The sequence below is a fragment of the Caulobacter segnis genome, from assembly GCF_003243465.1.
GTDB classification, from domain to species: Bacteria; Pseudomonadota; Alphaproteobacteria; order Caulobacterales; family Caulobacteraceae; genus Caulobacter; species Caulobacter segnis_A.
The window spans coordinates 1-57,671 of the sequence record NZ_QFQZ01000009.1; the positions used below are offsets into that span (position 1 = coordinate 1).

Below are 57,671 nucleotides of genomic sequence, written 5' to 3' on the forward strand. Positions count from 1 at the left end.
TCCTTCGTCACTTCGACGAGACCAAAACCCTCCTCTAAACGGAACCCTCAATCTGTCTCATGGGCGCTGACGGCGGACATAGGTCACTGTTCTGGGTCTCGTCTCTGAATGGGTTTCCGTCTTCAATTGGACATTCGACCATCCGGCCGGTGATCCGGTCGAAGGTCAGGCCCAGCAGCGGGCCGACTGCCTCGCCGAACTCGCGGTCCTTCAGGCCGCGCACGACGGTGGGGGCGTCAGGGTCCTGCTTGTTGCGCTCCAGGCCGATCATCGCGTGGGACCATCGGGCGATGGCACGCGAGCCGGTGAAGTGCTTCTCCAGCACCCGGCCGCCTTCTTCGTGGGCGGTGCCTTGGGGCGTGGTCAGGTGGGACACGAGGTGGATCGTGGCCCCGTGCGCTTCGACGATGCCGGACAGCTCGGCCATGATCTCGTCGAGAGCGCGGCGTTCATCCTCGGCGTTCGCCACCAGGGCGGTGAGCGGGTCGATGAAGATGTCGAGGACGCCCTCGGCCAGGATCAGGTAGAGGACGTTCGCCTTGACGGTGTCCCAGTCCTTCGCGCCGAACATGTCGAGCGGGAAGAACAGGCCGTCCAGACTGTCGATGGCCTCGTTCAGCTCGGCCTCGGTGTACTGCACGTCCGGCTTGTTGAGCCGCTTGCCGATCACCATACCGGCCAGGGACCGCAAGGTCTTCGCCGGGTTCTCCTCGAACAGGATGGTGCCGACCTTCCGAGGGGCAGGGATCACCAACGGCTGGCCCAGGTGGTCGACTAGTCCGTCGTGCGGCTCCAGCAAGTCCGGCCGCATGGCCGTCAGCATGAGCTGCTTCTGGGTGGTCGTCTTGCCGGAGCCGACGCCGGCACCCCATGAGTAGAGGTAGTGGCGCTGGATGCCGTAGGTGCGCTCGGTCAGCGTGCGCCAGGGCCAGGGCAGGCCCCACTTGGTGGGCTCCAGGGCTTTGGCCCGGAGGTCCGCGACGGTCTTGATGCCGTCCGGGCGCATCTGCTTCGAGCCCCAGAGGGCGTCGACCAGCTCAGCCGAGCGGTGCGCCTTGACCATGTCGCAGGCGTCCTTGAGCGGGAGCCGGGCGTCATAGACTTTGCCGGGGGTGAACAGCTTGGTGCAGGCCTCGACGGCCTGACGGCCGGGCTCGTCCATGTCGAAGCAGAGGACGATCTTCTCGAACCGCTCCAGCCACGCGACTTGCTTGGCGAGGTCTTTGGCTGCGCCGCCCGCCCCGTTCGGGATGGAGACGACGGGCCACTTGTTGTTCTGGACTTGGCTTACGGCCAGGGCGTCCAGCTCGCCCTCGGTGACGACGACCATCTTACCGGCGTCGCGCCACAGGTTCTGGCCGTACAGGGTGGCGGCCTTCGGGTCACCGACCCAGGTGAACTGCTTCTTGCCGTCCTCTTTCCAGCGGATTTTCTGGGCCACCGGGCGGCCAGCGGCGTCGCAGTAGGTGGCGATGTGGGCCTTGTGGCCGTTGAACGTGCCGACCTTGTAGCCGAACTTGTCGGCGGTTTCGCGTGTGAGGCCACGCGCCGGGAGGGCTTCAACCGTCCCATCGAGCAGGGGCATGCTTCTCCGTTCTGACTTGGGGATTGTCGAGGTGTCGCCGCCCGCGCGTTCGCGGTAGCCGCAGCCCATGCTGAAGCAGTGGGCATGGCCGTCCGAGTAGCGGGCGAGGTTGTCCCTCGACCCGCACTCAGGGCATGGCTCTTTGCGAACGAGGACGGACTCAGTGTCCGTCCAGCTCACAGCGGAAAGGCGGGGGCTCGGAGGGGGAACGTGGCCCGGCCAGGGCCGTCGCCGATCACCTGACGCCCGGCCCGCGAGGAGCGGTAGGCGTCGAAGCGTTGGCCCAGCTCGCTGTTCCGGCGACGGGCTGCGCCCAGCTCGCGGCGCAGGCGCTCGATCTCATCGTTGGCGGTCAGCAGATGCTTCTGCAGGGACAGCCCGACGAGCGCCAGGGTGAATATGAGGATGTCCTGAAGGTCGTACTTCAGGCTGGTCCCGAGTTCCTTGCCGGTGGCCCAGCGACGACCGTACCGGCGGTAGCTGTCAGCCCATCGTTTGGTTCGCCAGAAGAGGATCAAGCGCGGCCTCCTTTCCGGCGGATGCTCCAGGCTGGAGCCTTCTTCCGGCCAGCGCCGGAGACGTAGACGTCCAGCACCATGGCTGGGACCGGCTCACCCCGCAGGGCTTGAGCCTCCAGAGCGCTGCCGAACGCGGCGCGCATCGTGGTCGTGGTGCGGATGATTTCGCGGCCCTGAGGATCACGCATAGGCTTTGGTCTCCTGGGCCGTGGCGGCCATGAACGAGGGGGTCTTGGGGATCAGGCGGTATTCCGCGAAGCGGTTACCGGCGACGTCTTCGCGGTCGATGGTGACGATCTGCATCCCCTTCGGGACGAGGTCGGTGCGGTCGGTGCGGAGGCGGTAGATGGCGTCGGCCAGACGGAAGGAGCCGTAGGCGGCGCGGGCGACGGCGTCGGTGATCCGGCCGTCCTTCCTCAGGTGGTTGATGACGATTTCGGGTTTCGTGATGGGCTTACGCATGGATGTCGATTTCCGTTCTGAGTTGGAGATTAGGTGTGGGCCGGGTGTGCGACAGGGTGGCCGGTCAGCCACTCGCCGACGTCGAAGCACGGGCACTCCTTCAGCCACTCGTTGGGGCTGACCTTGCCGTCGCGGTTGCGGTCGGGCGACAGGTCGCGGTGGCCGAGGACGGTGGCGTCCGGGTAGGCGTGCTGGAGGTTCGCCAGCATGTGGCGAAGGGCGGCGAACTGCTGCGGCGTGAAGTTGTTCTCGCCGGTCTTGCCGTCCGCCTTGACCCCGCCGATGAGGCAAATGCCCAGCGAGCGGCTGTTGAAGCCCTCGACGTGAGCGCCCGGCTCATTGTCGGGACGGCCCTTCTCGACCGTCCCGTCGCGGCGGATGACGTAGTGGTAGCCGATGGTTCGGAAACCACGCTGGCGGTGCATCACTTCGATCTCGGCGCGGCCAATGTCGCGGGCGGCCGGAGTGGCGCTGCAATGCACCACGAGGTAGTCGATCTTCTTCATCGGCATGATCTGCATCAGGTCTCGTAGGTTAGGGTGAAGGAGACCCCAGGTTCGCCCTCGGCCCACCGCTTGCGGACACGCAAGTCGTGGACCTGGCAGTCGTCCTTCCAGAGGCGACCGCTGTCGTTGAAGGCGTCCATCACGGACTTCGCGTAGTTGTCCGCGTCGGGCTTGGGGTAGAGCAGCTTGGAGGTCTTGGGTCGTTCGACGTGGCAGACCAAGTCCAGCGCCACGGGGGCCTCGAAGAGACCCTCGGGGGCGGAGAGGCCAGCGTCTTGGACGTAGGCGGCGACCGCCTTCTTCCAGTCCATATAATCCGTGGGCATGTAGACCGTGGGGAACTTCCCCCGAACCGCAACACGCGGCCGGGGGCTGGGAACTGGATCGAAGGGGAGGACAGCCGAGAGCGCGTTGGCGCTCTTAGATGTCGTCGTGGTCAGCGTTGTCGTCCGCGTCGAACGGCGCGTCGTCGTCGCCACCGGCCACCGGCTCGGCGTCACCGATCACGTCGCCGTCTTCCTCGTCGAAGCCGTACTGGTCGGCCGAGCGAGCGCCGCCGGTCACCAGGGTGATGATCTGCACGGCCTTCAGGCGCAGGCTGACGCCCACGACGCCATCGGTCTCGCGCAGATACGGATTAGCCTCGACGAACAGGCGCAGCTTCGAGCCGGAGCCGATGCGCGGCGGGTTCTTCAGGGCGACCTTCTGGGCGTTGAAGAAGTCCGGCTTCTGCTCCCAGCTCTTGCCGGTCTTGGTGACGACCTTGTGCTTGAGCTTGGCGTTCAGCAGGATGCGGCCGGTTTCGTCGCCGGTCTCTTCGTCCAGCTCGGCCTTGGCGACGTCCAGCTTCTTGAGGTTCTTGGCCTTACCGGCCTTCTTCTCGTCGATCAGGCGCTGGACGGTGGCGTCGTAGAAGTCGTCCCGAATTTTCTCCAGCTTCGCCACGAAGGCCTTCACGCTGTCATCGTCAGCGTCGTAGGCGATCTTCGTGTGGAACTCGCCAGCGGCGTTGAACTTGGTGTCGGGCTCGTTGAGCTTCGGCCAGATCGAGATGCCAGCGGGGGTCAGCAGGGTCGGGGCGTTGGTCTTAGCCATGGGTATGGAAATTATCCGTTCTGAGTTGGGGATTGGGGCCGGGAAGCCCATTCGTCAGCCGCCGCCAGGAGCGCCGTGGCGAACTCCAGCACCTGCTCGGGCGTCTTGAAGGCGACCGCCGGGCTCGACAGACTGATCTCGACGCGCCCGGATGGGCGGTTGAGGATGCCTAGGCGCTTATCGAAGTGGCCGAAGAAGCGCGTGGTCTGAGGACGGTCGACAGGCAGGTTGGGGCGGATCATGGGTGGGGTTTCCCGTTCTGAGTTGGGTATCGGTTTTGAGGCAGGCCTACTGGTCGGGCGACAGGCGCTCGTTCAGGTCGGTCTCCAGCGCGCCCAGGTCGTAGCCCTCGGCGGCCAGCTTCATCATCGTGTCGGTCGAGACCGCGCCGTCCTGGCGCTGCTCTCGGGTGGCTCGGGTCAGGAGCCCGTCGATGGCGCGGGTCACTTCGTCACCACGCGGAACAGGGTCTTGAACGTGTTGCGGATGCCGTAGACCGGGACCGGGATGGTGAAGTCCACGAAGGGCTTCACGATCTTGTCGGCGATGAACTCGGCGACGGTCGACAGGCGGCCCAGCAGCAGGCCCAGCAGGTAGAGCGGCACCGGCACGAGGCAGGCGAAGGCGAACGCGAAGGCCAGGGCGAAGATGCCCACCAGGGCACGGGCGCGGTCGGCGACGCGGAAGTCCTTGTCGAAGGTGTGGGTGCCAACGAAGGCGGCGACGTAGGGGCGGCCGAAGGACAGCAGCAGGAGGCGCTCGGTGCCCAGGTCGATGTTCGAGAACGAGAACTCGCTCTGCGCAGACGAACCGGCGGTGAAGCGGACGACGGGGTAGGTGAATTTCATGAATGGTTTCCGTTATTTGCGACGCAGCTCATCGGCCGCGTAATCGCGGATGGCTTGGACGTGGTAGGTGAAAGGACCCTCGGCTTGGTCCATCATGCGGCGAGCGCGCTCGACCTCTTCGTGAGGGTCGAGACCGCAGGCTTCGCAGACGGCCACCGAGGTTAGGAGGAGCGCCCGTACTTGGTCGCTCGGTGCGATCCGCTCGTTGCGACGGAGCAGTTCGAACGCAGGCTCACGGAGCTGCGCGACCGTTGAGTCCCAGCGGGCTCGGTCGGCAATGCTCGAAAGGGAAATGGTTGGTTCTCCGGGTGGCGAGGCGTGCAGCCCCAAGGGTGAGGGTTTATTCCCGCTCTGAGTTGGAGATTAGCTCCGACCCTGCTGCCAGCGCTCGGCGGCCAGCAGCGAGTAGGTGTTGGTGTCGAGCGCGTTGCCCCGGCCCTTCTTGACGGTGACGGGGTAGCCGTTGTTCCGGCAGTAGATCGTGAGCTGGTAGCCCAGCTCGCTCGGCGACAGGCCCTTGCCGATGCCCCGCTTCAGCAGATCGCGGGCGAGGAACATCTGGTTGCGCTTCAGGTCGTCCAGGGCGGCGACCTCACGCTGCTCCAAGGTGGACGCCAGGAGCGCCCGGACGGACGCCAGCTCCTCGACCACCGGCTTCATGGCCAGGGCCATAGCCTCGGCGATGTCCATCGGCAGCGGCATGGCCTCCCGGCCGTGGTCGGCGAGCGAGTACGAGCCGGTCTTGCGGATCGAGGGGAGGACTTCGCGGTTCACCCAGCGCTGGAAGACCTTGGCTTCGGGTTTGTCCGAGCGGTTGATCAAAGCGTACAGGCCGGACTCATTGATGACGATCATCGGCCGACCTTTCTGGGTCACACCCAGATTGGTCCGGTCCACCCGCCGAACCTCGTCCGCGTCCAGGCGGGCGACGTGGTAGGTGATATTCTTCAGGCCCAGGTCCAGCGCAGCGCACACATCAGCGGCGACGAACCAGGGGTTGGTCTCGATGTCGATGGTCCTGATGTTCACCGGCTCGTCACGCCCGGCGGGCTGGAAGGAGAAGGTGGTCGGGGTCTTGGTGTCGATCATGCAGTTGTCCATTCTGAGTTGGGTATCAGGCAAACATGTACTCGGCGTCCCGTAGGACTTCGAGATCGAGGTCCCCCATCGGCGGCAGCTCGGGCAGCTCGGCCGCCACTTCAGGCGGGAGCTGAGCGACCAGCTCGTCGCGGAAGCGGGCGAGCACGTCAGGGGTGTACTGGGCGATGAACGTCTCCCGCAGGATCAGCGAGAGACGGTTGGCGTTGGCCGCATGGGTGCCGAAGCTGTCGTGGATGACGGCTAGGTCGGTGATGCCAGCGCGAACGCAGGCGTTGACCGTGGCCATCAGGTGGGCAGCGTCGTTGGAGTGGACGAAGTTGGGCGCGATGCCGTTGGTCTGACCGTTGGCGTCGAGCTTGTCTGTGTCCTTGGCGATCTGGAGCTGAAGCCGACGTCCCTGGTAGTGGACGTCCAGCCTCTGCCCGGTCACCTTGCGGTAGGCTTGGAGCACCGGGAGGCCGACAGGGGTCGTCCACCAGATAGGCTGGCCTGCCTTGGCGGCCACCTTCGCAGCGGCCCGGAGCCATGCCATGGCACCCGAGGCGGCGTTGACGGTCTCGCCGATGGCGTCCCAGAGGACGAACGACAGCCAGTTGGCGGCGGCGTAGTTGTCCGCGCCTTCGAGGTAGGGCGGCTTGCCTTCCTCCTGGGCCTCCTTGTCCAGCTCCTTCAGGGTCTGGAGGACCATGTCCTGCATCCCGTAGCGGGTCGCCGAGTAGCAGTAGGTCATGGTCGGTCGCTTCGCGATCTTCCGGCTGACCCCCTTCAGCTTCCAGGGCTGGGCCTCGTTGTCGTTCGCCGCCAGCGCCGCCTCCAGGGCCAGCTTGGCGACCTCGGAGTAGACGTCCTGCGGCTTGTCGACCGGCAGCAGGTTCACCGCACGCGCGCCGACAGGATCGCGGAGCATGGCGGAGAAGTGCTGCAGGCCAGAGTTCGAGCCGTCGAGCGCCACCGGGATGTGGCTGACGAACGTCGCCCCCTCGCGCATGTAACCGGCCCACTCGAAGCAGGCGGCAAGGGCGCAGTAGGGACTGTCGGCCTTGGTCCAGAACCGCTCCCCGTCCAGCGGGTCGTCGGCGCTGTCGAGGATGGCGTTCGTGTTGGCGAACACCCAGTCGATGCGGTCTTGGAAGCTGACCTTGTCGACCCCGAACAGGTTGGCGATGTGGACCGCCAGCCACCAGCCTCCGGCGTCCCCGAGGGGCATGCCGTTGGCGAACTCCAGCAAGCCCTTGCCGCTGTCGTCAGCCTGCGGGTGCGGGCCGCCGATGGGGATCGGGTAGATGCGGCCCCGGAAGTCCAGCTCGTGCGGGAAGTAGATGGCCGTCTCGTCGCGGAACTTGTCGGCGATCCAGAGGCGCTGGCTGAAGGCCAGCCGCTTCGAGAGCGCTTGGTTGTTCCGCTCGTAGACCTTCGCGGCCTCCCGTTTCCAGGCGGCGCGGGCCAGCTCGTTGGTCTCGATGTCCTCCGGGCGGGTGGGCATCGGGAGATCGTCGCGCCGAGGCAGGCCGCCGAGGCTACCGCCCTGGTCCCACACCTCGCGCATGACGTCGAGGACCCGGCGGTTGATCCGCCAGGGCGTCTCCTGCACGGCGTTCACCGCCGCGTAGACCTCGGGCATGTCCACATACCGCAGCTCGCTGTGGTAGGGCGCGGCCCACTGCTTCACCAGCCGAAGGCCGGGGCGCTTGGTCAGGTACCCGCCCCAGAAGGGCGTGCGCCAGCGCCGGGGCCGGACCACCATGGGCAGATGGATCGGCTCAAGGATTTCGCAGCGCGCGTGTTGCTTCTCCAGCCACGTCGAGCAGGCCTCGGTGGGGCGAAGCACGAACGTCTCGCCCCGGCCTACCTTCATGGTGTCCAGCGTGAACAGCGTCGTGCTGTCGCAGAGCAGCTCGATGGCGCGCATGCCAGCCTGGAGCTTGTCGGCCTCGCTGAAGTCGACCTTCGCGCCTTCCTTCTCCATGATGTCGCGGATCGCCGAGCGACGCTTCGCGCCCTTCTTCAGCTTGGCTTCGAGCCCCTTGTAGCCCTTCTTGTTGGCCCGCTTCAGGTTCAGCATCTCGATGTGGTCGATGAGGGCGTTCGAAATCTGGAACGCCGTCGCCGTCGCCGTCAGTCGGTTGGCCGCAGCGTTCACCGCGATGCGCGCGATGAGGTAGGCGGCCTCGTCAGGCTTGACCTGGGACAGGAGGTTGAACCCGCCGGGTCGGCGACCAGCGCCGCCGTTGCGGATGCGCTCGACCCACTCGTAGAGGGCCGTCGAGAGCGGCTTGATGGTCTGCTTCAGGAGCTGGCGACCGGGAGGCAGCTCGGCTTCCTCCTCGACAGTCGCAGTGTCGGTGCGCCAGGGCAGCGGACGGCTCGCCCGGTACCGGCTCGAACCCAAGGCTCGGCTCTCATCTTCAAGGTCAAGCTGGCGGCGGATATCGTCCCGCCCAAAGGTCATCATCGAGTGAACTCCATGTTGTCTTGAAGTGGACCTCGTTCCTCGGCCCCAAGGGTGAGGGAAAATCCCCGCTCTGAGTTGGGCATTGCGACGCGGATGAGACTGCGGGCCAGGACGTAGCCCCAGCGACGCGCCGTATCAGCGATGAGCGCGTCGATGTTCTCCGGGCGGCGAAGGAAGGCCCAGTCTTTGAAGAGGGTGCGAACCTCAGGCACGGCCCAGCGCACGCCGAGAGCTGTCTCCAGGGTAGGCTCGTGCGCGGTCGAGTACGTCTCGAAGCGAGGCATAGTTTCGGCCATGCTTGACGACGCGGCGTCGCGGTAGTCCTGAATGAGGGCGTACTGGTTCTCGATGTGCGCCTCGGCGCGGTCCAGGCGCTGGCGCTCCTTGGCCAGCAGCTCGATGATCTCGAAGCGACTAAGGCTGGCGCACTCCATCGACGCTTCGCGCTGGAAGTCGTCAAGGGTCTTCGGTTTCTGCATCTGATCTCCCGTTCTGAGTTGGGGAAAATAGGGGGGTGGCTGGGGAATGTCAACTCAACGCGGCCTCCGCTCTGAGTTGGACGGTGTGCCAGGGATGTGCCATCAGCGTGCCTCGGCACACTGTGCCAATGGCACACCCCCTCTAGATCTGCATTTGAGCCAAGCGGGACGGGGCTTTTTATCGCACCGTCTCCGCCATCCCCATTCCATCACCGTTGTCCCTTCGGTGGGCGGTCCTCTGGGGCGACGTGCGCCTCTGCGCCGACGGTGTTCGCAAAGCGGATAGTTTCAGCCTCTTCGACTCGTCGGCGACGGCGATGGATTAGCTCAGGCGGACATGTTGGGGCGCGTATGGGCGCGGCCCCGGTCGGCGGGGCGACACCCGCTTCCAGCTTGCGAGACGCGGAGACGCCCGATGGGAACGATCTACGAAACCATGCCGATCCTGGTCAGCAACGAGGGCGTCTGGGAGGGCTGGTATCGCTACTATGACGCCAAGACCGGCGCCTTGACGGACCAGCACCGCTCGCGCCTGCTGTGCCGCCTGATCGACGAGGGCGATGGCAAGGTCCGCTATCACCAGACCAACTACTACTTCTGGGAAGACGGCCGCAGCGAGATCCGTGACTTCCCCGCCTGGTACGAGGACGGCCGCGTGTGGTGGGACAACGACCTGATCAAGGGCTGGGCCTCGCAGATGTCTCCGGACGACTATGGTCGCTCGACCTGCCTGAACTGGACCCGCAAGGGCGAACCGGACGTCTATCTGTACGAGATGATCCAGAACTCCGATGACCGCCAGAATCGCGCCCGCACCTGGCAGTGGTTCCGCAACGGCGTCTGCTTCCAGCGCACCCTGATCGACGAGGTGTTCGTCACCAAGGACTGGGCCAGCTTCGACGTGACCGTTCCGCCCAAGTTCTAGGCCTCGCTCAGCGACTCCGCCCTGCAAGGTCGCAGGGTGGAGAAAGCCGCGGCGTGCGTCTCGGGCCTGCGACATTCGCGGCATCGTTCGACGTCTTCCCTGATGGAAGAGTCACGCGAGGATGCGCCGTCATGATGTTCGAGACGTTTGGCCGGGTGGTGTCGCGCCGAGGGGCGTTAGGCGGCCTGATGGGGGCGGGCGCTGTCATGTCTTCTGCGCCGACGGCCCAGGCCGCGAACCGCAACATCCGTCCGCTCGACATCAACGATCCGCGGGAGAACCTCTACGGCTTCGCCAAGATGTGGGGGACCATTGGCCCCAAGGCGGTGCTGTCGGGCTACTACGGCGTCCAGTATGGCCTGGTCGGTAGCCATCGCGCCAAGCCGCTGTTCGGCTTCTGCGGATTCGGCAATGTTCGCAACGTCATCCAGCCGGACGGCTCGGTGAAGGTGATGGGCAAGGAGTGCAGCTATTTCACCGACCTCGCCACCGGTGAGATCCTGGATCGCTGGGAAAACCCGTACACAGGCGAGACAGTCGAGGTCTACACCTTCCTGAACGATCGCTTCCGGGGCACGCTTGGTCTTGAGCAGAAGGTGTTCAAGGTCGGCGACGGCGAGACCAAGAACAACGACATGGGCGGCCAAAAGACCCAGCCGTTCCGGCTGCCGTGGAACCGCGTGGGCGACCAGTATCTGCTCGGATGGGACTACGCCCACGAATACACCAATCCCATCACGCCCGAGGGCTGGCCCAAGGCGTCCACCGGACCGGTGATCAATCCGTCCGAGCACTTCACGATCTTCACACCCGCCGCCGAGATCGATGATCGCTCGGTATTCTCCGCCCGCTACCACGCGGGCTTCACGCGCCAGGGACCATGGTGGCCCTGGATGAAGATGGGCCAGAGCGGGGTGCAGGGCGTGCTGATGGGGCGCATGCACAGCTACAAGATCACGGGTGGACCGGAAGACGTTCCCAAGGCTGTGCTCAAGCGTGTGGAGCGCGACCGACCCGACCTCCTGGAAGAACCGACGGATGGGCCGGACGAGGGCGTGCAGGACACCTTCATGCGCTATGCCGAGGAGGTCCCTCCGGAGACGCCTGGGTACGTGCGTCCCAGAAAACCCTGATCTCACGGTTTGCCCGGCGCGCTCGGGAACACCTTCGTCGCGAAGTCACGCAAATCGGCGCGCCAAACCGACCATTCATGGCCGCCCTCCGTCTCCACATACTGGTATTTCAGGCCCGCCGCATCGAATAGGCGGCGGGTCGGGCCTACCAGCGGCATGACGGGATCGGTCTTGCCGATCGTGTAGTAGACGAAGGTTCTCGCGGCGGCTCTGCGTCGCAAGGCGTCCATGTCGTTCTTTTCGAAGCGCGCCAGGTTCTCGTCGCCGATGAAGCCGATGCTGAAAATACCGATCGGCCCGAAGATGTCGGGCCGCGTCAGGCCGAAGTTGATCGTGTGCAGCCCACCCATCGAAAGCCCCGCCATGGCGCGTCGCGCCGGACGCGGCTCGGTGCGGAAGCGGGCGTCGATGGCGGGGATCAGGTCGTTGATCAGATCGTCCCGGAAGTCACTGTTGAAGCGATTGTCGACGCCAGGGCGCCCCGGCGTATGGCCGAACGGCATGACCACGATCATCGGCGGCGCCTTTCCGTCCGCGATCAGGTTGTCGAGGATGTAGGCCGCGCGACCTTTCTGCACCCAGCTGAGCTCGCTGTCCCCGACCCCATGCACCAGATAGAGCACGGGATAGCGGCGGTCGCCGCCGCCCTCATAGCCAGGGGGCGTATAGACCTGGGCTCGCCTTAAACTGTCGGTCGATTTGGACGCGTACTCGACGGTGGAGACCACGCCGTGGGCGATGTCCGGTCGGTAGGCCCCGAACGCCAAGCCAGGGGAGGGGATATAGAAGGTCGATCGCGCGCCGCGCGCCTCGTTCGCGGGGCTCTGCGACTGCGGATCGGCGATCACCGTCCCCGCGATGCTGAAGCCGTAGACGTGGACGCCAGGGCTCACGGGCTTGGCGGTGGTGGCGGCCCAGTAGCCACGGTCGTCACGCGTCATGGCCAACCCCTGCGGCCCGCCGTCATAGCCTGTCGGCACGGAGTCGATGTCGCCGCTCACGACGCGCGCCGACGCCGCTTCGGGCGCGCAAAGCCTGAAGACGACCTTTCCATCCGGGAGCAAGTCCACGGGCTTGTATTCCAATGGGGCCTGCGTGGGCCCCCGCGTCGAGCACGCGTCCAGGTCAGGCGCCGCCAGGGCCGGCGCGGCGGCCAGGATCATGGTTCCCGCCAAAAGGTGCGATCGCAAGATCATCGAAGTGCTCCAAGCTCCTGAAGCAGACTGAGGATCACTTGGCCTGGAGGTTTGTCCTACCCGTGCAGTGTTCGCCAGGTGGATAGATGTTCCATCTCGCGCCAACCTTTGTCGTCGCGTGACGATGAGTAATCGCGTGTCGGATAGACCTATTATTTAATCTTAGACGACAACGTTGTCGTCAATGCTCCCGCCGCCGCCGAAACGCCGACAAAGGCGCACGGCATCATATCTTGAGGGGGATGGAATTATGCGTATCAAAGGATCGCTTCTGGCTGGGGTTTCCGCCGTGGCGTTTACGTTGGGCGTCGCCAGCGAGGGGCTGGCCGCTGGTCAAGACAAGACGGCCGACAAGGCCAGCGAAATCACCGAAGTCGTCGTCACGGCCCGCGGCCGCAAGGAAAAGCTGCTCGAGACGCCGGTCGCGATCTCGGCGATGAGCGCCGAGAAGATCGAGCAGATCGGGGCCACCTCGTTGACCGATATCGCCCGCTACACGCCGGGCATGACCGAGAACGCCACGATCACCGGCTCGGGCCGGAATGACCGCTCGTTCTCGCAATTCATCCTGCGCGGCATCGTGCCGTCCGATATCGACATTCCGACGACGACCACCTTCGTCGATGGCGCGCCGCTGGCCCTGGGCGCGGTCGACGGCATCGACGACCTAGAGCGCATCGAAACCCTGAAGGGTCCGCAGGCCGCGTATTTCGGCCGCCAGACCTTCGGCGGCGCGATCTCGCTGGTCACCAAGGATCCCGCCAGCACCCCGATGCTGACGGTGAACGGCGTGCTGGGCGATCCTACCCAGACCGAAGGCCGCGTCACGCTGGAAGGACCGATCCTGGGCGAGAAGCTGACGGGCCGCGTGTCCTATCGCTACTCGTCGCAGGACGGCGCCTATGACAACGACGCGACCTGGAAAACCCACGAGCGGGTGGGCGACCGCAAGACCCAGAATGTGAACCTGACCCTGGTCGCCCAGCCGACCGACAGCCTGAAGGTCAAGTTCACCGGCATGTACCGTCGCGATCACGACGGTCCGTCGGCGCAGGTCTACATCGCGCCGTCGAAGTCGAACTGCGTCTTTCCGGCGGGGCGCTGGTTCTGCGGCACGGTCTCGGCGAGCGACGTGAAGCTCTACGCGAACGACGTGGTGACCCCCTCGGTCAAGGCGTTCATCCAGCAGGCCAAGGCGCCGGGCTCGGGCCAGATCAAGGTCGTCGACGAGTTCGGCCTGCAGCGCGACGCCTACCACGGCGGCCTCAACGCCGAATACTATTCGCCGTCGCTGAACCTGACGTTCTCGTCGATCACCGGCGTCGACTATCAGGAGTTCGGCCAGCTGCAGGACCTGGACAACCAGGACTCGCAGTCGACCAACTGGCTGTTCGAGGTCTCCAAGCGCAATCGCAACTTCTTCCAGGAATTCCGGATCGTCTCCGACCAGGAGAAGGCCTTCCGCTGGCTGGTGGGCGCCAGCTACGCCTGGCAGCGCGTGGACAGCGCCACGGCCAGTTCGCTGCTGAGCTTCGGTTCGACCAGCAATTCGTTCGCGCCGGCCTATGCGGCTACGTCCGAGACGAAGGGCGTCTATGCGGGCCTGACGTATGACGTCACCCAGAAGCTGACCCTGAACCTCGAAGGGCGCTACCAGGCCGACACCCAGACGGCCAACGGCCTGTCCAAGACCTATAACAACTTCCTGCCCCGCGCGATCGCCCAGTACCACTTCACGGACAAGGTCATGGGCTATGCGACCTATTCGATCGGCGTGAACCCCGGTCCCTTCAACAGCCCCGCGGCGCTGTCGCAGCTGACGGACGCCAATCGCGCCGATTTCATCTCGCGCTATGGCTTCCAGGTCGAGGTCAAGCCCGAGCACCTGGAGAACTTCGAAGCGGGCGTGAAGGGCACGTTCCTGGACGGCAAGCTGTCGCTCGCGGCCGACGTCTATCACGATGTCTGGACGGACCAGATCAACCAAGTGAACCAGTTCTACCAGCAGGGCGCCAACCTGGTCAGCGCCTTCGCCAAGGTCAACAACGGCAAGGTGCTGCTGAACGGCGTCGAGGTCGATGGCAACTTCCGCCCGACCCGCAACGTCGACATCAGCTTCGCCGGCGCCATCAACGACACCAACATCCGCGAAGGCACCTGCGTCACCTGCGGCCAGATCACCGGCCAGGCGGCGAACACGGTCTATCGCGGCAACGAGCTGGGCAATGTGTCGAAGTACCAGGGCGCTCTGGGGGTCTCGTACTACGGGATGCTGCCGGCCTGGTCCGCCGACTGGTTCGCCCGTGCCGACCTGAACTACAAGTCGGGCTCGTACGCGACGGCGGACAACCTGGTGAAGACCGACGAACAGACGACCGTCGATGTCCGCGCGGGCGTCAACAAGGGTCCGCTCATGGTCGAAGGTTATGTCCGCAACCTGTTCGACGAGAAGTACTTCACGAACGCCGCGATCTTCTACGACATCGTGGCGTTTGATTTCGCGCGGCCCAACGCCCTGATCGCCGGGATCGCGCCCGGACGCAGCGTTGGCGTGCGGTTGAAGTACGTCTGGGGCCGCTAGCAAGTTCGCCGCCGAGCCTCGGGCCAAGAGCCCACTCGGCGGCGACCATCGGATCCCGTCTTCTCGCGCGCCCGCCTGAGCAGAAGGGCGGACGCGCCTCCTCGCAGGAAACACCCATGTCCTACCGCGCGCTCGCCGCCGCCCTGCTGTTGACCGCCGGCCCCGTGATGGCCGCCGATCGCACCGTCGTGACCCATGACGGCCCCGTTGTCGGCGAGGTCGCCGGCGGCGTCGTCGCCTTCAAGGGCATCCCGTTCGCCAAGCCGCCCGTCGGTCCGCTTCGCTGGCGCGCCCCGCAATCGCCGACGCCGTGGACGTCGTCCCGCCCGGCCAAGGACTACGGGCCCGACTGCATGCAGCAGCCGTTCCCCGGCGACGCCGCGCCGCTGGGCGTGAAGCCGGCCGAGGACTGCCTCTATATGAATGTCTGGGCGCCCGAGAGTGCCGCCAAGGGCAAGACCAAGCTGCCGGTCATGGTCTGGATCTACGGCGGCGGCTTCGTGAACGGCGGCAGCTCGCCGACGGTCTATGCGGGCGACCGCTTCGCCCGCGACGGCGTGGTGATGATCAGCTTCAACTATCGGGTCGGCCGTTTTGGCTTCTTCGCCCATCCGGCCCTGACCGCCGAGAACGCCGACGGCGGTCTCCTGGGCAACTACGCCTACATGGACCAGATCGCCGCGCTAAAATGGGTGCGCGAGAACGCGGCCGCCTTTGGAGGCGATCCGGACAACGTGACGATCTTCGGCGAGTCCGCCGGCGGCATGTCCATCCACACCCTGCTGACCACCCCGATGGCCAAGGGCCTGTTCCAGAAGGCGATCATCCAGTCGGGCGCGGGACGCTCTGGCCTCTTCCCGATCCCGAAGCTGTCCGGCGCGCCGGGCGAGCGCTCCGGCGAGGCCGCCGGCCTGGCCTTCGCCGAGAAGGCGGGCGTGAAGGGGACCGACGCCGCCTCGCTGGCCGCCCTGCGGGCGCTGTCGGCCGAGCAGGTCACCGACGGGCTGAACATGGCGACGGCCTTCACCCCGACCTATGCCGGGCCGATGCTCGACGGCAAGATCTTCTCGCGCGAAGCCATGGTGGCCTATCGCGCCGGCGAATGGGCCAAGGTGCCGGTGCTGGTCGGAGCGACCAGCGCGGACGGCTTCTTCTTCGGCGGCCAGCGTGATCAGGTCTTCGCGTCGTTCGGCGACCGCCGGAAGGAGGCCGAGGCGCTGTATGATCCGACCGGCGCAGGCGACATCAAGGTCTATGGCTGGAAGGTCGCCGCCGACCGCGCGATGATCGAACCAGCGCGCCTGGTCGCCAAGACGATCGCGGGGCAGGGCGGCAAGGCCTATGTCTACCGCTTCTCCTATGTCGCCGAGAGCCTGCGGCCGGTTTTGTGGGGCGCGCCGCACGCGACCGAAATTCCGTACGTCTTCGACACCGCCGACGTGCGCTACGGTCAGGCCTACACGCCCGCCGACGCCGCGGCCGCCAAGGTCACCCACGCCTATTGGGTGAACTTCGCCAAGACCGGCGTTCCCTCGGCTCCGGGCGCCCCGACGCTTCCGGCCTACGACGCGGCGAAGGACATCGTCCTCGACATCACCCCCGAAGGCGCCAAGGTCGGCCCCGACCCCCTGAAGGCACGCCTGGACCTGATCGAGGCGACGTCGCCGCAATGATGCGTTCAGCCCTCGCCGTAGCCGCGGGCGTTCTGGCCCTGACGCCCGCCTTCGTCTGGGCCGCCGAGGCCAAGCCCCCGATTCCGTCGTTCGAAATCTCCACCAGCTTCGTGCGTCCCGATCCTCTGCCGCCATCGAAGCTCGAGATGCCGGGCGGCGTCACGGTCTGGAAGGACCTCGTCTACATCCAGCGGCCGGGATTCCGGCCGCTGACCCTGGACCTCTACACGCCCGCGGGCGCGGGCAAGCGTCCGCTGATCGTCCAGATCCATGGCGGCGGCTGGTCGATGGGCGACTCTCGCCAGATGGCCGGCTTCAAGGACTTCCCCGCGGTGCTGGCGAACCTCGCCTCACGCGGCTACGTCGTCGCGGCCGTCAACTACCGCCTCAGCGGCGAGGCGCCGTCGCCGGCCCAGGCCGATGACGTTGACGCCGCGATCCGCTGGCTGAAGGCGCACGCCGCAGAGTACGGGATCGATCCGACGCGGTCGGCGACCTGGGGCGACTCCTCGGGCGGACATCTGTCGGCCATGGCCGCCCTCGATTGCAGCGGCGACGACTGCGTCACGGCCGGGGTCTCCTGGTACGGCGTCTTCGACCTGACCCCGCCGCCGAATATCCCTTATGACGACAAGCTGTTCGCCACCACGAACGCCTTCCTCGGCTGCAAGATCATCACCTGTCCCGAGCGGGTGAAGGCGGCCAGCCCGATCACCCACGTCAAGCCGAACCCGCCGCCGATGTTGCTGATCCATGGCGACAAGGACTTCGCCGTGCCATTCACCCAGTCGGTTGCCCTGGCCGACGCCCTGCGCAAGGTTGGCGGCGATGTCGAGCTGAAGATCTACGAAGGCGCCAACCATGGCTGGTGGGCGGCCACGCCGGAAGCCACCCGCGCTTTCCACCAACGCGCCCTGGAAGACACATTCGCGTTCTTCGACCGCGTCCTGAAGCCATCCCGATAGCGTACCTTTCAGAGTGTTCCCGATGATCGCCAAGAGCTCCATGGCGGTGCTGGTCGCGCTTGCGCTCACCAGCGCCGCTTCCGCCCAGACGCCTTCCGCCAAGTCCTGGATGAACCCGAAGCTGTCGCCTGATGAACGGGCGGCCTTGCTGGACAAGGAGCTGACGCTGGATGAGCGGATCGGCCTGTTGCATGGGCCGATGGCGATCGCCTGGGGCAAGGTGAAGCTGCCCGAAGGGGCTCTCGGCTCGGCCGGCTTCATCCCCGGTCTGGCGCGTCTGGGCATACCTGCCTTGCAGGAGACGGACGCCAGTCTGGGCGTCGCCAATCCTGGCGACGTGCGGCCCGGCGATGGCGCGACCGCTCTGCCGTCCGGCTTGGCCATAGCCTCGACCTTCGATCCCAAGCTGGCCTTCGAGGGTGGCGCGATGATCGGCGGCGAGGCGCGGGACAAGGGCTTCAACGTGCTGCTGGCCGGCGGCGCCAATCTGGCGCGCGACCCCCGCAACGGTCGCAACTTCGAATATCTCGGCGAGGATCCCTTGCTGGCCGGCGTCATGGCTGGCGAAGCGATCCGAGGTATCCAGAGCCGCAAGGTCATTTCCACGCTGAAGCACTTCTCGCTGAACGGCCAGGAGACGGGGCGGACGATGGCCAATTCGGTGATCGAGGAGGGCGCGCATCGTGAAAGCGACCTGCTGGCCTTCCAGATCGCGGCTGAAAAGGGCCAGCCCGGCTCGGTCATGTGCGCCTATAACCTGGTCAACGGCGACTATAGCTGTGGGAACCCGCACCTGCTGAACGACGTGCTCAAGCGCGACTGGCGCTACAAGGGCTGGGTGATGTCGGACTGGGGCGCGGTCCACGGCACGGACTATATCCTCAAGGGCCTGGACCAGCAGTCGGGCGAGCAGCTGGATGGAACCACCTGGTTCGGCGCGCCGCTCAAGGCCGCTGTCGAGAGGGGCGAGGTCCCCGCCGCGCGCGTGTCGGACGCCACGCGTCGCATCCTGCGCTCGATGTTCGCCGTCGGCCTGTTCGACGATCCTCCGGTCAAGCGCGAGATCGACTACGCCGCCAACGCCAGGATCGCCGGCAAGGTGGCGCGCGACGGGATTGTGCTGCTCAAGAACGAAGGCGGTCTGCTGCCGCTGGTCAAGAACGCCAAGACCATCGCCGTGATCGGCGGCTATGCCGACCAGGGCGTGCTTTCAGGGGGCGGCTCTTCGCAAGTGGTCCCGCCTGGCCACAAAGGCGCGAAGATCGCCCTGGGCGGCGAGGGGATGATGGCCGCCTGGCGGTCCATGCAGTTCCACTCGGCCGGTCCGATCGGCTCGACCCCGCTGGCCGCGATCCGCAAGCTGGGCGGGACGGGCAAGGTGACCTTCGACGATGGTCGCTATCTCGCTTCGGCGGCGGCCGCCGCCAAGGCCGCCGATGTCGTCGTGGTCTTCGCCAATCAGTGGATGGGCGAGGGCGAGGACGCGCCGGACCTGTCGCTTCCCAATGGCCAGGACGCCCTGATCGCCGCGGTCGCAGCGGCAAATCCCAAGACCGTGGTGGTCCTGCAGACCGGCGGCCCCGTGGCCATGCCGTGGCTCAACGCAGTCGGCGCCGTGCTGGAGGCCTGGTACGCCGGCGCCGATGGCGGCGAGGCCATCGCCGATGTGCTGTTTGGCGAGGTCGATGCGGCGGGCCGTCTGCCGGTGACCTTCCCGGCCTCGATCGACCAGTATCCGCGCGCGGCCACGCCAGGGCGGAGCCTGGGGCCGAAGGAGCGCTTCGACGTCGTCTATTCCGAGGGCTCCGACGTCGGCTACCGCCGCTTCGCCGCGACGGGCGACAAGCCGCTGTTTCCGTTCGGCCACGGCCTGTCCTACACCCGCTTCGCCTACGCCAATCTGAAGGTCGTCGGCGGCGAAACCCTGACGGTCAGCTTCGACGTGACCAACACCGGCGCGCGCGCGGGCAAGGATACGCCGCAGGTCTATCTGACGGATCGGGCCGGCAAGGCGGGTCAACGGCTGATCGGCTTCGAGCGCGTGGCCCTGGCGCCGGGCGAGACCCGCCGCGTGACGATGACGACCGATGCTCGGCTGCTGGCGAGCTTCGATCCCGTCGCCAAGGCCTGGAAGGTGGCGTCCGGCGACTATGCCGTCGCGGTCGGGGCGTCCTCCGCGGACCTGTCGTTGAAGGGCGTGGCGAAGGTGCGGGCGCTCAGCCTGAAGCCGTGATCTGTCCGACCAGTGGTCATCGGCGTCGCGAGGTTTGATTGTTCGCGCCGGATGGTGTCCCTGTCGGCGCTAAGCTGAGCGGGGACACCATGGCTGTGCGCGGGCCTTTCCGACGGATTTTCTGGAGGCTCGGCCTGCTCGCCGGGCTGGTGCTGATGGCCTCGCCGGCCGTTGGGCGGCAGGTGGCGGATTTCGCCAGCCAGACGCCGCCGCCAGCCCTCGACTATACCAAGCCCGCCTCCTGGGCCGCCTTCGCGGGCAAGGGCGTCGGCGCGGTTCCAGCCCCGGGCGCGACGGTCTCGGTCAAGGACCAGCGTGTGGACGTCTTCTACGTCCATCCCACGACCCTGCGCAGCGCCGACAAGTGGAACGGCGATCCGGCCGACGCCACTCTGAACGCCTGGACCGACGGCAGCGCCACGGCGCGCCAGGCCAGCATCTTCGACGGCTGCTGCCGCCTGTTCGCGCCGCGCTACCGGCAGGCCTCGACCCTGGCGCTGATGAAGATGGACGGCGAGGGCGGCAAGGCCTTCGACCTGGCCTATGGGGACGTCGAACGCGCCTTCGATTACTATATCGCCCACGAGAACCATGGGCGGCCGTTCATCCTGGTCGGCCATAGCCAGGGCGGTTCGCACGTCGCGCGGCTGGTCCAGCGCCGCATCGACGGCAAGGCGCTGCAGGCCAAAATGGTCGCCGCCTACGCGATCGGCTTCAACCTAGCCGAGGGTGATTTTCCGCTGACCTACAAGACCGTGCCAATCTGCCGGAAGCCCGACCAGCTGCACTGCCTCGTGCAGTGGAATTCCGTGCTGCCGACAACGGATCTCGACGCCGTCGCCAAGGCCTCGGAGCGTCGGTTCGTCGCCCTCCACGGCGATGTCGCCGGCAAGACCACCCTGTGCGTGAACCCTATGACCTTCGACGCCGACAAGCCCTCCGCCGACGCCGGCCAGAGCCTGGGCGCTGTTCCGGGAACGCCCGACGCTTCGCCGATGCGGCCCCTTGAGAAGGGCAAGGTCGCCGCCCGCTGCGATCGGGGCTTCCTGGTCGTCACGCCCGACCCGTCGCTGGACCTGCAGCCGCTGCCCGGCGGCAGCATGCACTACCACGACCTGGGCCTGTTCTACGCCGACGTGCGCGCCAACGCCGCTCTGCGGGCCAAGGCGGCGCTGGCCGTCCATCAATAGTTTCGGAGTTCTCCATGATCGCGCGTCGCGGCTATGCCGACGGGCCGTTTGGCCAGGTGCACTTCCACGATACGGGCGGCGAGGGGACGCCGATCGTCCTGAGCCACCAGTCGCCGCAGTCGGCGCGCCAGTTCGATCTCCTCGTCCCGGTGCTCGCCGCCAAGGGCTTGAGAGTGATCGCCGTCGATCATCCTGGCTTTGGCAATTCCGACCCGACGCCCGGCGTCCCGACGATCGCGGATTACGCAGCGGTGTTCCCCGTGGTGCTCGACCATCTTGGCGTCGCGCGCGCCGCGTTCGCCGGCCATCACACCGGCGCCCAGGTGGTGACCGAGGTGGCGCTGCGCTGGCCCGACCGCGTGACCCGACTGATCCTGAACGGGCCGTCGCCGTTCACCGAAGCCGAGCTCCAGCACCTGCGCGACACGGTGACAGCCGAGGAGAAGGACATGGTCCATCACCAGGACGGCAGTCACCTGTCTCACACCTTCGAGGTGCGCTGGCGACTGCACGGTCCCAATCCCGATCCGGCCGTGCTGACCCGCATCGTGGCCGAGAAGTTCATCGGCTATGGCGAGATGTGGTGGGGGCACAACGCGGCCTTCCACTATGACCACGCCGAAGCCATGAAGCAGGTCACGCATCCGACGCTGATTCTGACCAACCCGGATGATGTCATCTACGACGCGGCCTTGCGGGCCCGCGAACTGCGGCCGGACTTCGCCTTCGTGGAACTGCCGGGCGGCGGTGTCGACGTGGTCGACGCCTATCCCGAGGAATGGGCGCGGGTGGTCAGCGAGTTCCTGCAGGCCGCCTAGGCCTCACCAGGGAACCGGCTCGCCGTTCAGGTTCAGAAACTGGCCGCTGTGCGCCGAGGTCATCTCGGCGATCACGGCGCGCTGGCGGCGGACGCTCTCGTCGACGGGCCAGGTCGCGTTCGCGCCGCCAATATCGGTCTGCGTCCAGCCCGGCGCCATGGACATCACCGTGACGCCGCGCTCGCGCAGATCGATCGACAGACCCTTGGTCAGCATGTTCAGCGCCGCCTTGCTGGTGCGATAGGCGTGGGATTGGCCCTGGGTGTTGCTGGCGATCGAGCCAAGGTCCGAGGACATCATCACCACCAGCTTCCGTTCGCCGAGCATCAGGTTCGGCAACAGAGCGGCCGTCAGCCGGAAGACGCCGAGGACGTTGACTCGCAAAATCTCTTCCCACTGGTCGTAGTCCATGCCGTCCAGCGTCTGCCGCGCGGCGCTGTCCTCCCAGCCGCCGCCATACAGGCCGGCATTGTTGATCAGGATGTCGATGGCGACGCCGTCGAGGCGCGACGCCAGCGCGGCGATGGACCCGGCCTCGCCCGTGTCGAGCCGCTCGATCCTAAGCCTTGCGGGATAGCGCTCATGCAATTCGGCTAGGGCGATAGCCTGGTCCGGCGCGCGGCAGGCGGCGATCACGGACTGGCCCGCGGCGAGCGCCTGGCGCACATGCTCCAGCCCGATGCCGCGATTGGCGCCGCTTACAAGGACAGTCTCGGTCATGCTTGAGGCTCCATGGGCGGCGCGAAGGGCGCGAGGATCAGATTTCGACGGTGGCCGCGTCGTAGTCGAACAGACCCAGCGTCTCTTCGTTCTTCAGGCCGCCGAGACCGAAGGTGTCGGTCTCCTGGCCCTGCATGCGGTCGGCGTTGGCGTTCGATTCCAGCTGGATGAAGCTGGCGCGCTCGTGGCGGGCCTTCTCATAGCGGGTGAGGGCTTCATCGAGGCTCGAGGACGCGTCCAGCGCCCGCACCAGGACCACGGCGTCCTCGATGCCGGCGGCGGCGCCTTGGCCCAGGAACGGCGTCATGGCGTGGGCGGCGTCGCCCAGCAGGGTGATGTGATCGCCCACGCGCCAGGTCGGCAGCGGCTTGCGGGCGTTGATCGCCCACTTGTAGAGGCGGCTTTCGTCGATCTGGGCGATCATCGTGTGGATGTCGGGACACCAGCCCTCGAACGCCGCCGACAGCTCGGCCTTGGTGGCGGGGATCGTCCAGCCGTCGTCCTCCCAGCCCGCCTGACGGATGAAGAAGACCAGGTTAAGGATCTCGGAATTGCGGACCGGGTAGCGCACCATCATGCGACTGGGGCCGATGTGCATGCCGGGGTTCTTGGCCAGGTCTTCGACCGTTGGCGTCACCGGGATCAGCGCCCGGTAGCAGACGTGGCCGGTGAAGTGCGGCTTGGCTTCCTCGAACAGCTTGCGCACGACGGACTTCACGCCGTCGGCGCCGATCAGCAGGTCGGCGCGGAAGGTCTCGCCGTCCTCCAAGACCAGCTCGGCGCCGCCTTCGACCGGCCCGACACGCTCGACGCGGCGACCGATGTGCAGGCGCGCGCCGGCGTCCTGCGCCGCCTTCACCAGGATCGTGTGGAGGTCCGCCCGGTGGATGTAGACATAGGGCGCGCCGTATTTCTGGCGGGCTTCGTCGCCGCGTTCGAACTGGAACAGCAGCCGGTTGTCCTGCCAGTGGCGGATCGTCTGGGCCTTGGGCTCGACGCCCGCCTTGGCCACGGCGTCGCCCAAGCCCAGGAATTGGAAGCCCTTCATGGCGTTCGGCGCAAGGGTCACGCCCGCGCCGATATCGGCCCAGGCCGGCGCGGCCTCGAAGATGTCGACGCTGTAGCCGGCTCGCGCGAGGCCGACCCCCGCCGACAGGCCGCCGATGCCGCCGCCGATGATCACGATGCTGGGCTTGGGATTCACGCGCGGCCTCCAGGCGGACTTCGAAGAGTATCGAGCCTTCGCCTGTAGAACGCGCCCGGCGAACCGGCAAAGGCCCAGATCAAGCTCGCCGCTAAGCGGATAGCTCGAGGCCGATCCCGACGTATTTCAGCTCCATGTAGTCGTCCATGCCGTACTTGGAGCCTTCGCGGCCGAGGCCCGAGGCCTTCACGCCACCGAACGGCGCGACCTCGGTGGAGATCAGGCCCTCGTTGACGCCGACCATGCCGTATTCCAGCGCCTCGCTGACCCGGAAGGCGCGCGAGAGGTTCTGAGTGTAGAGATAGGCGGCCAGGCCGAACGGCGTGTCGTTGGCGAGGCGGATCGCCTCGGCCTCGGTCTCGAACCGGAAGATCGGCGCGACCGGACCGAAGATTTCCTCGCGGAAGCAAAGAGCGTCGACCGGCGTGTCGACCAGCACGGTCGGTTGGTAGAAGAGGCCGCCGTTCGGCGCCGGCCCGCCGCCGCGCGCGACCTTGGCGCCGCGGGCGATGGCGTCATGGACGTATTCGTCGACCTTGGCGAAGGCGCTCTGGTCGACGAGCGGGCCGATGGTGACGCCGGGCTCCAGGCCGTCGCCGACCTTCAAGCTGTCGACGGCTCGGTTCAGCGCCTCGACAAAGGCGTCGTGGATGCCCGCCTGGACCAGCAGGCGATTGGCGCAGACGCAGGTCTGGCCGCTGTTGCGGAACTTGGCCACCAGAGCGCCGCGCGCGGCGGCCTCGGGATCGGCGTCGTCGAAGACGATGAAGGGCGCGTTGCCGCCCAGCTCCATCGAGGTCTTCTTGATGGTCGGGGCGCACTGGGCCAGCAGGGTCGCGCCGACCTCGGTCGAGCCGGTGAAGCTGAGTTTGCGGACGGTCGGGTTGCTGGTCAGCTCGCCGCCGATCGGACCCGCCGCCCCGGTGATGACGTTGCAGACGCCCGGCGGCAGACCGGCTCGCTGGGCCAGGACGCCGATGGCCAGGGCCGAGAAGGGCGTCTTGCTGGCCGGACGGATCACGCCGGCGCAGCCCGCGGCCCAGCCGGCGCCCGCCTTGCGGGTGATCATCGCCGCCGGGAAGTTCCAGGGCGTGATGGCCGCGAAGACACCGACCGGCTCCTTGCGGACCAGGATGCGACGTTCGGCCCGGTTCTCCGGAATGATGTCGCCGTAGGCGCGCTTGGCCTCCTCGGCGAACCACTCGATGTAGCTGGCGGCGTAGCGGATCTCGCCCTGGCTCTCGACCAGCGGCTTTCCCTGCTCGGCGGTCATGATGCGCGCCAGGTCGTCGACATTGGCCAGCATAAGGTCAAACAACCGGCGCAGGATCGCCGACCGCTCGCCGGCCGTGGTCTTGCGCCACCGGGCGAAGGCTGATTGGGCCGCGGCGATGGCCGCGCGGGTTTCCTCGACCCCAAGGTTCGGGACATGGCCGATGGCCGCGCCCGTCGAGGGGTTGGTCACCGCCAGAGTCCTGCCGTCCGCGGCGTCGATCCATTGGCCGCCGACAAGCGCCTGCTGGCGCAGAAGGTCGGGGTCGGCCAGGTTCAGCGGATTGAACACGGTCATGGCGGCGGCTCCCTCGTCGTTGGAGGCGAACCGTTACCGGTCGTGACGGGCGCGGAGCGAACGCGCGCGCGGCTTCACCGCTGAGCGGATAGCGGCTCGCTGGTCAGGTTCTGATCGGCCGGATCGCGCTCGATCAGATTGACGATCACGCCGTCCGGGTCGCGAAGACTGATCTCGACCTGGGCGCGGTGGGGAAGGCGGAAGACGTGCTTTGGGCCAACCCAGGTCGCTCCGGCGGCCGTCAGCCGGGAGACGGTGTCGTCCAGGCCGGCGGTGTAGAAGATCAACGCTGCCTCGCCGATCCGCGCGGCGCCGCTCGCGGCGGGTATCACCTCGGCCTCGTGCCGGGAATCCAGCTGGAACAGGCCGACCATGCCGAAGTTCGAGCCGTCGGCCTTCAGGATGCGGACCGGATAGGGCCAATGCAGATCAAAGCCGATCAACGCGCTGGCGGAGGGATCCTCCAGCAGGCCTTCGTAATAGACCGTGGTCAGCCCCAGCGCGCCGTAGAAGGCCGTGGAGCGCTCAAGATCGCGAACGAACAGCGTGGCCCTGATCAGGGCCGAACAGGCTGGGGTCATGGCTGCATCCGTCTTTCAGGCGCCGTGCGGCAGCAGGATCTGGCGGATGGCCGAGCCGTCCTCCAGGGCGTCCAGCAGGCGGTTGATGTCCGAAAGAGGGCTTTGCGAGGTGAGCAGGTGCTCGACCGGCAGCCGGCCGGCTTTCCAGAGGCGGATGTACTTGGGAATGTCGCGCGCCGGCACGGCCGAGCCCATGTAGCTGCCGATCAGGGTCTTGCCTTCCGCCACCAGCGATACGGCGGGGAAGCTCAGCATGTCGGCCGGATTGGGCAGGCCGACGGTGACGATCCGCGCGCCGCGGCGGCCGGCGGCGTAGGCGGCCAGCAGAACGGCGGCCTTGCCGGCGGTCTCGATCACGACGTCCGCGCCGCGCGGTAGCACCGACTTGATCCCCGCTTCAGCCTCGGCCGGGGCGAAGGCCGCCGCGGCGCCGAGCTTCAGGGCCAGTTCGCGCTTGGCGGGGACGGGGTCGATCGCGATCACCGGGCTGGCGCCGCTGGCGACCGCGCCCAGCAGGGCCGACAGGCCGACGCCGCCCAGGCCGTAGACCACGACGCTCTCGCCGGGTTGGACCTTGGCGCTGTTCATCACCGCGCCGACGCCGGTCAGCACCGCGCAGCCGAACAGGGCGGCGATCTCGGGTGGTACGTCGCTGTCGATCTTCACCGCCGAGCGGCGGTCGACCACGGCGTATTCGGCGAAGCCCGAGACGCCCAGGTGATGCTTGATCGGCGTGTCGCCCTCGCGCAGCCGCGAGCCGCCGCGCAGCATGCGGCCCTCGCCATTGGCGCGCGAGCCGGGTCCGCAGAGATAGCTCTCGCCCGCGACGCAGTCCTCGCACTCGCCGCAGGCCGGCAGGAACGCCATGACCACGCGGTCGCCGACCTTGAACGCCGGGTCATCGGCCGAGCCCAGGACCTCGACGATTCCCGTCGCCTCGTGGCCCAGGGCCATCGGCATCGGGCGCGGACGATCGCCGTTCACGACCGACAGGTCGCTGTGGCACAGGCCGGCGGCGTCGATGCGGATGAGCAGCTCGCCAGGGCCCGGGGGATCCAGCGTCAGCTCGGCGACCCGCAGCGGCGCGGAGTCGCGATAGGGGCGGGCGCAGCAGCCGCAGGCGTCCAGAACCAGCGCACGGATGGTCTTGGTCATTGCTTGCCGCCCCACTTCTCTTCGAACGCCCAGACGTCCTTGAAGCCGATAAGCTCGCAGAAGGCCTTGAAGTTGAACATGGGCATGTCGGCCGGCTCGCCGTCGCCCTCGTCACGCAGCTTGACCAGGGCCTGCTCGATGGCCGAGGCGGCGATCAGGCTGGTCAGAGAAGGATAGATGGCGAAGGCGAAGCCGATGTCGGCCAGCACGTCGCCCTTCAGCACCGGCGTCAGGCCGCCATTGGCCATGTTGGCCATGACCGGCTTGCCGAAGGTCTCGCAAGCCTTTCGCATCTCCTCTTCGCTGGTCAGGGCCTCGGGGAAGAGGACGTCGGCGCCGGCTTCGGCATAGGCCTCCAAGCGGCGCAGCGTCCCATCCAGGCCTTCCGATTGACGAGCGTCGGTACGGGCGACGATCAGCATGTCCTGGCGGGCGTCCTTGGCGACCTTGATCTTGTCGACCATGTCCTGGGTGGAGATCAGGCGCTTGAAGGGCGTGTGGCCGCACTTCTTGGGGAACTCCTGGTCCTCCAGCTGGATGGCGCTGACGCCGGCGGCCTCATACCCCTTGACCGTGTGATGGACGTTCAGCAGCCCGCCATAGCCAGTGTCGGCGTCGGCGATCAGCGCGGCCTTGCTCGTGCGAGCCACGGTCGCCATCCGATCCAGCATCTGGGTGTAGGTGGCGATGCCCGCGTCCGGCAGCCCATAGGCGGAGGCGGTCAGCCAGTAGCCCGTGCCATAGACGATGTCGAAGCCGACCCGGTCGGCCATCACCGCGGCGATCATGTCGTGGACACCCGGCACGACGAAGAACTTGCCGGCGGCGAGCTTCTGCTTGAGGACGGCGGTCTTGCTCATGGATGGTCTCCAGGGAACAGCCACGGCTCGGCGACGCGCCGGCGGGCTTCGAAAGCTTCGATGTCGGCCCGGTGCAGGGCCTTGATGCGGGCGATGTCGTCCCAGCCGTTCAGCAGGGCTTCGCGCACGGCGGGATTGACCGAGAACGGCGCGGCCACGCCGTCGGCGACGGCCAGGGTCTGGGCGCGCAGATCGACTTGCAGGAGGGCGCCGCTCTCCAGGCCGTAGGGGAGGCCCTCGGCCTCATCCATGCGGATGGCCAGCACGCCGTTCTTGGCGCAGTTGGACTGGAAGATTTCGCCGAAGCTGGGAGCGATCACGACCTTCACGCCGGCTTCCTTCAGCGCCCAGACCGCCTGCTCGCGGCTGGACCCGCAACCGAAGTTCGGACCGGCGACCAGGATCGGCGCGCCGCTGGCGAGGGCGGCGAACATCGGCGCGTAGTCGGGCGCGTCCTGCTTGTCGTGAAAGGCCAGCTTGCCCAGGCCGTCGCGCGTGGTGATCAGCAGGAAGCGGGCGGGGTAAATAATGTCGGTGTCGACATTGGCGGCCGGTAGGCGCGCGATCGGACCTTCGACGACTTCGATCTTGTCCATGGCTTTAGAGGCTCCGGACATCGACCAGGCGGCCGGCCAGGGCGGCGGCGGCGGCCATGGCCGGGCTGACGAGGTGGGTGCGGGCGCCTGCGCCCTGGCGGCCCTCGAAGTTGCGGTTCGAGGTGGAGGCGCAGCGGGCGCCGGCCGGCAGCCGGTCGTCGTTCATCGCCACGCACAGCGAGCAGCCGGCGTGCCGCCACTGAAAGCCAGCGTCGAGAAACACCCTGTCCAGGCCCTCGGCCTCGGCCTGCTTCTTCACCGCCGTGGAGCCGGGGACAACCAGGGCGGTCACGCCGGCGGCGACCTTGCCGGTGGCGGCGATGGCGGCGGCGGCGCGGAGGTCTTCAAGGCGCCCGTTGGTGCAACTGCCGATGAAGACGGTGTCGATGGCGATGTCCGTCAGTTTCGCGCCGGGTTCCAGGCCCATGTAGCCCAGGGCCGAGGCCAGCTGGTCGCGCGCCGGACCCGCCGGAAGATCGGCGGGCGAGGGCACGTGGCCGTCGATCGGGAAGGTCTGGTCGGGGCTGACGCCATAGCTGACCTGAGGCGCGATCGTCGCCGCGTCGATCTCGACCTCACGATCGAACACGGCGCCGGGGTCGCTGGGCAGGGTGCGCCAGTGGGCCACGGCGGCGTCCCACGCCGCGCCGCTCGGGGCGCGCGGGCGGCCCTTGAGATAGGCGAAGGTCGTCTTGTCCGGCGCGACCAAGCCCACCCGGGCGCCGGCCTCGATGGTCATGTTGCAGAGGGTCATGCGGCCCTCCATCGAAAGGCTCCGCACGGCCTCGCCGGCATATTCGATCGCATAGCCGACGCCGCCGGCCGAGCCGATCCTCGCGATCAAGGCCAGCGCCATGTCCTTGGCCGTCACGTGGCGGGGGAGGGCGCCCTTGAACATGACGCGCATCGTCTTGGCCTTGGTCTGCCAAAGGCTTTGCACCGCCATGACGACACCGCACTCGCTGGCGCCTATGCCGAAGGCCAGCGCCCCGAACGCGCCGTGGGTGGCGGTGTGGCTGTCGCCGCAGACCAGGGTCAGGCCCGGCAGGGTGAAGCCCTGCTCGGGGCTGATCACGTGGACAATGCCTTGACGCTCGCCGTCCAAGGCCAGGTGCTCGAGCCCGAACTCGGCGCAGTTGGCGGCCAGCAGGGCGACCTGGGCCCTTGCCTGCGGATCGGCGATGAGCCCGCCGCGCGCCTGTGTCGGCACCGCGTGATCGGCCACGGCCAGGTGTGTTTCCGGCCGCCAGACGGGCGAGCCCGTCTTCCGCAGCGTCTCGAACGATTGCGGCGTGCTGACCTCGTGCAAGAGATGGCGATCGATATAGAGGAGGGTCTGGCCGTCGTCGCCCTGGGCCACCACGTGGGCGGCCCAGAGCTTGTCGTACAGCGTCGCCGGCCCGTTCACCGACGAGCCGGGCGTCGACGCCTGGCTCATGGGATGGCGGCCTCGCGCTCCAGGCTCGAAAGCATGGCCTGCTTTTTCAGGTAGGCGCGGCGAGCCTCGGTGTCGGCGAGAAGCCCGGAAAGCTCCTGTTCCATGGCCGTGACGTCGCCGGTGGCCGACTCCATCGTCTGCTTGTTCTTGATCGTCTGGGCCTGGACGAACTCCAGCATCACCGTCCGGCGCTGGCGTTCGTAGCGGTCGAGCAGGGCGTCGGCGTCGCCGCCGTCCTTGTAGATCTCGATCAGCTTGCCGGTGACGTTCCAGGCGTCATGTACGCCGGAGTTCATGCCGAAGCCGCCCAGCGGATTGTTCAGGTGCGCGGCGTCGCCGGCCAGCATGACGCGGCCTTGGCGATAGCGTTCGGCCACCCGCTGGTGGACGCGGTAAATCGTGCGGTGGGCGGTCCGCACGGATGGGGCCTTTTCCGGGCCGATCAGGCGCGAGAAGATGGCTGTCTTGTTGTCCTCGCTGAGGATCTGTTCGTCGCTGCTTTCGTCTGGCACGGGCACCAGCACGCGCCAGAAGGTCGGCACCTTCAGGATCACGCACCACTCGTCAGGGTCGGCCACATAGTTGACCGTTGCGAGGTTCGGGATCTCGTTCTCGAGCGGATGATCCGTCGAGAGAGTCAGGAACTTCTCCGGATAGGTGAAGCCCTCGAACGGGATCTGCAGCCACTTGCGGACGATCGAATTGGCCCCGTCGGCGCCGATCATGTAGTCGGCGCGCCAGGTCTCGATGTCGAACGGCGTCTCGAAATGCGCCGTAACGCCCTCGTCGTCCTGGGTGAAGTTGATCAGGCGGCGCTGGAACAGCATCTGCGCGTTCGGCAGCTTCTCCAGCAGCGGGGTGATCAGGCGGGTGACCTTGAACTGCTCGCACTGCAGCCGGTACGGATACGGCGTCATGTCGGCGATCTCGGCCATATCGAAGGCCAGGACGTTGCCCGTGCGCCGGTTGCGGTAGTTGTAGACGGGCGCCCGCAAGCCTTGCGCGTCCAGGGTCTGAAGCAGGCCCAGTTCGTTCAGCATCGACAGGGTCGGCGGGTGCAGGGTCGAGGCGCGCATGTCCTCGCGCGGGAAGGCGTCGGCCTCCACCAGCGCCACCTCCAGCCCGGCCAGGGCCAGGCGGTAGGCGGCGATCGCGCCGACAGGGCCTGCGCCCACAACGAGAATCTTGGTCCGCTTCATCAGGAATAATCGCTTTCGAATGATCGGGCTTGCGGTTAGGCGGTCAGCAGGCGGATGGCGACGGCGGCCGCGCCCTTCCGGTGCTCGCAGGCCGCGCGGTACTCAGGGCTGGCGATGTAGGCCTTGGCGTCCTCGACGCAGGGGAAGCGGGTGACGACCACGCGTTGGCCCACGGCGATGTCGCCTTCGAGCACTTCGGTCACCGCGCCCTTGACCACCGGCTCGCCGCCAAAGCGCTCTGCGAGACCCGCGATCCCCTTGGCGTAAAGGGCGAAGCGTTCGGCGTCGGTGATGTCGACGGTCGCGACGATGTAAGCGCTCAAGACCCTGCTCCCAGCCATGTTCAGCACCCTAAGAACAACGGGCCGGATGGAAGGCGGGGACCGGATTTGGCGACTGATCGCAGGGCGGTCACGGTCCAGTGGAGCCGTTTTGGCGGCGCTGTCAGCGGCTAGCTATGCCCTCGCTGGACCGCAGCCACTGTCACCACTGAAGGAGTGGAAAATGACCGACTCTCTGGGATGGCGCATGAAGTTCGCGGTCGTCGCGCCGTCGACCAACACGAGCGTGCAGCCCGAATACGACGACATGCGTCCGCGCGGCGTCACCAACCATTTCTCGCGGATCATCATCCCCGACACCAAGGTCACCGACGACGCGACCTTCATGGAGATGATCCAGAACATCCGTAACGGGACGATGGACGCCATCGACGCCGCGGTCACCATGGATCCCGGCGCGGTGATCCTGGGCATGTCGGCCGAGACCTTCTGGGACGGAGCCGACGGCGCCGAGAAGCTGATGGCCAAGGTGAAGGAACGGGCCGGCGGGCGCCCTGTCTACATGGGCTCGGTCGCTGTCGACGAAGCGCTGAAAGCCTATGGCGGTATCAAGAAGATCGGGGTCGTGACGCCCTACGCCCCGGTCGGCGACGCCCAGGTCAAGAAGTTTTTCGAAGACATGGGCTACGAGGTCACGGCCGTCAAAGGCCTGCGGTCGCCCTCGCCGATGCAGATCGCCCACGAGACGCCGCTCACCCTGAAGCGCGCGGCCGAAGAGGTGTCGCAAGGCGCCGACGCGGTTGTCCAGTGCGGCACCAACCTGGCCTTCGCCAAGGTCGCGGCGATGGCGGAATTCTGGCTGGAGAAGCCGGTGATCGCCATCAACACCGCCACCTACTGGCACGCGCTGCGCAGCTCTGGAATCAAGGACCAGATCGACGGATTCGGCTCGTTGCTGCTGGATCACTAGACTTCGTTCCGGAGGGCGGGCGCGGCCTGTCCTCCGGCGCCATTACCGGGCGTGTCGGCCCGATCGGGGACGTTGAAGATGGAATATGATTACGTACCGCTTCCGCAGCGCGGCCGCCTGACCTGGCCGAACGACGCGCGGGTGGCCCTGGTCCTGACGTTCAACCTCGAGACCTGGGACCTGACCAAGCCGACGGACAAGCCCTATTACGCGGGCGGCCCGGCCATCCTGCCGGACGTGCTGCCGGGCGACACCCCCGACTTCCCGAACTTCACCTGGCGCGAATACGGCCAGCGGGTGGGTATCTGGCGCCTGTTCGAGCTGTTCGACGAGATGGGCGCAAAGGCGTCCTGCACGACCAACGCCGTCACCTTCGAGCGCCGCAAGGCGATGACCGACGCCGTCCTGGAGCGCGGCTGGGAGCTTCTCGCCCACAACTGGGAGCAGGGCGAGCTTCTGACCAACTTCGCCAAGGACCCGGAGCGCGAGCGCGACCTGGTCCTGCGCACCCTGGCTCAGTTTGAAAAGTACACGGGGCGCAAGTCGGCGGGCTGGCTGTCGTCCAGCCTGCGCAGCACGCTGAATACCGCCGGCCTCCTGGCCGAGTACGGCTGCAAGTTCTATTGCGACATCATGAATGACGACCAGCCGTACATGATCCGCACCGAGAACGGTCCGATCGTCTCGGTGCCGTACTCGAACGAGATCAACGACTTCACCTTCATCACCCGCAAGAACTATACGACCGACGAGTTCCGCGACGCCCTGATCGAGGAGCTGGATGTGCTCTACGCCGAGGGCGCCAAGACCGCGCGGATCATGAATGTCGGCCTGCACCCGCACGTGTCGGGCCGCGCGCACCGCATCCGCGCCCTCCGCGAGTTCATCGCCCACGCGCAGTCCCTGCCGGGCGTCTGGTGGGCCACGCGCGAGGAGATCGCGGACTGGTACCTGCAGAACCACGAGGGTCATATCCCGGGCCAGATCCGCTGACGCCGTTGCGGGGTAAGAATGCCGGCCACGAAGAAGCCCCGGACCATCGGTCCGGGGCTTCTCTATTTTCGCATCGCGTCCGGGACTTCAGGCGGCGATGCGGTGCATGCCAGACGCGAGATCCAGACCGATCCGTTCGGCGGCGGCCTTCATGTCCGGAACGTAGCGTTCGACCGCTTCGGACATCTTCATCGCCGAGGCGAAGAACACCATCGTCAGTGCGCCGACCAACTCGTCCTCATCGAAGATCGGCACGGCGATCGAGGCCGTCCGCCCTGGGGTCGCATTGTGGAAGTTCCGCCCCTTGGTGGCGTAGCCGTCACGTCGGATCTCGTTCAGGACCACGTCGCTTTCGAACAGCGTGAGGGTCTGAGGATCGGTCGCGCCGGGCAGAGTCCGCACGCCGTTCAGGATCGTCTCTCTTTCCTCGGCGCCGGCGTGGGCGATGTAGGCGCGACCGGACGCGCACTCCAGGATCGGCAAGGTGAAGCCTGGGTAGTAGTTCGAGAAGGTTCGGGAGGTCAGGGCGTGCGTCGAGTCCCGCACCACCATCGACTGGCCGACCCGGGTCACGACCGAAAGCGGCCAATTATGCTTGTAGGTCAGGTCGACAATATACCGGCGCGACGCCTGGATCAGGCGATCGTGGACCTGGAAGCCATTGGCCAGCGACAGGACGAGCACGGTCGGACGATAGCGTTTGCGATCCGGCTCTCGCTCGATGAAGCCCTCGTGCAGCAAAGTCTGAACGATGCGGCAGGCCGTGGGATACGGGACCTTGGCCGCCTGGGCGATCTCCATCAGAGACAGAGAGCCGTGACGATTGATCGCCTGAAGCACCGACATGCAACGGCTAATCGAACGGATGGGAACTCCACGTTCCATGCGTCACCTCCTCTTGATTTCGCGAGCATATGGTCGCGTGGCGGCCTTCCGGCCGCTTCTTATCCACACCGTGAGCACTTGGCCGAACATGCGCAAGGCCTCGGCGCCGGCGCCTGAAACGCCAGCTTACAACTATCCGCCTAGCGGATAAACGCGGCCAGCCGTTCTCGCTGAGCGAATGTCGCGATGGGGATCAATTCCTCGTTGCAACATGGCTTCAGCGCGCGTCTCGCTCGGTCAAGGCCTTGATAAAGGTCAAGATCCGCCTGGCGCGTATCCGTCTGGCGGAACGTACGTATCCACGAACCTCGGCGCCGCCTTGAACCGGGCTTTGCGGCGATGCGAGCGGTAAATTCCAAGGCTTAGATCGTCGGAACGACGCTTGGCTTATCGCCTATCGGATAGGGGGCGGCTGCCAGCCACAACAACGTCAAGGCCTCGCGAAGAGTAGCGCGACATTAACCGAGCGCGCGGAGATCTTCATGCGTCGTGCCCTTCTTCTAGCGTCTGCCTTGACCCTGTCCGCGCCGGCCGCCTGGGGCGCGGAGCAAGCTTCTCAGAACCCGAGCGCCACCGCCGCCGACTCCTGGGCCTTGCCGGATCTGGTCATCACCGCCCAGCGTCGCGAACAGAACCTGCAGAAGACGCCGGTCGCAGTCAGCGCCCTGGGCGGGGAGCAGTTGGCGCAACAGCAGATCGCCCAGGTGGAGAACCTGGGGCGTGCGGTGCCGAGCCTCTTCATCAAGCAGGTGACCGCCTCACCGTCGGCCCTGGCCATCGCCCTTCGCGGCGCCCAGGACCTGACCGGAGGTATCGTCACCTCGGAGTCGCCGGTCGGCCTCTACATCGACGACGTCTACCAATCGCGCCTGTCGGCCGCCAATTTCGGCCTGGCCGACATCGAGCGGATCGAAGTCCTGCGCGGACCGCAGGGCACGCTGTACGGCCGCAATTCGATGACCGGCGCCGTCAAGTTCGTCACGCGCCAGCCGGACGGCAAGACCTGGCTCACCGCCGAGGGCGCGGTGGGCAGCTACAAGAAGGAGCAGGTCAAGGTCACGGGCGGCGCGCCGATCTCCGATCACTGGGCGGGCGCCTTCTCGGCGATGTACGGCTCGCAGGGCGGCTGGCAGAAGCACAGCGTGACGGGCGAGCGCATCGGCGACAGCTACAATTGGGGTGTCCACGGCGCGCTGGGGCTGATCAATGGCGGACCTTGGGAGGTCAAGCTGTCAGGAACGTACGAGAGCACCGGTTCCGACGGCCAGCATTTCACGCCAGTGGACAACGCTGGCAAGGTCCTGAACGGCGGCGGCTATGGCGCCTACTTCAGCCCTGTCCACGGCGACGGTGATAACACCCGCGGCTCGGTCTCGGCCCACGTCGGCTACGACTTCGGCGCGTTCAAGGTCAAGTCGATCACCGCCTACAACACGCTCGACGACGACTGGACCCTGGACTTCACCGGCGGCGCCCTGCTGTTCAACCCGACCCAGCCGGTAGCCGGCTTCCTGCGCAGCAGCAGCGCCACGTCACAGCAGTTCACGCAGGAGTTCCAGGCGCTGGGCGGGACCGACCGCCTGAACTGGATCGTCGGCGCCTTCTACTTCCACGAGGACGCCAAGCAGTCGCTGCGCGACACCTTCGGTCCGGGGATCTTCGGCGCCACGGCGTTTCAGCTGCTGCCGACCTCCATGTGGGTGGATAGCAAGAGCTATGCGCTCTACGGCCAGGGCGACTACAAGCTGACGGACGACCTGACGATCACCGCCGGCCTGCGCTACGGCAAGGACGACAAGCACTTCGACGGCGTCATCCAGAACGGCTTTGCGTTCCCGCTGACCCTCGCGTCTGTCAGCCGGGACCAGAAGGCCAACGCCGCCACCCCGAAGGTCAGCGTGCAGTACCAGGTGTCGGACGATGTGATGCTGTATGGCGTGGTCTCGCGCGGCTATCGTTCGGGCAGCTTCAACGGTCTGATGATCGCCAATCCGACCCTGTTCGGGGCGCCTTATCAGCCGGAATACAACTGGTCCTACGAGGCCGGCGCCAAGGCCGAGTTCTGGGACCGGCGCGGCAAGCTGAACCTGGCGGCCTACACCCAGAAGATCAGCGACCTGCAGGAAAGCGCGCTGCGCAACGGCTCGAACATCACCGAGAATGCGGCCAAGGCGACGATCTCGGGCGTCGAGCTCGAGTTCGCGGTGACGCCGACGCGCAACCTGAACCTGTTCGCCAACCTCGCCTACACGGATGCGAAGTACGACGAGCTGGGGCCCAACACCTCGGCCGCCCAGGCCGGCGCCACCGAGCTGCCGCTGATCTCGAAGTGGCAGGGGCAATTGGGCGCGTCCTGGAAGGTCGAGCCTGCCGCCTTCGACGGCTGGGCCCTGACCCTTGCAGCCGACTACGCCTTCCGCAGCCGCTGGTTTTCCGAGGCGACAAACGGCGCGATCGGTCTGATCAGCGGCAATGGCCAAGCCAACACCTCGCTGACCCTGACCTCGCCGGACGCGCATTGGTCGGTGGGCGTCGAAGGCAAGAACGTGACCAACGAGAACTACTACAACTCTTGCGCGGTGTTCATCGCCGGCGTCGCCAACTGGTGCCAGGCGGTCGATCCTGCCAAGTGGAGCCTGCGCGTTCGCTACAAGTATTGACCAGGACCTGGGTCGCGGCGGGGGCGGCGGCCTTTGGACTTGCCTTTTCATGCGCGCTCAGGAGGCTCGGCCCTCTTGGGCGCGACTCTGTTTCCGCCCATTCGGGAGACTGGCGTGACCTATTCGTATTCGGGCGGATCCAGCCCATCTTCACCTGCGGTCAGCACGGGGCGCATGGTGCTCTACGGCGCCGGGCAGGTCGGGGCGCAGATCGTGCGCGACAGCCCCACCGTGCTGCTGCCGCTGTTCATGACCACCATGCTGGGAATATCGCCGTGGCTGGCGGGTCTGGCGATCCTGATCCCGAAGCTGTGGATCATCCTGTGCGATCCGCTGGTCGGATCGTGGTCGGACCGCAAGAAGGCCAGCTGGGGCCGCGCCCCGTTCCTGCTGGTCGGCGGACCGCTGACGGCCCTGGGCTTCTTCATCCTGTTCCTGCCGGTCACCCTGGACAGCGAGGTCAAGACGGCCATCTGGGTGTCTCTGATCTATACCCTGACCTCGACGGCCTTCAGCGCCTACCTGGTGCCCTACATGGCCCTGGCTTCGGAGATGACGACCGACACCCATGTGCGGACCAAGATCCTGGCCTGGCGCATTGTCTTCACCATGGTGGGCGTCATCGCGGGCGTCGGCTTCGCCCAGCCGCTGATTGGCTGGGCCGGTGGCGGCGCCAAGGGCTGGACGGCCATGGGCGGCTTGTTCGCCTTGTTGTGTTTGGCCTCGATGCTGGCTCCGGTCGTGGTCGCCCGTCGCACCGTCGCCCCGGCCAGCGGCGAGCCCCAGCCGTTCCTGGCCCAGATGGCCACGGCCTGGTCCAACCCGCCGTTCCGCGCCCTGTTGGCGGCCTTCTTTATCCAGAGCGTCGGCCAGGCCGCCAGCTATGGGGCCGTGGCCCTGATGTTCCTGTTCGTGCTCGGCAACGTCACCCTGCTCATCCCGTTCATTCTGCTGATGAGCGTCGGTTCGGTGGGGAGCCAGCCGCTTTGGGTCTGGCTGTCGCGCAAGATCGGCAAGCGCGAGACCTTCACGCTCTCGGCCTTTGTCTGGGCGCTGTTGACCTTCACCTGGCTCCTGGCCAAGCCGGGCGGCCCGATCGTGGCGCACCTGCCGATGCTCGGCGACGTCACCGGCGAGCAGATCCTGGCCCTGGTCCGTGCCCCGCTGATCGGGGTCCTGAACGCGGGCTTCTTCCTGATGGCCCAGTCGATGCTGACCGACGCGGTGGTCTATGACCGTGTCCGCAACGGCCGTTCCAGCGAAGGCGCGCTGACTGGCGTGTTCTCGGCGTCGGAGAAGCTGGCCTACGCGGTCGGGCCGTTCCTGGGCGGGATCGTGCTATCGGCGGCGGGATTCCATGCTTCGCATGGCGGCGCCGTGGCCCAGGGCGCTTCGGCGCTGCGCGGGATCCTCGTCAACTACTCGCTGGTCCCCGCGGCCTTCGTGCTGCTGAGCCTGCTGGTCATCCGAGCCTATCACCTGAAGCCGGCCGACCTGGAGCCAAGCCGAGGCTGATGGTCCAAGCGGACAAGGAAAAGGCCAGGCTCCGCGAGGAGCCTGGCCTTTTTCTGTCTGGATGAGCTCGCCGGATCAGACGACGGCGCAGACCGTCTTCCATTCCAGGTAGTTGTCCAGGGCCGCCAGGCCGCTGTCGCGGCCGTAGCCGGACTGCTTCACGCCGCCGATCGGCAGGCTGCAGTCGTACATCGAGTGAGTGTTGATCCAGACCGTCCCGGCCTGGATGCGGCGCGAAAGCCGGTGGGCGTGCGACAGCGAGGTCGTCCAGAGGCTGGCGGCCAGGCCGTAGTCGCTGTCATTGGCCTGGGCGATGACGTCGTTGACGTCGTCGAAGCGCTGGACGGCGAGCACCGGGCCGAACACCTCTTCGCGGACGATCTCCATCGACGGCTTGACCTCGGCGACCACGGTCGGCGCCACGAAGGTGCCGTAGGGGCCCAGGCGCTCGCCGCCGGCCACGATCGAAGCCCCGTCGGCGCGGGCGCGCTGCACGAAGCCTTCGACCCGCTCGGCCTGCTTGAGAGAGACCAGGGGGCCCATGTGGCTGCCGGGGTTCAAGCCGTGGCCTAGTTGGATGCCCTTGGCCTGGGCGGCGAGGCCCTCGAGGACCCTGTCGTAGATCGAGGCGTGGACATAGGCGCGCGAGCCGGCGACGCAGACCTGGCCACCATTGAAGAAGATGGCGTTGGCGACGCCGGGAATGGCGAGTTCAAGGTCGGCGTCGTCCAGCACGATGACCGGCGACTTGCCGCCCAGCTCCAGCGTCACGCGCTTGAGGTTGCCCTTCGAGGCGTCGAGGATCGCCCGGCCGGTGGCGGTCGAGCCGGTGAAGGCCACCTTGTCGACGTCCTTGTGAGCCGCCAGGACCGAGCCGCAGGTCGCGCCGCGGCCCGTGACGATGTTCAGCACGCCCGGCGGCAGGCCGGCTTCCTGCATCAGCTCGCCCAGGCGCAGGGCGGTCAGCGAGGTGTCCTCGGCGGGCTTCAGCACGACGGTGCAGCCGGCGGCCAGGGCGGGGGCCAGCTTCATGGCCGTCAGCACCAGAGGCGAGTTCCAGGGCACGATGGCGGCGACAACCCCGACCGGCTCGCGCAGGGTCCAGGCCGACACCTCCTTACCCGCGGGCTGGTAGGTCACGGACGTGGTGATGGTCCGGCCCTCGATCGCCATCGCCTGTCCCGCGTAGTAGCGGAACTGGGCCACGGCGCCGGGGATCTCGGCCCAGCGGCCGACATACAGGGCCTTGCCCTGGTCGAGGGTCTCAAGCTCGGACAGCTCGTCGATATTGGCCTCGATCAGGTCGGCGATGCGCCACAGGATGGCGGCGCGCTGGCCGGGGACCATGCCGGCCCAGCCGTCGAAGGCGCGGCGGGCGGCGGCGACCGCGGCGTCGACGTCCTCGGGGCCGGCGTCGACGATATTGGCCAGGACCTGACCCGTGGCCGGGTCCAGCGAGGGCAGGGTGGCGCCGGCCTTGCACTGGACCCACTGACCATCGATCAGCAAGCCGAAGGTCTCAGGGGACGCCAGCAGCGCCTGGGCGCGGGCGCTGGCGGGGCGGACGGCTTCGAGGATGGCGGTCACCGCGGACTCTCCGTGCGTGAGAAAGGGTATCAGAGACGGGCCGTGACGGCCTTGGTTTCGAGATAGAGGTCCAGGCCCTCGCGGCCGAACTCGCGACCCCAGCCGGACTCCTTGTAGCCGCCGAACGGGATGTTCGAGGCCACGGCGCCGTGGCAGTTGATCGAGACGTGGCCGGAGCGGATGCGGGCGGCCATGCGGTGGGCGGTCGAGAGGTCGCGCGTCCAGACGCTGCCAGACAGGCCGAAGGGGCTGTCGTTCACCCGCCGCGCCAGGGCGTCCAGGTCCTCGTCGCCGAAGGTCTGGATAGACATGACGGGGCCGAAGATTTCCTCGCGCCAAACCTTCATGTCCGGCTTGGTGCGGGTGAAGATGGTCGGCGGGACGAAGAAGCCGGGGCCGTCCAGCGGCGCGCCGCCCAGGACGAGCTCCGCGCCCGAGGCCTTGGCCTCCTCGATGCGCTGGAGGACGCGGGCCCGGTGCCCCGCCGAGATCAGCGGGCCGAACTGGTTGGTCGGGTCCAGGCCATGGCCGACCTTCATCGCGCCGGCGAAGGCCTTGATGCGCTCGACCAGGGCGTCGTGGATCGTCTCGTGGACGAAGATGCGGGTGCCGGCCATACAGTTCTGGCCTTGCAGGAAGAAGGTCGCCATGGCGACGCCCGGACCGGCCAGATCAAGGTCCGCGTCCGCGAAGACCACCACAGGCGACTTGCCGCCTAGTTCCAGAGAGACCTTCTTCATGGTGGTCGCGGCTTCGCGCACGATCAGGCGGCCTACCTCGGTCGAGCCGGTGAAGGCGATCTTGTCGACGTCGGGATGAGCGACCAGCGCCGCGCCCGCGGTCTCGCCGCGACCGTTGACGACGTTGACCACGCCGTTCGGGAAGCCGGCCTCCTGGATCAGCTTGCCCAGGTGCAGGGCCGAAAGCGGCGTCTCCTCGGCGGGTTTGAGCACCACGGCGCAGCCGGCGGCCAGGGCCGGAGCCAGCTTTAGGCAGGCCATCGACAGCGGCACGTTCCAGGGGATGATCTGGCCGACCACGCCCACGGCTTCGCGCGTCGTGTAGGTCAGGGCTTCGCCGCCGAAAGCCACCAGATGCTCGGGCGGGGCGGTGGTCGTACCCTCGATCCGGCGGGCCGCGCCGGCGTAGTAGTCGATCAGGTCCACCGCGCCGTCGACGATCATCCGCGACAGCGCCGCGGGCATGCCGTTGTCCAGGATCTCCAGCTCGAAGAACAGATCGGCGTCGCGCGCGATCAGCTGCGCCAGGCGAGTCAGCAGGCGAGAGCGCTCAGCGCCGGTCGTGCGGCCCCAGGGGCCTTCGAACGCACGCCGCGCCGCCGCGACCGCGCGGTCGATGTCCGAGGCGTCGCCGGCCGCGACCGAGGTCAGAACAAGGCCCGTGCCGGGGTCGACCGTCTCAATGCGCTCGCCCTTGGCGCCGTCCGTCCAGGCGCCGTCGATCAGCAGCCCGTGACGGGCCGAGAGGAAGGCCAGCGTGGCGGGGGCGGGCTTGTGACCGCCGAAGGGCTTGGCTTCCAGGGTGTCGGTCGTCGTCACGTCGGACAGTCCTCTCAAAACTCACGCCGCGCCCAAACTCTTAATGCCCGGCGCGCGTGCGAGACCTTGGACAACCCTGGCGGACACGTAAGGGTCAGGACCGTCAATGTTCGCAGCGCGAATACGGCCTTAGCTTGGCCATATGCCCGAGTCGGCGACGTCTTTGGAATGATGGCGCCTCACCCTCCGAGCGGCGCTTGTCTTGGCGCTCGCCTAGTGGATAGTCCGGACATAGCCGTTGTTCCCACGCCCCCCAAGGCCAGTGTCAGCGGCACGGTATAGGCGGCGGGAGCGCGTATTCAGATGCTCAACACATTCCAGCAGGCGCAGCACGACATGCTGCCGGTCGCGACGCCGGACGAGGCGTCGCGCCAGGAATTCACCAAGAGCCTGAAGCAATTCATTCAGTCCAGCATCCTGCCGGGCCTGGGTCCGGTCTACCGCGCCCGCGCCGCCAAGAAGTTCGAGGTCGAGACCGGTCGAGCGCCCGCCGATCGCCACGACATCCGCAAGGCGATGGTCCCCGACCCCTACTTCCAGCACTACGCGGCCGTGAACCGGATCAGCCAGGAGCTGCTGTGGGATTCGGTGATCGACAGCATTGACGCCCAACTCCCTGAGCTGAAGACCAAGGCTGAAGCCAATTCCGCCAAGAACGCCGGCAAGCTGGTCATTCCGGAGGATTTCAAGGTTCCGCGCTACGTCAGCGCCCTGGACATCCACTGCATGCCCGGCGGCTACGCCGGTCGTCCGGGCGGCGACTCGGTCGGTCTGGGCGTGCTCTATGACCGGGGCGTGTTCCTTTACGCCATGGGCTACACCGGGCCCGACAACGACGACATGGGTCGCTCGGTCTGCAACTACGTCAAGCGTCGCCTGGACGGCTTCTCGCCAAAGCGCATCCTCGACCTGGGCTGCACGGTCGGTCACTCGACCCTGCCGTACAAGGAGCTGTTCCCCGACGCCGAGGTGTGGGCGATGGACGTTGCGGAAGCCCAGGTCCGCTACGGCCACGCCCGGGCGGGCGCCATGGGCTATGACGTCAACTTCGTCCAAGGTAACGCCGAGGCGATCGATTTCCCGGACGATCATTTCGACCTGGTCGTCAGCCACATCCTGCTGCACGAGACCTCGGGCAAGGCCATGCCGAAGATCTTCAAGGAGTGTCATCGTGTGCTGACCAAGGGCGGCTTCATGATCCACGCCGACCTGCCGCCGTTCGACCTGATGGACCCGTTCACCCAGTTCATCCTGGACAACGAGACCTACTACAACAACGAGCCTTTCTGGGGCGCGATGCGCGAGATGGACCAGATCCAGCTCGCCAAGGACGCCGGCTTCCCGGCCGAGACCATTCGCTTCGACACCGCCCCGATGGCGGTGATGGAGTTCGCCCAGGCCGCCGACGGCTACAGCCAGGAGGCGGCCGAAGCCGTCAATGATCGCGAGTTCACCGCCGGTGAGTTCGCGCCGGGCGGGGGCTGGGAAGTCCTGATCGCCCAAAAGCTCTGATCAATCGAGTACCCCATGACCGATACGATGATCCGTAACGCCCAGGGCAAGCGTCCGGCGTTCTACGAGACGCCCCCGCTCGACCAGATGATGTCGATGATCATGGTCCTGGCCGAGGAAGTCTCGGTGCTGGCCGATCATGTCGACTCGCTGGAGCGCGTCGCCAAGGACAAGGGCCTGGACCTGGCCGAGGGCGTGAGGACGCTGAAGCTGGACCAGGCCGCGCTGGAGGCCCGCGAGGCGCGCCGCCAGGCGTTCTTGTCGCGCCTGTTCTATCTGATGCGCAAAGAAGCCGCCGAAGCCGCGGCCCACGAAACCGCCGACGGCTTCATCCAGACGATCGAAGAGATCGCGGTCCGATGAGCGCCAAGACCGCCGCGTCGCTGGTCGACGCCCTGGTCGCGGTCGTCGGCGCTGAAAACGTGCGACGCGGACCCGAGGCCGCCGCGCTCTACACCGACGTTTTCCGCGCGCAGGCGGAGCCGATCGCGGTGGTGCGCCCCACCAGCGTCGAAGCGCTGCAGGCCGTCGTGCGAACGGCGGCCGAGGCGGGAACCCCGATCAACGTCCGCGGCGGCGGCGCGTCCTATACCGACGGCTATACACCTTCGAAGCAGAGCCAGATCCTGCTCGACCTGGGCGGGTTGGACCGCATCGTCGAGATCAACGAGACCGATGGCTATGTCACCGTCGAGACGGGGGTCACCTGGGCCAGGCTGAAGGCCGAGCTGGACGCGCGCGGTCTGCGCACGCCGTTCTGGGGACCGTTCTCGGGCTTGATGGCCACGGTCGGCGGCTCGATGTCGCAGAACTCGATCAGCCATGGCTCGGGCGCCTACGGCATTTCCGCCGGCTCGGCCCTGGCGATCGACGTGGTGGCCACCGACGGCGCGCTGGTCCGCACGGGTTCGGCGATCAACGGCGGCGCGCCGTTTTCGCGCAACTACGGACCTGACCTGACCGGCCTGTTCACCGGCGACTGCGGCGCCCTGGGCGTCAAGGCGCGCATCACCCTGCCGCTGCTCAAGGTTCGTCCGGCGCACCGTCCGATCTCGTTCGCCTTCGCCGACTTCGCCTCGATGCATGAGGCCCTGCGCCTCGTGGCGGCCGAACGCCTGGAGGACACCAGCTTCATCCTCGACGGCGCGCTGTCCCAGGGACAGATCGCCCGCCAGGACCGGGCCGGCGACCTCCTGGGCCTGGCGCTGTCGATCCTGAAGTCCTCGCCGTCGCTGGCGGCGGGCGTTGGTCAGCTGCTCGGCGGCGCGCTCAGCGCCCGCAAGCACATCGCGACCTCGGCCTACATGATCCACTACATCGTCGAGGGCGTCGACGACACGGAGGTCAAGGCCCGACTGCACCGCATCCGCCAGATCGCGACGCCCCACGGCCGAGAGATTCCCGCCACCGTGCCCGCCGTCGTGCGCGGCATGCCCTTCGCGCCGTTCTACAACGTGCTCGGCCCAAACGGTGAGCGCTGGGTCCCGGTCCACGGGATCTTCCCGCACTCCAAGGGCAAGGCGGTCAACGCCGCCCTGGTCGCCTTCTTCGCCGAGCGTCAGGTAGACATGAAGCGCCTCGGGATCTGGAAGGGCGAGATGTTCTCGACGGTCGGCTCGGGCGGCCTGCTCTACGAGTTGGCCCTGTACTGGCCGGACGCGATCTCGGCCTATCACGAGGCCTATGTCCCGGCGGACTATCTGGCCGCCCTGCCGCGCCATCCTGACAACCCCGAAGCCCGCGCCTATGCCCACAAGCTGAAGGCCGACCTGGTCGCGCTCTTCGACGCCCACGGCTCGATCTACTACCAGCTGGGCCGGGCCTATCCTTATGCGGGCGTGGTGCAGGGCGAGGCGCTGGACCTGGTCCGCGCCGTGAAGGCCCGGATGGATCCGAAGGGCTTGCTGGCGCCTGGCGTGCTGGGCCTCTAGCCCTCGAACCGATGCAGCCGAAAGGGTCGCGGGTCATGCTCGCGGCCCTTTTTTCTTTGGGCGGCGCGACCTTGAAATGGGCGCCTGGCGGTCTTCCGTCACCCGTTCTTCCGCGTGGCGGATAGTCATGCGGCGTGCGTTGGCGCGGCGCGGTGGGGTTGCGTTTTCTAGCGCCCGAAGCGCGGCGCCATGCTCCGCGCGATGTTCAAGTTCGCGGATCTTCGGAGCGCCGGAATGACCTACAGATTGGGTGTCGACGTGGGCGGCACGTTCACCGACCTGCTGCTCCTCGAGGAGGAAACCGGCGCGTTCTGGCGGCACAAGACGCCGTCGACGCCGGCCGACAGCTCGGTGGGCATCCTCAACGGCGTCGAGGCGATCTGCCAGAAGGCGGGAATCACGCCGGCCGACATCGAGGTGTTCCTGCATGGCACCACGGTCGCGACCAACGCGGTCCTGGAAGGCAAGGGCGCGCGCGTCGGCCTGATCGTCGCCCAGGGCTATCGCCAGATCATGCAGATCGCCCGCAGCTTCGTGCCGGGCGGCCTGGCCGGTTGGATCGTTTGGCCCAAGCCCAAGCCTCTGGCGGCTCTGCTGGACACCTACGAGGTCGGTGGGCGCATGGACGCCCAGGGCAATGAACTGACGCCGCTGAACGAGGGCGAGGTCCGCGCCGCGCTCGAGAAGCTCAAGGCGCAAGGCGTCGAGGCCATCACCGTCTCGCTCATGAACGCCTATCTGAACGGCGTGCACGAGAAGCGCATCGGCGAGCTGGCCGCCGAGATCCTGCCCAACGCCCCGGTGTCGCTGAGCCACGAGGTCCTGCCGGAGATGCAGGAGTACGAACGCACCCTGACCACGGTCGCCAACGCCGCCGTGCGCCCGATCGTCAGCCGCTATGTCAGCAACCTGCGCGGCAAGCTGCGGTCGGCGGGCATGGCGGGCAAGCTGTCGCTTCTCCGCTCGGACGGCGGTTTGATGTCGTCGGAGAAGTCCGAGGAGCATCCCGTCGCCCTGCTGATGTCTGGTCCCGCCGGCGGCGTCACCGGCGCCCTGTGGGTCGGCAAGAACGCGGGGATCAAGAACATCCTGACCCTGGACGTCGGCGGCACCTCGACCGACGTGGCGCTGATCGAGAACCTGGAGGCGCGCCGCGTGCGCACCACCGAGGTCGGTCACCTGTCGGTCCGCGCTTCTGCTCTGGACGTCAAGACGGTCGGCGCGGGCGGCGGCTCCATCGCCTATGTGCCGGAGCTCACCAAGGCGTTGCGCGTCGGCCCGCAATCGGCCGGCGCCGTGCCGGGCCCAGTGGCCTACGGCAAGGGCGGCGAGCTGCCGACCGTCACCGACGCCAATGTCGTGCTGGGCTATCTGCCCGAGGCCCTGTTGGGCGGCACGTTCAAGCTGGACCGCGAGGGCGCCAAGCAGGCCGTCCAGACGATCGCCGACGCCCTGGGCATCGGCCTGTTCGAGGCCGCGCGCGGCATCATCGACATCGTCAACGAGAACATGTTCGGCGCGCTGCGCATGATCTCCGTTCAGCAGGGCTATGACCCGCGTGACTTCGCGGTCATGGGCTTCGGCGGCGCGGGGCCGTTGCACGTCAACGCCGTGGCCAAGCTGATGAACAGCTGGCCGGCGATCTCGCCGGTCTCGCCGGGCGTGCTGTGCGCCCTGGGCGACGCGACCACCCGGATGCGCACCGAGACCGCCCGCTCGTTCTCCAAGCGCGTCGGGGACACCTCGCAGGAAGAGGTCATCGCCCTGCTGGACGAGATGGCGGCCCAGACGCGCGGCGAGCTGCTGGCCGACGGCGTGCCGGAGGCCCAGATCGTCAGCCAGTTCGAGATCGACGTCCGCTACGAGGGCCAGGCCTTCGAGGTCCCGCTGTCGATCGACGCCGAGACTCTGCGCAAGGATGGCCTGAAGGGCGTCACCGACCGCTTCGACGCCGAGCACAAGCGCCTCTTCACGTTCAACATGGACACCCCGCACGAGCTGGTGAACCTGCGCGCCGTGGCCATGGGCGCAGCGCTGGATCTGCCGGCCGCCCAGCTGCCGGTGGGCGATGGCCATCCGTCGGACGCCAAGATCCGCGACCACGAGCTGTGGATGGACGGCAAGGTGCATCCGGCGGTCATCTATGATCGCGCCAAGCTCAAGCAGGGCGACGTCATCCCGGGTCCGGCGATCGTGATCGAGATGGACTCCACGACGCTCATCGAGCTGGGCTGCGTCGGCAAGGTCGACGCGGTCGGCAACATCCTGATCAATCTGGCCTAAGGGGAGGGACGACCATGCCCGCGCGGATCATCCAATCCAACGAGACCCCCTTCAACAAGGTCACCGTCGACCCGGTAACCCTGGAGGTGATCGAGAACGCCCTGCGCAACGCCCGTATCGAGATGGACGCCACCCTGGTGCGCACCGCCATGTCGCCGGGCATCCGCGAGCAAGGCGACGCCTTCCCGCTGATCGCCGACCACAAGGGCCGGATGATCGTCGGCCAGTTCGGCTCGTACATCGGCCCGTTCCTCGAGGGCTTCGAGGGCACGGTCGAGGAGGGCGACATGATCTTCCTGTCGGACCCGTATTCGGTCGGCGGGGCGATCAGCCACTCCAACGACTGGCTGGTGCTGCTGCCGGTGTTCAAGGACGGCCGCCTGCTGGCCTACACCTCGATGTTCGGGCACCAGTCCGACATTGGCGGCAAGGTCGTCGGTTCGATGCCGATCGACGCCCGCTCGATCTTCGAGGAGGGCGTGCGCATCCCGCCCGTGAAGATCTGGAAGAAGGGCGAATACAACGAGGACCTGATCAAGCTGATCATGCACCAGACCCGCAAGCCGGACTGGTGCTCGGCCGACCTGAACGCCCTGATCGCCTCGTGCCGCGTGGCCGCGCGCCGGGTGATCGAGCTGGCCGGCCGCTTCGGCGACGACGTTTACACCTCGGCCTGCGAGGAACTGCTGGCCCGCAACCATCGCGCCATGGAGCACCTGATCGCCACCTCGATCGGCGAGGCCCCGGTCAGCTTCGAGGACTATGTCTGCGACGACGGCCTGGGCTACGGCCCGTACAAGATCAAGTGCACGATGTGGCGCGAGGGCGGCAAGGTCCACCTGGACTTCACCGGCACCGATCCGCAGAGCCAGGCCTCGATCAACTTCTTCCTGAACGAGAACATGCTGCGCATGTTCTTCGGCATCTACATGATCATGGTCTTCGACCCGCAGATCCTGTTCAACGACGGGTTCTACGACCTGATCGAGGTGCACATTCCGGAGGGTTCGCTGCTCAAGCCGAAGTTCCCGGCCGCCCTGTCGGGCCGCACCCACGCCCTGGGCCGCATCTTCGACATCCTGGGCGGCCTGCTGGGCCAGAAGACGCCCGAATTCCTGTGCGCCGCCGGCTTCTCGTCGTCGCCGCACCTGTTCTATTCGGGCTTCGACGCCAAGGGGAAATGGTTCCAGCTGTTCCAGATCGGCTTCGGCGGCATCCCCGGCAAGCCTATGGGCGACGGGCCCGACGGCCATTCGCTGTGGCCGGGCTTCACCAACGTGCCCAACGAGTTCCTGGAGCGCTACTTTCCGCTGATCATTGAGCGCTACGAGACCGTGCCGGACTCCGGCGGCCCGGGCCTGCACCGCGGCGGCAACGGCATCCAGATGACCTACAAGTTCCTGGAGAAGGGCACGATCGCCATCCACGACGACCGCTGGTTCACCGTCCCCTGGGGCGTGAACGGCGGCGAGCCGGGCGCCCGCGCCCGCAAAATCCTGGAGAAGGCCGACGGGACCAGCCAGGTCGTGGGCAACAAGGTCGAGGACCTCGAGGTCGAGGCCGGCGATCGCCTGCACTTCATCACCTGGGGCGGCGGCGGTTGGGGCGACCCGCTGGAACGCGAACCGGCGCTGGTGGCGCTGGAGGTCGAGCAGGGCCTGGTCACGGTCGATGGCGCGCGCCGCTATGGCGTGGTGCTGAAGGACGGACAGGTCGACGCCTCGGCCACCGAGGGTCTGCGGGCCAAGATCCGCGCCGAGCGCCCCGCCCCGTCGGGTCCGTTCAACTTCGGGCCGGATATCGAGACCCTGCGCGCCAACTGCCTGGCCGAAACGGGTCTGCCCGCGCCGAAGAAGCCGGTGGCCCTGCGCCACACGGCGGCGGCTTAAGGAGAGCGCATGAGCCAGGAAGAGCTCAAGGCCAACTATGCCGGCGCGTTCGACGGCCGGCTGCCGTTCGGCCAGCGGCCGGCGCTGCTGATCGTCGACGTCGTGGTCGCCTATCTGCGGCCCGGCTCGCCTCTCTATGATCCAGCCTTCCAGGTCGCTCTGGAGTCGAACGAGCGGCTGGTCGCCGCCGCTCGCAAGGCTGGCGCGCCTGTGGTCTTTACCAACGTGGTGTACGCCATGGGCGGTCGCGACGGGGGGCTGTTCTATCGCAAGGTGCCGGCTCTGAAGGCCTTCCAGGCCGGTTCGCCGGACGGCGCCTTCCCCGACACCCTGCAGCCGGAGCCGGGCGAGGTGGTGGTCAACAAGCAGTACGCCTCGGCCTTCTTCGGCACGTCGCTGGCCTCGACCCTGACGGCCATGGGGATCGACAGCCTGCTGATCACGGGCTTCTCGACCTCGGGCTGCGTGCGGGCCACGGGGCTGGACGCCCTGCAGCACGGCTTTGTTCCCTACGTCGTTCGGGAGGCCTGCGGCGATCGGCACCCGGGACCGCATGAGGCCAATCTGTTCGACCTGCAGGCCAAGTACGCCGAGGTCGTCAGCGAGGCCGAGGCCATCGCGCTGCTCGGTCAGGTCGGCGGCTAGAGCTCTAACCTCCGCACAGAAAAGGGGCGGCCTTCGCGGGCCGCCCCTTTCCTTTGGCTTGGGCTCGGGCCTTAAGCCGACAGGATCTCCAGCGCCACGCGCTCGGCCGACTCCAGCGCCGACTCCAGCCCACGGTTCGACGTGCCAGTGTGCTCGCCGCAAAAGTGCACGCGACCGACAGGCGTGCTCATCTCGCGGGCGAAGGCGGTGATCTGGCCCGGGTTGAAGTAAGACCAGTCCCCGCCGTTGAACGGCTCCAGGCCCCAGCTGTGATAATAGGCGCCCTTGACCAGGCCCTTGGCGGCCGGACGCAGGCGCTCAAGCTCAGAAACGATCATCGCCAGCGTGTTCTCCTTGCCGAGGCGATCCCAGGCCAGGGCCAGTTCGCCGCGCGCGAAGACGCTGAGGCCGGTCACTTCGTCCGGGGTCGGACCGTAGCGTTGCGCCAGCACTTGGCCGAGCGGGCCGTCGGTCCACATGGTCGGCGGCAGGCCGTCCTTCTCCCAATAGGGCGCCGACACCGTGAGGAAGGCGATCGAGATTGGCTGGTAGGGCAGGGACGTGACGGCCTTTGCCTGGGGGCCGGTGAAGCCGGGCTCAAAGCTGATGTTGCGCAGCACAGAGAACGGCAGCGAGCAGATCACCTTCTTGGCGCGATAGGTCGAGCCGTCGCGGCAGGTGACGACCGCGGCGTCGGGGCCGCTGCTGATCGCCACGACCTCCTTGCCCAGCAGGATATCGCCCTTCTGCTTCGCGGCCAGGCCTTGGGGCAGCAGCAGGTTGCCGCCCTTGACCGCGAAGCTGCCCGGCCCCGCGGCGCTCTGCGCCTTGCCCCAGCCGTCGTTGAATTCATAGACCAGGGCCGAGGACTGGTGGCCGTTCAGGCCGTAATAGGGGGCCTTGTCGAACGCCAGGCGGATGGCGGCGTCGCTCAGGCCCAGCTGGCTCAGATACTGGTGCATAGAGATGTCGAGGGGCGCGCTTTCGGGCGCGATCCAGTCGGCCCAGTCCTTCAGGCGGTTGTTCTTGGACACCAGCACGGGAACGATTTCCCAAGGCATCATGCTCTTCAGCGCCGCCGGGAAGGGATTCTTCGGCGAGGCGGCCCATTCCTCGCGGGTCAGGGTCACGCCGCCCAGGACGAACTGCTGGCGCGGATCCTTCATGTAGCGCGGGGCGACATCGTGGAGCTCGACGCCGGCCCGGCGGGCCATGTCCATGCCGCGACCATAGCCGGCGCCCATGGAGTTGAAGCCCATCTCCGGCGTGCCCGGCTGGTCCAGCAGGGTGAAGATCCGCCCGCCCACGCGTTTGCGGGCTTCGAGGATCAGGACCTTGGCGCCTTGCTCCTCAAGCAGGCTGGCCGCGCCCAGGCCCGAAATGCCGGCCCCAAGGATGATGACGTCGGGATCCGAGGAGACGGGGGACGGCTTGGCATCCTTGGCTTTCACGGGCTTGGGGGCGGCCTGGGCCGTCGGAGCCAGAGCCGCCGCGGCGCCCAGCTGGGCGATGGCGGCTCCGAGGATCGCTTGCCGGCGCGTGAAGGTCATGGGGCTTCTCTCACGTTTGTACTGCGCTACTGGAGGCTACTGAGTCGAAGAGATTACAGTCCGTCTCGCGAGGCGAGGCGGGGCTCGTCTTTATCCGCTCGGCGGAGAGCGCCTCCCAAAAAAGAACCACGCCGTCCGTGAAATGGAACGGCGTGGAGTAGTCGACGCCACGCCCCGGGGAGAAGCGACGGCGGTCGGGGAGTTCGCTAGTAGGTGGCCGAGACCGTCACGCCGACGCGGCGGCCTTCGCCCAGGTAGATTTCCGGAATGCTGTAGACGCTCGGAAAGCCGGAGCGCGGCTGGTTGATCGAGTTAGCCACATAGGTCTTGTCGAACAGATTATTGGCCCACAGCGAGACGTTGTAATTGTCCTTTGCGAGGCTCAGCCGGACGTTGGTCAGGGTGCGCGAGCCAATCTTCACCGTGTTCAACAGGTTGTTGTACATCGAGCCGGTGTAGTTGACGTCGACGCGGCCTTCCGCGGTCCAGCCATCGAAGACGTCGTAGCGGCCCGTTGCGTGCAGGTTCCACTGGGTCTTGACCGCGCGCTGCGGACGATAGCCGGCGATCGACGGCACGACGCGGGTGGCGCCATTGGCCAGCTTGATCGTCGTGACCTTGCAGCCCGTCGCCGCCGCGCCTGCCGAGGTCACGCATTGCGTGATCGACGAGGCGTCGTAGGCGCCGTCCTGGAACTTCGGATCCGAATAGGTGAGGCTGCCGCCGATCTGGATGGCGTCCGTCGCCTGGAAGTCGGTCTGCAGTTCAAAGCCGTCGACCTTGATGTCGCCGGCGTTGCGCACGATGCGCACCGGGTTCACCGCCGTCGGATTGTCCGTATAGGAGGAGACCTGGGCGTTGCTCCAGTCGGTGTGGAACACCGAAGCGTTCAGCAGCAGGCGACGATCCAGCAGGCGGCTCTTGAAGCCAGCCTCGTAGGTCCAGTTCTCCTCTTCGTCGTAGGACACTTCGCTGGCCAGGATGCCGGTCGCGCTGACGGCGTTGGCGGTGTTGAACCCGCCCGAGCGAATGCCCTTGGCCGCGGTCGCGAAGGCGAAGATCGTCGGCGTGAACTGGTAGTCGACGCTGAAGCGCGGCGTGACGTTTTTGTAGGTCTTGCGGTAGGGGGCGCTGGCGACCGGGAAGACCCCGGCGGCCGGCACATGCACGCCGTCGATGGTGGGGTAGAGGTACGGCTGGGAAGTCAGGTTGGTGATCGAGAACGTCTGGGCGCGCTTCTGGTCGATATTGTAGCGCGCTTCGGCGTTCACCCGCAGCTTGCCTAACTCGTAGCCGACCGAGCCGAACAGCGACTTCGTGCGGGTCGCCGATTTCGTGTAGGAGCCGGACACCTGATGGTCGGAGCCATCGCCCGACAGGAACAGGTTGGCGGTGAAGTCGTACGCGCCGACGCCGGTGGCGGTGGGCGTGGTGATCTGGCTCACCGTCACATAGCGCTCGTTGGCGGCCAGGCCGGTGCTGTCGACGCCCAGGCCGCTGCCGGACAGCGGGATCATCGAGTTGAAATAGTAGCCGCCCAACATCCACTTCAGCTTTGAGGAATCCGGCGATTGCAGGCGGAATTCCTGGCTGACCGTGCGGACTTTTTCGCGCGAGGTGACGTAGAGGTTGGCCTTGGCCAGACGGGTGTAGGCGCCGTTCGCGACACAACCTGCGCCGAGATTGCACACGCCGAACTGCACGCCGCCGCTGGTGAGGTCGTAGTCGGAATAGGCTTTGTTCTGCGAGGCGGTGACGCCGCTGACGCTGACGAACGAGGCCCAGCCTAGGTCCCACTTCATGTCCAGGGCGACCTGGGCGTTCTTGGAGCGGGTGTCGGGAATGTCGGGCGACATGTCGCTGGTCTTCGGCGTGGTCGCGTCACCGCAGTAGAGCGTGGGCAGGCCGGTGGCGGCGTTCGTCGTGCCGCAGTTGAACTTGCTGAGCGGCAGCAGGGTGCTGGGCGTGGCCTCGACGGCCGACTTGGTGAAGAAGCCCGACAGCTTGGCCGTGAAAGTGTCGGTCGGCGCCCATTCCAGCGAGCCGGCGACGGCCTTCTTTTCGAAGCCGCCCAGCTTGTCGCTGGTGGCGGCGTTCTTGCCGTAGCCGTCATAGGTGACGTACCCGGCGGAGAGGCGGCCATACAGGTTTTCGGCCACGGGGCCCGACACCGTGCCCTTCACGCGGAAGTCCTTGTCGACGCCGGCCGTGGCCGAGAAGCCGCCGGACAGGTCGTGGCTGGGGCCCTTGGTCGTGATGCCCATGGCGCCGGCGAAGGTCGAGCGGCCGTAAAGCGCGCTTTGCGGACCCTTGGCGATTTCGATCTGGCCGGGATCGAGGACCGAGATGACGTCCAGCGTGTTGCGGCTGGTCTGGTAGATGCCGTCGATGAACACGCCGACGTTGCCGTCGACGTTCAGGTCATTGGCGGTGTTGGCCGGCGCCAGGCCGCGCAGATAGATCAGCAGGGTGGTGCCGCCGGTGATCGAGGTGATCGCAACGCCGGGCGTGCTGTTCGACAGGTCCGCCATGTTGCTGATATTGCGGGCTTCCAGGTCCTTGGCCGAGAGCGCGCTGATCGAGATCGGCACTGTCTGGACGTCTTCGGCGCGCTTGCGCGCGGTGACGACGATCTCGCCGATTTCGACGCCGCCGCTCGGCGCGGCGCTCTGGGCGAGGGCGATCGACGGGGCGCCGACGGCCAGGGCCGCGCTGGTGATCAGGAGCGCCTTGGCGCTTCTCGTGATCCGGTTCATGCTCATAGCAAAATCCCCCAATTGCTGTTTTCCGACCAAGGTTTGGCGCGCCTTCATTCGTGGGCGACCTGGGTATGCTGCAGAAACCAACGGTCTTGGAGGCGGTGACAGATCGCTTTTATCCGCCGTGCGAGAAGCTCGCCTCCGGGTGTCACGAATTGGCTTATTCGTAGGCCATTTGGGTAGAAATTCTCAGCAATCGTTATGCCTTGACCCTTCTGGAGTCGAAGCGGCGCCTCTTATGGATGCGCCGAGCTAGGCGCTCAGCTTCTACGTTTGTTCGGAAAGAAAAGCGCGGCCGCTTGTGGCGACCGCGCTTTACAGGGCGTTCAAGTCAGGCGCTTGGGGCTCAGCCAGGTAGAACCTGCGTCAGGTAGGTCTCGACGATCGCCGCGAAGCGTTCCGGAACCTCGATCGGCGGGTAGTGGCCGACGTCCTCCAGAGCGACCATCGAGGGGATGACGCCGGTCAGGCGTCCGCGCAGGTCCGTGCCGACCTTTGGCGGTAGAACCGGATCGCGCATGCCCCAGATGATCAGGGTCGGCGCCTTGACCGCCTTGAGGCGCTTGGCCGTTTCGTCGCCATTGCCGGCCAGGGCCAGCAGGTGCACCATGTTGGGCTCGACGCCGCGCCGACCCATGTCATAGCTGACCTGGATCTTCTTGTCGGTGATGCGGGCGGGATCGCCGTAAAGCCACGTGAGGTAGGTGCGCCACCAGGCCTTGTCCTGCAGTCCAGTGGCCTTGATCCGGGCGTTGGCCGCGGTGATCTCGGGCGACGGGACGAGGCCAAGGCGATCAAGCGGCTCTGAAGGGCAGTTCGACAGCACCACGGCCTTGACGCGATCGGGATGCCCGGCCGCGAGGTAGTACGCCATGGTGCCGCCGCTCGACACGCCCACGGCCACGACGTCCTTGATCTTCAGATGATCCAGGAAGCCGATCATCAGGTCGTCCGGCCCCGTCAGGGTCGCCTTGGAGGCTTCGCTGATCGAGCCCGATAGCCCCATGGGCGGCAGGTCGAAGCGGATGACCCGACAGTTTCGCTTCAGCACGTCGGCGACGCCATCCCAGGTTTCCAGCGTGCTCTGCGAGCCGTGCAGCAGCAGGATCGGCTGCCCGCGACCTTCGTCGCGATAGCGCACCTCCACGCCGCCCAGCGTGACCAGTCGGTCGGCGGGCGTCATGTAGCGGGCGCGCAGCTGGGCGACGGTGAGCCTGCCCTCGGCAGGCAGGTCAGCGGCGGAGGCTGTCCCGGCCGCCAAGGCGGCCAGGGACGTGGCGATCAGGGTGCGGCGATCCAGCGGCATCGCGATCAGGCCGGCTTCTTGGGGAAGCTGGGGACCGGCGGCGCCTGCGGCGGGGTCCAGCCCGGAGGAACCGGGGCTGGAGTCTGTTGCCGGGCGTAGTTCTCCAGGCTCGACAGCGACGGACCGTAGTCTTCGGTCGGCGCGCTCAGGAACTTGGGATCGACCGCGCGGGCGGCCTCGACCAGGTCGGGCTTCAGGTCCTTCACGCCGCCGGGCAGGGTGCCGAAGGTGGTGAAGTACGAGATATGGCCTTCGGCCTGGCCCATCAGCATCCAGGGCAGCCACGGCGTGATCCGCGACCACGCCCCGACATGCGGGAGGTGGGTCATGTTGGGGTTCTCGGCGTCCTTGCGCTTGATCGTGTAGATGAAGTGCTCAGAGACGCGGTTCATCGGGCCCGAGGACTCGCGCACCCATTTGTCGGGTTGCAGCGCGTTCGGGTAGATCATGTCGATGCCGTTGCGGCAGATCAGCGTGTCGTCCGGGCCTTCCGTCCAGTTCAGCAGATAGGGACGCTTCGGCGTCTTCACGTTTTGCAGGCCGCCATAGGACGGCGGGTCGGGGAGGTACTCGCTGATCGTGAAGTTGAACGGATCGTTGGCGATCGGCACCACGCGAACGTCTTCGTTCGTGTAGGGGTTATGCCAGGTCTTCAGGATCTCGCCGGTCTGGCTGTCGCGATAGAACACGATCTCGCGCAGCATCCGCCGCCAGCTGCCGTCTTCCAGGCGTTTGATGCGGACGAAGCTGAAGCCCTCGACCTCGAACAGCGGGCGGACCGCTTCGTTGGGGCGCACGCCGTAGGCGGTGCCGCGAATCCAGCCACACTTTTCCTTGGTCGGATCAAGGTTGCCGTCCATGCGGGCGTAGGTGTCGCGGTTCCACTTCGGATCCTTGAAGTCGACCTTGGTGACGAAGTCGATCTTGGGCTTGGCGCTCGCGGCGGTGGCCGAGACCGAAAGCGCCGCGGCGGCCAGCCCGGCCAGTCCTAGTCCTTCGCGGCGAGTCATTTTGGCGGGCATGAACGTCTCCTCAAACTGTACGGTCACGATCGAACGCTCGGCGCTATCGACGCAACCCGTGCTCGCCCTGTATCCGCGCTACGGACAAAAGAGGCTCCGAGCGGCACGGGCGCGCGCGAGTTCGGCTTAGGCTTCCACTAGGCTTCAGTAGGGTGAGTCACATGAGCAACGCTGGGCGAAATCGGGCTTTCTCCAGGATCGCCGCGGCCTTGGGTCTCACGCTTCTCAACGCCAGCGGGGCCTGGGCTGGTCAGACCTCGATGTCCGATGCTGATCGCGCGGTGCTCGAGGCGCGCTTCGCCCAGCTGAAGGGCGGCATCATGACCACCTACGACCCCGCCGAGCGGGCGGCGGGCGAGGCGGGCTCGAAGCCGCCGCCGCGGGCAAAGGCGCCCAAGATCGCGGCATCCGCGCTGGACGCCGCCGAGGCCTATGCTCGCGCCAATCGCTCCACCGCCTTCATCGTCTGGAGGGACGGCGCGATCGAACGGGAGACCTATTTCGGCGCGACCAAGGCGGACACGCCGCTGGTCTCGAAATCCCTGTCCAAGCCCCTTGGCGTCGCTCTCGTCGGACGCGCCATCCAGCTGGGCTATATCAAGTCGCTGGACCAGCCGGTCGCCGACTTCATTCCCGAGTGGAAGGGCGACGAGCGCTCCAAGATCCTGATCCGCCACCTGCTGGACATGCGCTCGGGCCTGATGCCGCAGGGCGCCGCGCCGACGGCCGACCATATCCTGAACCGCGCCTATCTCGGGCCCCGGCACGAAGAAGTGCTGATCAACGAATACCCTCTGGTCGCCAAGCCGGGCGAGCGCTTCGACTACAGCAACGCCAATGCCGAGCTGGTGGCGATCGTCCTGGAGCGCGCCACCCAGCAGCGGTTTTCGACCTTCCTGTCCCAGCAACTGCTCCAGCCGATCGGAGCGCCCGATGTCGACGTCTGGCTGAACCGCCCGGGCGGCGTCGCCCACGCCGGCTGCTGCATGACGACCCCGGCTCAGACCTGGCTGCGGCTGGCGATCCTGATCATGGATGACGGCGTCTGGAACGGTAAGCGCCTGCTGCCCAAGGGCTTCGTCGCGGAGATGCGGACGGCCACGCCGCAGAACCCGCATGTCGGCATGGGGCTCTATCTGGGCGAGCCTTACGCCCAGCGTCGCGGCTTCGGGGCGCTCGACGTTCCGGGGCCTCGGGTCCTGCACAGCGAGCCCTATCTCGCCAAGGACCTCGTGCTGTTC

Annotated in this window: 50 protein-coding genes (1 of these 50 running past the window's edge); 19 read left to right on the forward strand and 31 right to left on the reverse strand. The window is 67.0% G+C overall.

Annotated features, from left to right (window positions below; genetic code table 11):
- Positions 1-34: 34 nt before the first annotated feature.
- The 13 genes from DI526_RS04680 to DI526_RS04740 form a co-directional block, all read right to left on the reverse strand.
- The gene (locus tag DI526_RS04680) at positions 35-1,585 is read right to left on the reverse strand and encodes a toprim domain-containing protein (RefSeq protein WP_304274683.1); all 1,551 of its coding nucleotides are present in this window, start codon (positions 1,583-1,585) and stop codon (positions 35-37) included.
- 176 nt (positions 1,586-1,761) lie between these two features.
- A complete protein-coding gene (locus DI526_RS04685) occupies positions 1,762-2,103 on the reverse strand; it encodes a hypothetical protein (protein WP_304274685.1) in 342 nt (113 codons plus the stop codon).
- Positions 2,100-2,291 (reverse strand): hypothetical protein, encoded by a 192-nt coding sequence (locus DI526_RS04690; protein ID WP_304274688.1) that lies wholly within the window; start codon positions 2,289-2,291, stop codon positions 2,100-2,102. Before DI526_RS04690 ends, DI526_RS04685 begins: the two co-directional genes overlap by 4 nt.
- On the reverse strand, positions 2,284-2,565 hold the full coding sequence (locus tag DI526_RS04695) for a hypothetical protein (RefSeq protein WP_304274691.1): 282 nt from the start codon (positions 2,563-2,565) through the stop codon (positions 2,284-2,286). The genes DI526_RS04690 and DI526_RS04695 overlap by 8 nt, the downstream gene beginning before the upstream one ends.
- 29 nt (positions 2,566-2,594) lie before the next feature.
- The gene (locus tag DI526_RS04700; protein ID WP_304274694.1) at positions 2,595-3,086 is read right to left on the reverse strand and encodes an N-acetylmuramoyl-L-alanine amidase; all 492 of its coding nucleotides are present in this window, start codon (positions 3,084-3,086) and stop codon (positions 2,595-2,597) included.
- Positions 3,086-3,571: a RusA family crossover junction endodeoxyribonuclease gene (locus DI526_RS04705; RefSeq protein WP_369691883.1), complete on the reverse strand. Its 486-nt coding sequence runs from the start codon at positions 3,569-3,571 to the stop codon at positions 3,086-3,088. The genes DI526_RS04700 and DI526_RS04705 overlap by 1 nt, the downstream gene beginning before the upstream one ends.
- The gene (locus tag DI526_RS04710; RefSeq protein WP_304274700.1) at positions 3,492-4,166 is read right to left on the reverse strand and encodes a hypothetical protein; all 675 of its coding nucleotides are present in this window, start codon (positions 4,164-4,166) and stop codon (positions 3,492-3,494) included. The genes DI526_RS04705 and DI526_RS04710 overlap by 80 nt, the downstream gene beginning before the upstream one ends.
- An 11-nt stretch (positions 4,167-4,177) precedes the next feature.
- Positions 4,178-4,408 carry a hypothetical protein gene (locus tag DI526_RS04715; RefSeq protein WP_304274703.1) on the reverse strand — a complete coding sequence of 77 codons (231 nt, stop codon included), beginning with the start codon at positions 4,406-4,408 and terminating at the stop codon, positions 4,178-4,180.
- Between the two features lie 46 nt (positions 4,409-4,454).
- Positions 4,455-4,613, reverse strand: a complete 159-nt coding sequence (locus DI526_RS04720) for a hypothetical protein (protein WP_304274705.1) — start codon at positions 4,611-4,613, stop codon at positions 4,455-4,457.
- Positions 4,610-5,014 carry a hypothetical protein gene (locus DI526_RS04725; protein ID WP_304274708.1) on the reverse strand — a complete coding sequence of 135 codons (405 nt, stop codon included), beginning with the start codon at positions 5,012-5,014 and terminating at the stop codon, positions 4,610-4,612. Before DI526_RS04725 ends, DI526_RS04720 begins: the two co-directional genes overlap by 4 nt.
- Positions 5,015-5,377: 363 nt before the next feature.
- Positions 5,378-6,103, reverse strand: coding sequence for a BRO family protein (locus tag DI526_RS04730; RefSeq protein ID WP_304274710.1), 726 nt, complete (start codon positions 6,101-6,103; stop codon positions 5,378-5,380).
- 25 nt (positions 6,104-6,128) lie between these two features.
- Positions 6,129-8,504, reverse strand: coding sequence for a DNA-directed RNA polymerase (locus DI526_RS04735; RefSeq protein WP_304274712.1), 2,376 nt, complete (start codon positions 8,502-8,504; stop codon positions 6,129-6,131).
- Positions 8,505-8,563: 59 nt separating this feature from the next.
- Positions 8,564-9,046 (reverse strand): hypothetical protein, encoded by a 483-nt coding sequence (locus DI526_RS04740; protein WP_304274714.1) that lies wholly within the window; start codon positions 9,044-9,046, stop codon positions 8,564-8,566.
- A gap of 415 nt (positions 9,047-9,461) precedes the next feature.
- On the opposite strand from DI526_RS04740, the gene DI526_RS04745 reads away from it, so the two are divergent.
- Entirely contained in the window at positions 9,462-9,971 is a 510-nt protein-coding gene (locus DI526_RS04745; protein ID WP_304274716.1) for a hypothetical protein, read from the forward strand.
- 131 nt (positions 9,972-10,102) lie between these two features.
- Entirely contained in the window at positions 10,103-11,104 is a 1,002-nt protein-coding gene (locus DI526_RS04750) for a DUF1838 family protein (protein WP_304274717.1), read from the forward strand.
- 2 nt (positions 11,105-11,106) lie between these two features.
- Here DI526_RS04750 and DI526_RS04755 read toward each other — a convergent pair whose 3' ends face one another.
- Positions 11,107-12,300, reverse strand: coding sequence for an alpha/beta hydrolase-fold protein (locus DI526_RS04755; protein WP_304274720.1), 1,194 nt, complete (start codon positions 12,298-12,300; stop codon positions 11,107-11,109).
- Positions 12,301-12,550: 250 nt separating this feature from the next.
- Here DI526_RS04755 and DI526_RS04760 point away from each other — a divergent pair, with 250 nt between their 5' ends.
- The 6 genes from DI526_RS04760 (at position 12,551) to DI526_RS04785 (ending at position 21,760) form a co-directional block, all read left to right on the forward strand.
- The gene (locus DI526_RS04760) at positions 12,551-14,881 is read left to right on the forward strand and encodes a TonB-dependent receptor (protein ID WP_304274723.1); all 2,331 of its coding nucleotides are present in this window, start codon (positions 12,551-12,553) and stop codon (positions 14,879-14,881) included.
- Positions 14,882-14,997: 116 nt separating this feature from the next.
- Positions 14,998-16,554, forward strand: coding sequence for a carboxylesterase/lipase family protein (locus DI526_RS04765; protein ID WP_304274724.1), 1,557 nt, complete (start codon positions 14,998-15,000; stop codon positions 16,552-16,554).
- Positions 16,551-17,519, forward strand: coding sequence for an alpha/beta hydrolase (locus DI526_RS04770; protein WP_304274727.1), 969 nt, complete (start codon positions 16,551-16,553; stop codon positions 17,517-17,519). The genes DI526_RS04765 and DI526_RS04770 overlap by 4 nt, the downstream gene beginning before the upstream one ends.
- Positions 17,520-17,541: 22 nt before the next feature.
- Positions 17,542-19,752: a beta-glucosidase gene (locus DI526_RS04775; RefSeq protein ID WP_304274730.1), complete on the forward strand. Its 2,211-nt coding sequence runs from the start codon at positions 17,542-17,544 to the stop codon at positions 19,750-19,752.
- Positions 19,753-19,841: 89 nt separating this feature from the next.
- Complete coding sequence (locus tag DI526_RS04780) at positions 19,842-20,942, forward strand: DUF3089 domain-containing protein (RefSeq protein WP_304274733.1); 1,101 nt, start codon at positions 19,842-19,844, stop codon at positions 20,940-20,942.
- Between the two features lie 14 nt (positions 20,943-20,956).
- The gene (locus tag DI526_RS04785; protein ID WP_304274736.1) at positions 20,957-21,760 is read left to right on the forward strand and encodes an alpha/beta fold hydrolase; all 804 of its coding nucleotides are present in this window, start codon (positions 20,957-20,959) and stop codon (positions 21,758-21,760) included.
- Positions 21,761-21,763: 3 nt separating this feature from the next.
- Here DI526_RS04785 and DI526_RS04790 read toward each other — a convergent pair whose 3' ends face one another.
- From DI526_RS04790 to DI526_RS04835, 10 genes are all read right to left on the reverse strand, one after another.
- On the reverse strand, positions 21,764-22,480 hold the full coding sequence (locus DI526_RS04790) for an SDR family oxidoreductase (protein WP_304274738.1): 717 nt from the start codon (positions 22,478-22,480) through the stop codon (positions 21,764-21,766).
- A 37-nt stretch (positions 22,481-22,517) separates the two neighbouring features.
- Complete coding sequence (locus DI526_RS04795; RefSeq protein ID WP_304274741.1) at positions 22,518-23,684, reverse strand: FAD-dependent monooxygenase; 1,167 nt, start codon at positions 23,682-23,684, stop codon at positions 22,518-22,520.
- 91 nt (positions 23,685-23,775) lie between these two features.
- Complete coding sequence (locus DI526_RS04800; protein ID WP_304274744.1) at positions 23,776-25,254, reverse strand: NAD-dependent succinate-semialdehyde dehydrogenase; 1,479 nt, start codon at positions 25,252-25,254, stop codon at positions 23,776-23,778.
- Between the two features lie 74 nt (positions 25,255-25,328).
- Positions 25,329-25,835: a VOC family protein gene (locus DI526_RS04805; protein ID WP_304274746.1), complete on the reverse strand. Its 507-nt coding sequence runs from the start codon at positions 25,833-25,835 to the stop codon at positions 25,329-25,331.
- Between the two features lie 15 nt (positions 25,836-25,850).
- Positions 25,851-26,990 (reverse strand): alcohol dehydrogenase catalytic domain-containing protein, encoded by a 1,140-nt coding sequence (locus DI526_RS04810; RefSeq protein WP_304274749.1) that lies wholly within the window; start codon positions 26,988-26,990, stop codon positions 25,851-25,853.
- The gene (locus tag DI526_RS04815; RefSeq protein ID WP_304274752.1) at positions 26,987-27,850 is read right to left on the reverse strand and encodes an oxaloacetate decarboxylase; all 864 of its coding nucleotides are present in this window, start codon (positions 27,848-27,850) and stop codon (positions 26,987-26,989) included. The genes DI526_RS04810 and DI526_RS04815 overlap by 4 nt, the downstream gene beginning before the upstream one ends.
- Positions 27,847-28,446 (reverse strand): 3-isopropylmalate dehydratase small subunit, encoded by a 600-nt coding sequence (gene leuD / locus DI526_RS04820; RefSeq protein ID WP_304274755.1) that lies wholly within the window; start codon positions 28,444-28,446, stop codon positions 27,847-27,849. Before leuD ends, DI526_RS04815 begins: the two co-directional genes overlap by 4 nt.
- A gap of 4 nt (positions 28,447-28,450) precedes the next feature.
- Positions 28,451-29,884 (reverse strand): 3-isopropylmalate dehydratase large subunit, encoded by a 1,434-nt coding sequence (gene leuC, locus DI526_RS04825; RefSeq protein WP_304274758.1) that lies wholly within the window; start codon positions 29,882-29,884, stop codon positions 28,451-28,453.
- Positions 29,881-31,083, reverse strand: coding sequence for an NAD(P)/FAD-dependent oxidoreductase (locus DI526_RS04830; RefSeq protein ID WP_304274761.1), 1,203 nt, complete (start codon positions 31,081-31,083; stop codon positions 29,881-29,883). Before DI526_RS04830 ends, leuC begins: the two co-directional genes overlap by 4 nt.
- A gap of 35 nt (positions 31,084-31,118) precedes the next feature.
- Positions 31,119-31,406: a DUF1330 domain-containing protein gene (locus DI526_RS04835; protein ID WP_304274763.1), complete on the reverse strand. Its 288-nt coding sequence runs from the start codon at positions 31,404-31,406 to the stop codon at positions 31,119-31,121.
- Positions 31,407-31,587: 181 nt separating this feature from the next.
- Between DI526_RS04835 and DI526_RS04840 the strand changes: the two genes are divergently transcribed.
- Positions 31,588-32,334 carry a hypothetical protein gene (locus DI526_RS04840; protein WP_304274766.1) on the forward strand — a complete coding sequence of 249 codons (747 nt, stop codon included), beginning with the start codon at positions 31,588-31,590 and terminating at the stop codon, positions 32,332-32,334.
- A gap of 78 nt (positions 32,335-32,412) precedes the next feature.
- Positions 32,413-33,327, forward strand: coding sequence for a hypothetical protein (locus DI526_RS04845; protein ID WP_304274769.1), 915 nt, complete (start codon positions 32,413-32,415; stop codon positions 33,325-33,327).
- An 87-nt stretch (positions 33,328-33,414) separates the two neighbouring features.
- On the opposite strand, the gene DI526_RS04850 is transcribed toward DI526_RS04845, so the two are convergent.
- Positions 33,415-34,212 carry a helix-turn-helix domain-containing protein gene (locus DI526_RS04850; RefSeq protein ID WP_304274772.1) on the reverse strand — a complete coding sequence of 266 codons (798 nt, stop codon included), beginning with the start codon at positions 34,210-34,212 and terminating at the stop codon, positions 33,415-33,417.
- A 482-nt stretch (positions 34,213-34,694) separates the two neighbouring features.
- Between DI526_RS04850 and DI526_RS04855 the strand changes: the two genes are divergently transcribed.
- A complete protein-coding gene (locus DI526_RS04855; protein WP_304274773.1) occupies positions 34,695-36,872 on the forward strand; it encodes a TonB-dependent receptor in 2,178 nt (725 codons plus the stop codon).
- Between the two features lie 114 nt (positions 36,873-36,986).
- Positions 36,987-38,387, forward strand: coding sequence for an MFS transporter (locus DI526_RS04860; RefSeq protein WP_304274776.1), 1,401 nt, complete (start codon positions 36,987-36,989; stop codon positions 38,385-38,387).
- A 75-nt stretch (positions 38,388-38,462) separates the two neighbouring features.
- On the opposite strand, the gene DI526_RS04865 is transcribed toward DI526_RS04860, so the two are convergent.
- Both DI526_RS04865 and DI526_RS04870 read right to left on the reverse strand, forming a co-directional pair.
- Positions 38,463-39,974: an aldehyde dehydrogenase gene (locus tag DI526_RS04865; RefSeq protein ID WP_304274778.1), complete on the reverse strand. Its 1,512-nt coding sequence runs from the start codon at positions 39,972-39,974 to the stop codon at positions 38,463-38,465.
- A gap of 29 nt (positions 39,975-40,003) precedes the next feature.
- Complete coding sequence (locus DI526_RS04870) at positions 40,004-41,533, reverse strand: aldehyde dehydrogenase (RefSeq protein ID WP_304274781.1); 1,530 nt, start codon at positions 41,531-41,533, stop codon at positions 40,004-40,006.
- Between the two features lie 303 nt (positions 41,534-41,836).
- Between DI526_RS04870 and DI526_RS04875 the strand changes: the two genes are divergently transcribed.
- The 6 genes from DI526_RS04875 (at position 41,837) to DI526_RS04900 (ending at position 49,793) form a co-directional block, all read left to right on the forward strand.
- Positions 41,837-43,045, forward strand: a complete 1,209-nt coding sequence (locus DI526_RS04875; protein ID WP_304274784.1) for a class I SAM-dependent methyltransferase — start codon at positions 41,837-41,839, stop codon at positions 43,043-43,045.
- Positions 43,046-43,060: 15 nt separating this feature from the next.
- A complete protein-coding gene (locus DI526_RS04880) occupies positions 43,061-43,408 on the forward strand; it encodes a hypothetical protein (RefSeq protein ID WP_304274786.1) in 348 nt (115 codons plus the stop codon).
- Positions 43,405-44,976, forward strand: coding sequence for an FAD-binding oxidoreductase (locus tag DI526_RS04885; protein WP_304274789.1), 1,572 nt, complete (start codon positions 43,405-43,407; stop codon positions 44,974-44,976). The genes DI526_RS04880 and DI526_RS04885 overlap by 4 nt, the downstream gene beginning before the upstream one ends.
- 234 nt (positions 44,977-45,210) lie before the next feature.
- A complete protein-coding gene (locus DI526_RS04890) occupies positions 45,211-47,259 on the forward strand; it encodes a hydantoinase/oxoprolinase family protein (protein ID WP_304274791.1) in 2,049 nt (682 codons plus the stop codon).
- 14 nt (positions 47,260-47,273) lie between these two features.
- Complete coding sequence (locus DI526_RS04895) at positions 47,274-49,148, forward strand: hydantoinase B/oxoprolinase family protein (protein WP_304274793.1); 1,875 nt, start codon at positions 47,274-47,276, stop codon at positions 49,146-49,148.
- Positions 49,149-49,157: 9 nt separating this feature from the next.
- The gene (locus DI526_RS04900; RefSeq protein ID WP_304274796.1) at positions 49,158-49,793 is read left to right on the forward strand and encodes an isochorismatase family protein; all 636 of its coding nucleotides are present in this window, start codon (positions 49,158-49,160) and stop codon (positions 49,791-49,793) included.
- A gap of 71 nt (positions 49,794-49,864) precedes the next feature.
- On the opposite strand, the gene DI526_RS04905 is transcribed toward DI526_RS04900, so the two are convergent.
- The 4 genes from DI526_RS04905 to DI526_RS04920 form a co-directional block, all read right to left on the reverse strand.
- The gene (locus DI526_RS04905; protein ID WP_304274797.1) at positions 49,865-51,343 is read right to left on the reverse strand and encodes an NAD(P)/FAD-dependent oxidoreductase; all 1,479 of its coding nucleotides are present in this window, start codon (positions 51,341-51,343) and stop codon (positions 49,865-49,867) included.
- 206 nt (positions 51,344-51,549) lie between these two features.
- Complete coding sequence (locus DI526_RS04910; protein WP_304274800.1) at positions 51,550-54,105, reverse strand: TonB-dependent receptor; 2,556 nt, start codon at positions 54,103-54,105, stop codon at positions 51,550-51,552.
- Positions 54,106-54,448: 343 nt separating this feature from the next.
- Positions 54,449-55,408, reverse strand: a complete 960-nt coding sequence (locus DI526_RS04915) for an alpha/beta fold hydrolase (RefSeq protein ID WP_304274803.1) — start codon at positions 55,406-55,408, stop codon at positions 54,449-54,451.
- A gap of 5 nt (positions 55,409-55,413) precedes the next feature.
- Positions 55,414-56,430, reverse strand: coding sequence for a DUF1838 family protein (locus DI526_RS04920; RefSeq protein WP_304274805.1), 1,017 nt, complete (start codon positions 56,428-56,430; stop codon positions 55,414-55,416).
- 209 nt (positions 56,431-56,639) lie between these two features.
- Between DI526_RS04920 and DI526_RS04925 the strand changes: the two genes are divergently transcribed.
- Positions 56,640-57,671 carry the 5' portion of a serine hydrolase gene (locus DI526_RS04925; protein ID WP_304274808.1) on the forward strand. 168 nt of this gene lie beyond the right edge of the window, so only the first 1,032 of its 1,200 coding nucleotides appear in the window; it begins with the start codon at positions 56,640-56,642; its stop codon lies beyond the right edge, outside the window.

Coding starts and splice junctions, on each gene's coding strand:
- DI526_RS04680 (WP_304274683.1), bottom strand. CDS start 1,585: ATGCCCCTGCTCGATGGGACGGTTGAAGCCCTCCCGGCGCGTGGCCTC.
- DI526_RS04690 (WP_304274688.1), bottom strand. CDS start 2,291: ATGCGTGATCCTCAGGGCCGCGAAATCATCCGCACCACGACCACGATG.
- DI526_RS04695 (WP_304274691.1), bottom strand. CDS start 2,565: ATGCGTAAGCCCATCACGAAACCCGAAATCGTCATCAACCACCTGAGG.
- DI526_RS04700 (WP_304274694.1), bottom strand. CDS start 3,086: ATGCAGATCATGCCGATGAAGAAGATCGACTACCTCGTGGTGCATTGC.
- DI526_RS04710 (WP_304274700.1), bottom strand. CDS start 4,166: ATGGCTAAGACCAACGCCCCGACCCTGCTGACCCCCGCTGGCATCTCG.
- DI526_RS04715 (WP_304274703.1), bottom strand. CDS start 4,408: ATGATCCGCCCCAACCTGCCTGTCGACCGTCCTCAGACCACGCGCTTC.
- DI526_RS04725 (WP_304274708.1), bottom strand. CDS start 5,014: ATGAAATTCACCTACCCCGTCGTCCGCTTCACCGCCGGTTCGTCTGCG.
- DI526_RS04730 (WP_304274710.1), bottom strand. CDS start 6,103: ATGATCGACACCAAGACCCCGACCACCTTCTCCTTCCAGCCCGCCGGG.
- DI526_RS04740 (WP_304274714.1), bottom strand. CDS start 9,046: ATGCAGAAACCGAAGACCCTTGACGACTTCCAGCGCGAAGCGTCGATG.
- DI526_RS04745 (WP_304274716.1), top strand. CDS start 9,462: ATGGGAACGATCTACGAAACCATGCCGATCCTGGTCAGCAACGAGGGC.
- DI526_RS04750 (WP_304274717.1), top strand. CDS start 10,103: ATGATGTTCGAGACGTTTGGCCGGGTGGTGTCGCGCCGAGGGGCGTTA.
- DI526_RS04755 (WP_304274720.1), bottom strand. CDS start 12,300: ATGATCTTGCGATCGCACCTTTTGGCGGGAACCATGATCCTGGCCGCC.
- DI526_RS04760 (WP_304274723.1), top strand. CDS start 12,551: ATGCGTATCAAAGGATCGCTTCTGGCTGGGGTTTCCGCCGTGGCGTTT.
- DI526_RS04765 (WP_304274724.1), top strand. CDS start 14,998: ATGTCCTACCGCGCGCTCGCCGCCGCCCTGCTGTTGACCGCCGGCCCC.
- DI526_RS04770 (WP_304274727.1), top strand. CDS start 16,551: ATGATGCGTTCAGCCCTCGCCGTAGCCGCGGGCGTTCTGGCCCTGACG.
- DI526_RS04775 (WP_304274730.1), top strand. CDS start 17,542: ATGATCGCCAAGAGCTCCATGGCGGTGCTGGTCGCGCTTGCGCTCACC.
- DI526_RS04780 (WP_304274733.1), top strand. CDS start 19,842: ATGGCTGTGCGCGGGCCTTTCCGACGGATTTTCTGGAGGCTCGGCCTG.
- DI526_RS04785 (WP_304274736.1), top strand. CDS start 20,957: ATGATCGCGCGTCGCGGCTATGCCGACGGGCCGTTTGGCCAGGTGCAC.
- DI526_RS04790 (WP_304274738.1), bottom strand. CDS start 22,480: ATGACCGAGACTGTCCTTGTAAGCGGCGCCAATCGCGGCATCGGGCTG.
- DI526_RS04800 (WP_304274744.1), bottom strand. CDS start 25,254: ATGACCGTGTTCAATCCGCTGAACCTGGCCGACCCCGACCTTCTGCGC.
- DI526_RS04805 (WP_304274746.1), bottom strand. CDS start 25,835: ATGACCCCAGCCTGTTCGGCCCTGATCAGGGCCACGCTGTTCGTTCGC.
- DI526_RS04810 (WP_304274749.1), bottom strand. CDS start 26,990: ATGACCAAGACCATCCGTGCGCTGGTTCTGGACGCCTGCGGCTGCTGC.
- DI526_RS04815 (WP_304274752.1), bottom strand. CDS start 27,850: ATGAGCAAGACCGCCGTCCTCAAGCAGAAGCTCGCCGCCGGCAAGTTC.
- leuD (WP_304274755.1), bottom strand. CDS start 28,446: ATGGACAAGATCGAAGTCGTCGAAGGTCCGATCGCGCGCCTACCGGCC.
- leuC (WP_304274758.1), bottom strand. CDS start 29,884: ATGAGCCAGGCGTCGACGCCCGGCTCGTCGGTGAACGGGCCGGCGACG.
- DI526_RS04830 (WP_304274761.1), bottom strand. CDS start 31,083: ATGAAGCGGACCAAGATTCTCGTTGTGGGCGCAGGCCCTGTCGGCGCG.
- DI526_RS04840 (WP_304274766.1), top strand. CDS start 31,588: ATGACCGACTCTCTGGGATGGCGCATGAAGTTCGCGGTCGTCGCGCCG.
- DI526_RS04845 (WP_304274769.1), top strand. CDS start 32,413: ATGGAATATGATTACGTACCGCTTCCGCAGCGCGGCCGCCTGACCTGG.
- DI526_RS04850 (WP_304274772.1), bottom strand. CDS start 34,212: ATGGAACGTGGAGTTCCCATCCGTTCGATTAGCCGTTGCATGTCGGTG.
- DI526_RS04855 (WP_304274773.1), top strand. CDS start 34,695: ATGCGTCGTGCCCTTCTTCTAGCGTCTGCCTTGACCCTGTCCGCGCCG.
- DI526_RS04875 (WP_304274784.1), top strand. CDS start 41,837: ATGCTCAACACATTCCAGCAGGCGCAGCACGACATGCTGCCGGTCGCG.
- DI526_RS04880 (WP_304274786.1), top strand. CDS start 43,061: ATGACCGATACGATGATCCGTAACGCCCAGGGCAAGCGTCCGGCGTTC.
- DI526_RS04885 (WP_304274789.1), top strand. CDS start 43,405: ATGAGCGCCAAGACCGCCGCGTCGCTGGTCGACGCCCTGGTCGCGGTC.
- DI526_RS04890 (WP_304274791.1), top strand. CDS start 45,211: ATGACCTACAGATTGGGTGTCGACGTGGGCGGCACGTTCACCGACCTG.
- DI526_RS04895 (WP_304274793.1), top strand. CDS start 47,274: ATGCCCGCGCGGATCATCCAATCCAACGAGACCCCCTTCAACAAGGTC.
- DI526_RS04900 (WP_304274796.1), top strand. CDS start 49,158: ATGAGCCAGGAAGAGCTCAAGGCCAACTATGCCGGCGCGTTCGACGGC.
- DI526_RS04905 (WP_304274797.1), bottom strand. CDS start 51,343: ATGACCTTCACGCGCCGGCAAGCGATCCTCGGAGCCGCCATCGCCCAG.
- DI526_RS04910 (WP_304274800.1), bottom strand. CDS start 54,105: ATGAGCATGAACCGGATCACGAGAAGCGCCAAGGCGCTCCTGATCACC.
- DI526_RS04915 (WP_304274803.1), bottom strand. CDS start 55,408: ATGCCGCTGGATCGCCGCACCCTGATCGCCACGTCCCTGGCCGCCTTG.
- DI526_RS04920 (WP_304274805.1), bottom strand. CDS start 56,430: ATGCCCGCCAAAATGACTCGCCGCGAAGGACTAGGACTGGCCGGGCTG.